Annotated in this window: 54 protein-coding genes and 1 pseudogene (1 of these 55 running past the window's edge); 3 read left to right on the top strand and 52 right to left on the bottom strand. The window is 44.8% G+C overall.

Annotated features, from left to right (window positions below):
- From prmC to GT674_RS05970, 35 genes are all read right to left on the bottom strand, one after another.
- Positions 1–856: the 5' portion of a peptide chain release factor N(5)-glutamine methyltransferase gene (gene prmC / locus GT674_RS06140; protein ID WP_161284889.1), read on the bottom strand. It extends 38 nt beyond the left edge of the window; the window shows 856 of its 894 coding nt (coding positions 1–856); it begins with the start codon at positions 854–856; its stop codon lies beyond the left edge, outside the window.
- 38 nt (positions 857–894) lie between these two features.
- Positions 895–1,872: a DUF1385 domain-containing protein gene (locus GT674_RS06135; RefSeq protein ID WP_161284888.1), complete on the bottom strand. Its 978-nt coding sequence runs from the start codon at positions 1,870–1,872 to the stop codon at positions 895–897.
- Between the two features lie 72 nt (positions 1,873–1,944).
- Positions 1,945–2,148: a 50S ribosomal protein L31 gene (rpmE, locus tag GT674_RS06130; protein WP_022215410.1), complete on the bottom strand. Its 204-nt coding sequence runs from the start codon at positions 2,146–2,148 to the stop codon at positions 1,945–1,947.
- A 119-nt stretch (positions 2,149–2,267) separates the two neighbouring features.
- Positions 2,268–3,686: a transcription termination factor Rho gene (rho, locus tag GT674_RS06125; protein WP_161284887.1), complete on the bottom strand. Its 1,419-nt coding sequence runs from the start codon at positions 3,684–3,686 to the stop codon at positions 2,268–2,270.
- Positions 3,687–3,730: 44 nt separating this feature from the next.
- Positions 3,731–4,231 carry a COG2426 family protein gene (locus GT674_RS06120; protein ID WP_161284886.1) on the bottom strand — a complete coding sequence of 167 codons (501 nt, stop codon included), beginning with the start codon at positions 4,229–4,231 and terminating at the stop codon, positions 3,731–3,733.
- Between the two features lie 12 nt (positions 4,232–4,243).
- Entirely contained in the window at positions 4,244–5,302 is a 1,059-nt protein-coding gene (gene hisC, locus GT674_RS06115; protein WP_161284885.1) for a histidinol-phosphate transaminase, read from the bottom strand.
- A 336-nt stretch (positions 5,303–5,638) separates the two neighbouring features.
- Positions 5,639–6,814: an NAD(P)-dependent malic enzyme gene (locus tag GT674_RS06110; RefSeq protein ID WP_161284884.1), complete on the bottom strand. Its 1,176-nt coding sequence runs from the start codon at positions 6,812–6,814 to the stop codon at positions 5,639–5,641.
- Between the two features lie 111 nt (positions 6,815–6,925).
- Complete coding sequence (locus tag GT674_RS06105; protein ID WP_161284883.1) at positions 6,926–8,056, bottom strand: Ldh family oxidoreductase; 1,131 nt, start codon at positions 8,054–8,056, stop codon at positions 6,926–6,928.
- Positions 8,057–8,190: 134 nt separating this feature from the next.
- Positions 8,191–8,898, bottom strand: coding sequence for a FadR/GntR family transcriptional regulator (locus GT674_RS06100; protein WP_161284882.1), 708 nt, complete (start codon positions 8,896–8,898; stop codon positions 8,191–8,193).
- Between the two features lie 232 nt (positions 8,899–9,130).
- Positions 9,131–10,522, bottom strand: coding sequence for an alanine/glycine:cation symporter family protein (locus tag GT674_RS06095; RefSeq protein ID WP_161284881.1), 1,392 nt, complete (start codon positions 10,520–10,522; stop codon positions 9,131–9,133).
- 140 nt (positions 10,523–10,662) lie between these two features.
- Positions 10,663–11,319, bottom strand: a complete 657-nt coding sequence (locus tag GT674_RS06090) for a ribonuclease H1 domain-containing protein (protein ID WP_161284880.1) — start codon at positions 11,317–11,319, stop codon at positions 10,663–10,665.
- A gap of 75 nt (positions 11,320–11,394) precedes the next feature.
- Positions 11,395–11,769 carry a RidA family protein gene (locus tag GT674_RS06085; protein WP_022213698.1) on the bottom strand — a complete coding sequence of 125 codons (375 nt, stop codon included), beginning with the start codon at positions 11,767–11,769 and terminating at the stop codon, positions 11,395–11,397.
- A gap of 51 nt (positions 11,770–11,820) precedes the next feature.
- Positions 11,821–13,041, bottom strand: coding sequence for a nitrogenase component 1 (locus GT674_RS06080; RefSeq protein ID WP_161284879.1), 1,221 nt, complete (start codon positions 13,039–13,041; stop codon positions 11,821–11,823).
- Positions 13,038–14,390, bottom strand: coding sequence for a nitrogenase component 1 (locus GT674_RS06075; RefSeq protein ID WP_161284878.1), 1,353 nt, complete (start codon positions 14,388–14,390; stop codon positions 13,038–13,040). The genes GT674_RS06080 and GT674_RS06075 overlap by 4 nt, the downstream gene beginning before the upstream one ends.
- A complete protein-coding gene (locus GT674_RS06070; RefSeq protein WP_161284877.1) occupies positions 14,384–15,151 on the bottom strand; it encodes a nitrogenase iron protein NifH in 768 nt (255 codons plus the stop codon). The genes GT674_RS06075 and GT674_RS06070 overlap by 7 nt, the downstream gene beginning before the upstream one ends.
- The gene (locus GT674_RS06065) at positions 15,144–15,416 is read right to left on the bottom strand and encodes a TM1266 family iron-only hydrogenase system putative regulator (RefSeq protein ID WP_161284876.1); all 273 of its coding nucleotides are present in this window, start codon (positions 15,414–15,416) and stop codon (positions 15,144–15,146) included. The genes GT674_RS06070 and GT674_RS06065 overlap by 8 nt, the downstream gene beginning before the upstream one ends.
- Positions 15,417–15,946: 530 nt before the next feature.
- On the bottom strand, positions 15,947–16,963 hold the full coding sequence (gene hypE / locus GT674_RS06060) for a hydrogenase expression/formation protein HypE (protein WP_161284875.1): 1,017 nt from the start codon (positions 16,961–16,963) through the stop codon (positions 15,947–15,949).
- A gap of 68 nt (positions 16,964–17,031) precedes the next feature.
- Positions 17,032–18,084: a hydrogenase formation protein HypD gene (hypD, locus tag GT674_RS06055; protein ID WP_161284874.1), complete on the bottom strand. Its 1,053-nt coding sequence runs from the start codon at positions 18,082–18,084 to the stop codon at positions 17,032–17,034.
- Positions 18,084–18,293 (bottom strand): HypC/HybG/HupF family hydrogenase formation chaperone, encoded by a 210-nt coding sequence (locus tag GT674_RS06050; RefSeq protein ID WP_161284873.1) that lies wholly within the window; start codon positions 18,291–18,293, stop codon positions 18,084–18,086. The genes hypD and GT674_RS06050 overlap by 1 nt, the downstream gene beginning before the upstream one ends.
- Positions 18,294–18,383: 90 nt before the next feature.
- The gene (hypF, locus tag GT674_RS06045) at positions 18,384–20,771 is read right to left on the bottom strand and encodes a carbamoyltransferase HypF (protein WP_161284872.1); all 2,388 of its coding nucleotides are present in this window, start codon (positions 20,769–20,771) and stop codon (positions 18,384–18,386) included.
- A gap of 25 nt (positions 20,772–20,796) precedes the next feature.
- Positions 20,797–21,840: a nitrogenase component 1 gene (locus GT674_RS06040; RefSeq protein ID WP_161284871.1), complete on the bottom strand. Its 1,044-nt coding sequence runs from the start codon at positions 21,838–21,840 to the stop codon at positions 20,797–20,799.
- Between the two features lie 347 nt (positions 21,841–22,187).
- Positions 22,188–23,705 (bottom strand): 4Fe-4S dicluster domain-containing protein, encoded by a 1,518-nt coding sequence (locus tag GT674_RS06035; RefSeq protein WP_161284918.1) that lies wholly within the window; start codon positions 23,703–23,705, stop codon positions 22,188–22,190.
- Between the two features lie 232 nt (positions 23,706–23,937).
- Positions 23,938–25,221 (bottom strand): nitrogenase component 1, encoded by a 1,284-nt coding sequence (locus GT674_RS06030; protein ID WP_161284870.1) that lies wholly within the window; start codon positions 25,219–25,221, stop codon positions 23,938–23,940.
- Complete coding sequence (locus tag GT674_RS06025; RefSeq protein ID WP_161284869.1) at positions 25,218–25,979, bottom strand: nucleotide-binding protein; 762 nt, start codon at positions 25,977–25,979, stop codon at positions 25,218–25,220. Before GT674_RS06025 ends, GT674_RS06030 begins: the two co-directional genes overlap by 4 nt.
- Before the next feature lie 69 nt (positions 25,980–26,048).
- Positions 26,049–27,608: a cardiolipin synthase gene (cls, locus tag GT674_RS06020; RefSeq protein ID WP_161284868.1), complete on the bottom strand. Its 1,560-nt coding sequence runs from the start codon at positions 27,606–27,608 to the stop codon at positions 26,049–26,051.
- Positions 27,609–27,759: 151 nt separating this feature from the next.
- Positions 27,760–28,161 carry an ATP synthase F1 subunit epsilon gene (gene atpC, locus GT674_RS06015; protein WP_161284867.1) on the bottom strand — a complete coding sequence of 134 codons (402 nt, stop codon included), beginning with the start codon at positions 28,159–28,161 and terminating at the stop codon, positions 27,760–27,762.
- 12 nt (positions 28,162–28,173) lie between these two features.
- A complete protein-coding gene (gene atpD / locus GT674_RS06010; protein WP_161284866.1) occupies positions 28,174–29,568 on the bottom strand; it encodes a F0F1 ATP synthase subunit beta in 1,395 nt (464 codons plus the stop codon).
- A gap of 32 nt (positions 29,569–29,600) precedes the next feature.
- Positions 29,601–30,458, bottom strand: a complete 858-nt coding sequence (gene atpG / locus GT674_RS06005) for an ATP synthase F1 subunit gamma (RefSeq protein WP_161284865.1) — start codon at positions 30,456–30,458, stop codon at positions 29,601–29,603.
- Between the two features lie 23 nt (positions 30,459–30,481).
- Positions 30,482–32,011 carry a F0F1 ATP synthase subunit alpha gene (atpA, locus tag GT674_RS06000; protein WP_161284864.1) on the bottom strand — a complete coding sequence of 510 codons (1,530 nt, stop codon included), beginning with the start codon at positions 32,009–32,011 and terminating at the stop codon, positions 30,482–30,484.
- 73 nt (positions 32,012–32,084) lie between these two features.
- Positions 32,085–32,624 carry an ATP synthase F1 subunit delta gene (gene atpH, locus GT674_RS05995; RefSeq protein WP_161284863.1) on the bottom strand — a complete coding sequence of 180 codons (540 nt, stop codon included), beginning with the start codon at positions 32,622–32,624 and terminating at the stop codon, positions 32,085–32,087.
- A complete protein-coding gene (gene atpF / locus GT674_RS05990; protein WP_161284862.1) occupies positions 32,621–33,124 on the bottom strand; it encodes a F0F1 ATP synthase subunit B in 504 nt (167 codons plus the stop codon). Before atpF ends, atpH begins: the two co-directional genes overlap by 4 nt.
- Positions 33,125–33,224: 100 nt before the next feature.
- The gene (atpE, locus tag GT674_RS05985) at positions 33,225–33,506 is read right to left on the bottom strand and encodes an ATP synthase F0 subunit C (protein WP_161284917.1); all 282 of its coding nucleotides are present in this window, start codon (positions 33,504–33,506) and stop codon (positions 33,225–33,227) included.
- An 88-nt stretch (positions 33,507–33,594) separates the two neighbouring features.
- The gene (locus tag GT674_RS05980) at positions 33,595–34,353 is read right to left on the bottom strand and encodes a F0F1 ATP synthase subunit A (RefSeq protein ID WP_161284861.1); all 759 of its coding nucleotides are present in this window, start codon (positions 34,351–34,353) and stop codon (positions 33,595–33,597) included.
- Positions 34,354–34,392: 39 nt separating this feature from the next.
- The gene (locus GT674_RS05975) at positions 34,393–34,812 is read right to left on the bottom strand and encodes a hypothetical protein (protein WP_161284860.1); all 420 of its coding nucleotides are present in this window, start codon (positions 34,810–34,812) and stop codon (positions 34,393–34,395) included.
- Between the two features lie 44 nt (positions 34,813–34,856).
- Positions 34,857–35,126, bottom strand: coding sequence for an AtpZ/AtpI family protein (locus GT674_RS05970; protein WP_161284859.1), 270 nt, complete (start codon positions 35,124–35,126; stop codon positions 34,857–34,859).
- A gap of 385 nt (positions 35,127–35,511) precedes the next feature.
- On the opposite strand from GT674_RS05970, the gene GT674_RS05965 reads away from it, so the two are divergent.
- Positions 35,512–36,879 (top strand): MATE family efflux transporter, encoded by a 1,368-nt coding sequence (locus GT674_RS05965; protein WP_161284858.1) that lies wholly within the window; start codon positions 35,512–35,514, stop codon positions 36,877–36,879.
- Positions 36,880–36,945: 66 nt separating this feature from the next.
- Here GT674_RS05965 and GT674_RS05960 read toward each other — a convergent pair whose 3' ends face one another.
- The 7 genes and pseudogenes from GT674_RS05960 to GT674_RS05930 all read right to left on the bottom strand — a co-directional run bounded on the left by GT674_RS05960 (position 36,946) and on the right by GT674_RS05930 (position 44,959).
- Entirely contained in the window at positions 36,946–38,949 is a 2,004-nt protein-coding gene (locus GT674_RS05960) for a beta-galactosidase (RefSeq protein ID WP_161284857.1), read from the bottom strand.
- Between the two features lie 146 nt (positions 38,950–39,095).
- On the bottom strand, positions 39,096–40,313 hold the full coding sequence (locus GT674_RS05955) for an AI-2E family transporter (RefSeq protein WP_178629600.1): 1,218 nt from the start codon (positions 40,311–40,313) through the stop codon (positions 39,096–39,098).
- A gap of 74 nt (positions 40,314–40,387) precedes the next feature.
- Positions 40,388–41,164 carry a sulfite exporter TauE/SafE family protein gene (locus GT674_RS05950; RefSeq protein WP_161284856.1) on the bottom strand — a complete coding sequence of 259 codons (777 nt, stop codon included), beginning with the start codon at positions 41,162–41,164 and terminating at the stop codon, positions 40,388–40,390.
- Positions 41,161–41,598: a MarR family winged helix-turn-helix transcriptional regulator gene (locus GT674_RS05945; protein WP_161284855.1), complete on the bottom strand. Its 438-nt coding sequence runs from the start codon at positions 41,596–41,598 to the stop codon at positions 41,161–41,163. Before GT674_RS05945 ends, GT674_RS05950 begins: the two co-directional genes overlap by 4 nt.
- A 168-nt stretch (positions 41,599–41,766) precedes the next feature.
- Positions 41,767–42,153 carry a VOC family protein gene (locus GT674_RS05940; RefSeq protein ID WP_161284854.1) on the bottom strand — a complete coding sequence of 129 codons (387 nt, stop codon included), beginning with the start codon at positions 42,151–42,153 and terminating at the stop codon, positions 41,767–41,769.
- A 117-nt stretch (positions 42,154–42,270) separates the two neighbouring features.
- Positions 42,271–43,297, bottom strand: a pseudogene (locus GT674_RS05935) (GntP family permease).
- Between the two features lie 45 nt (positions 43,298–43,342).
- A complete protein-coding gene (locus tag GT674_RS05930; protein ID WP_161284853.1) occupies positions 43,343–44,959 on the bottom strand; it encodes a mannitol dehydrogenase family protein in 1,617 nt (538 codons plus the stop codon).
- Between the two features lie 295 nt (positions 44,960–45,254).
- Here GT674_RS05930 and GT674_RS05925 point away from each other — a divergent pair, with 295 nt between their 5' ends.
- Positions 45,255–46,388 carry an ROK family transcriptional regulator gene (locus GT674_RS05925; RefSeq protein WP_161284852.1) on the top strand — a complete coding sequence of 378 codons (1,134 nt, stop codon included), beginning with the start codon at positions 45,255–45,257 and terminating at the stop codon, positions 46,386–46,388.
- Positions 46,389–46,522: 134 nt separating this feature from the next.
- Here GT674_RS05925 and GT674_RS05920 read toward each other — a convergent pair whose 3' ends face one another.
- The 3 genes from GT674_RS05920 to rsxC are packed head-to-tail and all read right to left on the bottom strand — an operon-like array spanning position 46,523 to position 50,033.
- A complete protein-coding gene (locus GT674_RS05920; protein WP_161284851.1) occupies positions 46,523–47,401 on the bottom strand; it encodes a methylenetetrahydrofolate reductase in 879 nt (292 codons plus the stop codon).
- Positions 47,402–47,446: 45 nt separating this feature from the next.
- Entirely contained in the window at positions 47,447–48,067 is a 621-nt protein-coding gene (locus GT674_RS05915) for a methylenetetrahydrofolate reductase C-terminal domain-containing protein (protein ID WP_161284850.1), read from the bottom strand.
- Position 48,068: 1 nt separating this feature from the next.
- Positions 48,069–50,033, bottom strand: coding sequence for an electron transport complex subunit RsxC (rsxC, locus tag GT674_RS05910; protein ID WP_161284849.1), 1,965 nt, complete (start codon positions 50,031–50,033; stop codon positions 48,069–48,071).
- Positions 50,034–50,466: 433 nt separating this feature from the next.
- On the opposite strand from rsxC, the gene GT674_RS05905 reads away from it, so the two are divergent.
- On the top strand, positions 50,467–51,045 hold the full coding sequence (locus GT674_RS05905) for a TetR/AcrR family transcriptional regulator (protein WP_161284848.1): 579 nt from the start codon (positions 50,467–50,469) through the stop codon (positions 51,043–51,045).
- 61 nt (positions 51,046–51,106) lie between these two features.
- Here GT674_RS05905 and GT674_RS05900 read toward each other — a convergent pair whose 3' ends face one another.
- The 7 genes from GT674_RS05900 to GT674_RS05875 all read right to left on the bottom strand — a co-directional run bounded on the left by GT674_RS05900 (position 51,107) and on the right by GT674_RS05875 (position 57,445).
- Entirely contained in the window at positions 51,107–52,651 is a 1,545-nt protein-coding gene (locus GT674_RS05900) for an AMP-binding protein (protein ID WP_161284847.1), read from the bottom strand.
- 77 nt (positions 52,652–52,728) lie between these two features.
- Positions 52,729–52,959, bottom strand: coding sequence for an acyl carrier protein (locus GT674_RS05895; protein WP_118254628.1), 231 nt, complete (start codon positions 52,957–52,959; stop codon positions 52,729–52,731).
- Positions 52,960–52,984: 25 nt separating this feature from the next.
- The gene (locus GT674_RS05890) at positions 52,985–54,373 is read right to left on the bottom strand and encodes a condensation domain-containing protein (RefSeq protein ID WP_161284846.1); all 1,389 of its coding nucleotides are present in this window, start codon (positions 54,371–54,373) and stop codon (positions 52,985–52,987) included.
- 240 nt (positions 54,374–54,613) lie between these two features.
- Positions 54,614–55,585 (bottom strand): alpha/beta hydrolase, encoded by a 972-nt coding sequence (locus tag GT674_RS05885; RefSeq protein WP_243149069.1) that lies wholly within the window; start codon positions 55,583–55,585, stop codon positions 54,614–54,616.
- Positions 55,586–55,606: 21 nt separating this feature from the next.
- Positions 55,607–55,819 carry a hypothetical protein gene (locus tag GT674_RS17100; RefSeq protein WP_173902682.1) on the bottom strand — a complete coding sequence of 71 codons (213 nt, stop codon included), beginning with the start codon at positions 55,817–55,819 and terminating at the stop codon, positions 55,607–55,609.
- Positions 55,820–55,990: 171 nt separating this feature from the next.
- Positions 55,991–56,770 (bottom strand): hypothetical protein, encoded by a 780-nt coding sequence (locus GT674_RS05880; RefSeq protein ID WP_161284845.1) that lies wholly within the window; start codon positions 56,768–56,770, stop codon positions 55,991–55,993.
- Positions 56,771–56,806: 36 nt separating this feature from the next.
- Positions 56,807–57,445, bottom strand: coding sequence for a DUF1214 domain-containing protein (locus GT674_RS05875; RefSeq protein WP_227240557.1), 639 nt, complete (start codon positions 57,443–57,445; stop codon positions 56,807–56,809).
- Between the last annotated feature and the right edge of the window lie 226 nt (positions 57,446–57,671).

Below are 57,671 nucleotides of genomic sequence, written 5' to 3'. Positions count from 1 at the left end.
TTACAACTCTGTCCAGCCCGGCCAGATCTTTCTTCACGGTCACCTCAGTAAATCCTTCTCCCTGCATGATCGCAGATACGTCTGCCCCCTGCTCACAGCCAATCTCATACATGAGCCAGCCGCCGGGTTTCAGGTATTTACCTGCCTGCTCCGTGATCCTGCGATAAAAATACAGTCCGTCCTCCCGTCCGTCCAGTGCCAGTACCGGGTCATGAAAACGTACTTCCTCCATCAGTTTCCCAATATCCTCTGTCGGTATATAAGGCGGATTTGAAATAAGCATATCATATTCCAGGGATATATTTCCACTGTTTTTCTGAAAATAATCTCCTGAAAATGTATCACTTTGTACCAAAACTGCCCGCTTCTCCAGTTCCAGATTCTTTCGATTTCTCTCTGCCACTGCAAGTGCAGCCTCTGAAATATCCACACCTGTCCCGATCGCATCCGGAAATTCCATGAGAAGGCTCAAAAGCAGGCAGCCGGATCCCGTGCACATATCCAGGATTCTCGGATTCCTTATATTCCTTAACTGATGCAGTGCCTCCTCAGCCAGAACCTCTGTATCCTGTCTCGGCACAAGGACTCTTTCATCCACATAAAAATCATATCCCATAAAGCAGGCCTGATGAGTCAGGTGCTGCAGTGGAATATGCTCTGCTCTTTTCTGACATAAACTAAGATATTCCGACACGATCTCTTCATTCACTTCTGACTCAGGATGAGCATAATACCAGGCGCGGCTGATATCTGCTGTATATTCCAGAAGGAGCCAGGCATCCAACCTGGCTTCTTCAATTCCTGCATTCATCAGAAGCTGTATCCCTTGTGTCAGCAATTCATGAAATGTCTGCATGGTTTTCCTCATTCTCGTTACTGTTCTCTCACGAACAGTTACTCCTTTTCTTCGTCCGGCTCCCAGCCGAATTCATCTTTCAGATATTGTTTCCAGTCAAAGACAGCCTCTACTGCCTTTATCGCCACCTCAACCATATCAGGTGTAGGTTCTTTGGTTGTGAGTTTCTGCATTGCCAGACCTGGTTTGCTGAAAAAATCTGCCAGCTTACTGTCTGTTCTTCCTGCCCACTGGATCATCTCAAAGGAAATCCCGGCAACGACCGGCACCATCAGAAGTCTGCCGAAAAGCCGCACCCAGTAGACCGGCACCAGTACAAAAACAAAATGCAGACAGATACTCACCAGCATGACAAGAAACAGAAAGCTGGTTCCACATCGTCTGTGCTGTCTGGAACTTGCCATTACATTCTCTACTGTCAGCGGCATTCCATGTTCCACACAGTTAATACATTTATGCTCTGCCCCATGATACATAAACGTCCTCTGAATGTCCTTCATCCTGGAAATCAGAAGCATGTATCCAAGAAACAGTATAAGTTTTACAAAGGCTTCTGCCACAGTAACTCCAAACTCAGAAGCTCCTACTTTACGAAGAAGACTTGCCAGTGCATACGGCAGCAGCATAAATGCTGCAACAGATATCACGATGGAAAAGGCAACGGTTATGTACAGAAGCCACTGGAACTGCTTTGCTTCTTTCTGTTTCTTGGCAGAAAGTTCTTCCTCAGTAAGCTTCGCATTCTTTGCTGCTTCTTCCTCGTCCTCCTCATCTCCGGCTATCTCAGCCGAATACATAAGACATTTGGTTCCGACTACAAGACCGTCCACAAAGCTGACTACTCCCCGGATGATCGGCTTTTTCCAGAATGCCGCCTTCCCGAAGGTACACTTGTAATCCTCAACCTTCAGTTCTATTTCCTTATCCGGACGGCGTACCGCAACTGCATATTTGTCCTTATGACGCATCATGATGCCTTCCATTACCGCCTGTCCGCCAATATTCGATGGTTTCATATGTCACTCCATTGTCCCAAGAAGCAAAGAAAGGTTGAGATTTCCCAACCTCAACCTGTTCTCTCGTTATAATTATTTGTTTAAGCCGTATTTTCTGTTGAACTTATCAATACGTCCGCGAGCCTGAGCCGCTTTCTGCTGTCCTGTATAGAATGGATGGCATTTGGAACAGATTTCTACGTGGATATCTTTCTTTGTAGATCCTGTTACGAATGTGTTTCCACAGTTGCAGGTTACAGTTGCCTGATAGTAGTTCGGATGGATTCCTTCACGCATGATTTTCACCTCTCTATGTTTGTTCTATTTTCTATTCGTATTAATTTACTGAATAATTACGAATTTACTATTTCACAGCTTTCTGATTATAACACAGTGAATATAGAATTGCAAGCTATTTATAAAAATTTCTGTTTTTTGGCCATCTGGACAAATTCTTCATTTGTCTTTGTCTTTGAGAACATATTCAGAATCTGTTCTACCGCATCTTCCGCCTTAAGACTGTTCAAGGCTCTGCGCATATTGTAGACCGTTTCCTGTTCTTCTTTTGTAAGAAGAAGATCCTCTCGTCTGGTACCAGATTTCTGAATATCAATTGCAGGGAATACACGTTTCTCCTGAAGCTTACGATCCAGAACAAGTTCCATATTACCCGTTCCCTTGAACTCCTCATAAATCACATCATCCATCTTACTTCCGGTATCTACAAGAGCTGTGGCAAGGATCGTGAGGCTTCCGCCCTCTCTCATATTACGCGCCGCACCAAAAAACCGCTTTGGCATATGAAGTGCCGCTGGATCCAGACCACCGGAAAGTGTCCTTCCGCTCGGAGTCACACAGAGATTATAAGCCCTTGCAAGCCTCGTGATGGAATCAAGGAGGATTGTAACGTCCTGCTTATGCTCTACAAGGCGGCGTGCACGCTCCACAACCATCTCTGAAACACGCTTATGATGTTCCGGGAGCTCATCAAACGTAGAATAAATAACTTCTACATTATCACCCTGGATTTCTTCTTTAATATCCGTTACCTCCTCCGGACGTTCATCGATCAGAAGAATAAGAAGATGCATGGATGGGCTGTTCTGCAGGATAGATTTTGCCACATCCTTAAGAAGCGTGGTCTTACCTGCTTTCGGCGGAGATACGATCATACCTCTCTGCCCTTTTCCGATCGGACTCAAAAGATCCATGATACGCATCGCGACCGTTCCCCCCGGACGCTCCATCCGAAGCTTTTCGTTCGGAAAAATCGGTGTCATATCTTCGAAATTATATCGCTTCGGTCCCTCACTTGGATGAAATCCATTAATAGAATCCACATAGAGAAGTGCACTGAATTTCTCACCCTGCGTCTTGATCCGGATATTTCCTTTCAGAATATCACCTGTTTTCAGATTAAATCGACGGATCTGAGACGGTGAAACATAGATATCATTTTCGCCCGGCAGATAATTCTCACAGCGGATAAAACCATATCCATCCGGAAGTACTTCCAGAATACCGTTTGCCTTCTCTCCACTGTCAAGCTGTGCCGTCTCTCTGTTTTCACGTGCCCGAAATTCCTGACGTACCGGTCTTTCACCTGGATTGTCAAAATTTCTTTGCTCTCTCACCGGTTCCTCAGACTTTTCTGTCTGCACGCTTTCCTGTGTCTTAGGGGATGTTTCTTTTTGGACCGCTGCTTCTCTTTCATCTTCCTGCAGCATACGGTCGATCAGTTCCGGCTTTCTCAGAGTGGAAATCCCCTTTAAACCTCTTGCCTTTGCTAAATCTTTTAATGTCGCCAATGACAATGATTCATATTTTTCTCTCATAAAAAACCTCTGTTTCTCAATTTCAAAAATCGTAACTGTTCCGTTTAATGTACCAGATTTCCAACAACACCATAAGAGACAACACACATAATAACAGTTGCCATGATAAGACCGCAGAAAATTGCGATTGAAGACTTTTTGATATCAACTTCCAGAAGAGATGCGATCAGAGACCCTGTCCATGCACCTGTTCCGGGAAGGGGTACCCCTACAAACAACAAAAGTCCCAGAAATTCATATCTCTTGATCTGATCACTCTTGCCCATTGCACGATTTTCCAGCTTTATGATAAAGCCACGGAAGAGCTTTGTTTTTTTGAGCCATTTAAAAATCTGTTTGATAAACAGAAGGATAAACGGGATCGGAATAATATTTCCTATGATACAGATAGGAATTGCCTTCATCATAGAGACATTAAGAAGTGATGCCGCAAGAAGTCCTCCCCTTAATTCCAGGATCGGGATCATTGAAATGATAAAAATCACCACTTCTCTTGATACATGCTGTCCGAGAGTGTCTGTAAACCAGTTTACTAAAACTTCCAATATAAATTCTCCTTATTTATTTAAATATTCTCCGAGAAAATCCAGGAAGGTTTCCATCTCTTCTCTCGTTCCTACAGTGATGCGAAGATGATTTCCAGTCCGGCCGCCCGGGAAATATCTTACATAAATATGACGCTCACGCAACGCCTTAAAGAGTTCCTCTGCCGAACAGCTCTCATGCGTTGCAAAAATAAAGTTTGCCCTGGAATCCTCGAAAGAAAATCCCAGTTTCACCAGTTCCTTCTTTGTCCATTCTCTTGTCTCTATAATTTTATGACAGGTTTCACAAAAATACTCCTGATCTTTCACCGCTGCCACACCTGCTGCCAGAGCAGTTCTGTCCATTGTATAAGAATTAAATGAATATTTTACATCATTCAGATATTTGATCAGTTTCGGTGAGCCCATAGCAAATCCGATTCTCATACCTGCCATAGATCTTGACTTGGAAAAGGTCTGAACGATCAGAAGGTTCTCATATTTCTCGATTAACGGAAGTGCTGACTGTGTGCCAAAGTCCACATAGGCTTCATCCACGATCACGATCACATCCTGATTGTGTGCCACGATATCTTCAATATCAGAAAGCGGCATTACAACACCGGTAGGTGCATTTGGATTCGGGAATATAATTCCCCCGTTTTCTCTGAAATAGTCTTCTTTTCGAATGTGAAAATGCTCATCCAGTGCAGGTCTCTCATATGGAATTCTGAAAAGGTCTGCCCACACATCATAAAAAGAATATGTAATGTCCGGAAACAGAATCGGTTTCTCACTGTTAAAGAACGTAAGAAAACTCATTGCAAGTACATCGTCAGATCCTACCCCTACAAATACCTGATCATCCTGAAGCCCGTAATTATCAGCAATCGCATGTACAAGATCTAATGCAGCCGGGTCCGGGTAAAGTCGTAAGGTGTCTGTATCCATGCCACGAAGCACTTCTCTTACTCCCGGTGCCGGTGGATATGGATTTTCATTTGTGTTCAGTTTGATCATATCCGGCTGGTCAGGTTGTTCTCCCGGAGTATACGGAACAACTCTGCGGATATTATTTTCCCAGTTTACCATGTCATAGTCCCCTTTCACATATTTGCTATTGTACATATTCTTCCTATGTTTGTCAAAGATTTCTTTGCGTCCTGATTATGTTATTATACCCGGAATGAACAGTTTTCTATGGAACAGACCCTTTTTGTGCATAAAACAAGACACTCCCCGGCATACTGCGGACGTTTCCTTGAAGTAAAATCTATTGCTGTCACACGTCCTTGCTGTCCCTATTATAAGTTATGCCGGGGAGAATTGTCCATCTTGATTATTAAATTGTATGTCTCGGGATTTTGGCAAACAACATGCCAAAACGCCTCGCGGGATACTACCTTCTGAATAGTTACTGTATATCTTTTAAATACGGGCTACGCCGGTTCTCTTTGCTGCCTCAGCAACCGCTTTGGCTACCGCCGGTCCCACTCTCTTATCAAATGCCTTCGGAATGATATATTCCGGAGAAAGTTCCTCATCTGTAATCAGATTTGCAAGTGCTTCAGACGCTGCTATCTTCATTTCATCATTGATATCACTTGCTCTTACATCAAAAGCACCTCTGAATACACCAGGGAATGCAAGCACATTGTTGATCTGGTTCGGGAAGTCACTTCTTCCTGTTGAGATAACTTTGGCTCCGCCTGCTTTGGCATCATCCGGGAAGATTTCCGGAGTCGGGTTTGCACATGCAAAGATGATCGCATCTTTGTTCATGGTCTTAACCATCTCTGTTGTAACTGCTCCCGGTGCGGATACACCGATAAATACATCTGCGCCAACCAGCATATCTGCCAGAGAACCTGCTTTCTTATCCAGATTGGTCACTTTGCTCATTTCATCTTTGACTGGGTTCATTCCTTCCGGACGTCCCTCATAGATTGCACCCTTTCTGTCACAGAGTGTGATGTTCTTAAATCCGGCTGTAAGAAGCAGACGTGCGATAGAGATTGCTGCTGCTCCGGCTCCGTTCATTACAATACGGACATCCTCTTTCTTCTTGCCGACAACTTTAAGTGCATTGGTAAGACCTGCCAGTGTGATGATTGCAGTACCATGCTGGTCATCATGGAAGATCGGAATATCACATTTTTCTTTCAGTTTCTTCTCGATTTCAAAACATCTCGGTGCGGAGATATCTTCCAGGTTTACTCCACCAAAGGAACCGGAGATCATGTAGATTGTATTTACAATCTCATCCACATCGTTGCTCTTAATGCAGAGCGGGAATGCATCTACATCACCAAATGCCTTGAAAAGGACACATTTACCTTCCATAACCGGCATTCCGGCTTCCGGTCCGATGTTTCCAAGTCCAAGAACAGCAGAACCGTCGGTAACTACCAGACACATGTTCCATCTTCTTGTGAGTTCGTAGGATTTGTTTACATCCTTCTGGATTTCCAGACAAGGCTGTGCAACTCCAGGTGTATAAGCAAGTGACAGATCATCCTTATTTTCTACAGGTACTCTTGTTACAACTTCAATCTTACCTTTCCATTCTCCATGCAGTCTTAAAGATTCTTTTGCATAATCCATTTCTGTTGTCCTCCCCGGTATCTTAAATTTTGTGAAGCCGTATGATTCCGGCTGTCTTCTGCTGTTACTGTTCACTCCGTTCACAGCAACCATCTATTTTATTCTAATCTATTAATAATTTCCTGTAAAGAATTTACTGTCTTTTGGAAGCTCATATCCTTCAAAATATTTACCAAAGTCAAGTTTGAGATATCCACACAGATTTGCAAGTTCAACCATCGTATTGTCGTTTACCGGAATTCCATGCTCTCTTCTTTCTTTTTCTGCAAAGACTTCTTTTTCACCATGTGTATAAATACGGTCTTTGCCTTCTGCCTTCGGGCTTTCTCTCAGAGCTTCCAGATATTCTGAAAAATGTCTGCAGATTGCCTGAGGATCACCAAATACAGCCGGATCGATTGCCATAAATCCATGACAGATTCCTGTTTTATCCGGGAATGTACAGCAGTGATCTGAAGTAACACCCATGGAAAGAATGGAACTGAACAGTTCACACAGCATACCATATCCATATCCCTTGTGACTTCCTGTAACTTCTTCATTTCCACCGAGAGGCATGATTCCGCCGCCCTTCTTTGCGACAATATTGGCAAGGACATCCGGTGCGTCTGTACTTGCATGACCATCCTTGTCCAGTGCCCATCCATCAGGAAGCGGTTTCTCCATCTTGTTGTACATCTCGAGTTTTCCTCTTGTAACTACTGTGGTAGAGCAGTCAAAGAAGAACGGATACGGGTCTGCCGGCATAGCTACTGCGATCGGATTTGATCCAAGCATGGCTTTTTTGCCAAACGTAGGAACCATAATAGCCTCTGAATTGGTGCAGGCCATTCCCAGAAGTCCCTCATCGCACGCCATCTTTGCATAATATCCGGCGATACCGAAATGATTTGACTCACGGACAGTTACAATTCCAACGCCGGTTTTTTTGGCTTTTTCGATGGCTTTTTTCATTGCATAAACAGAAATAAGCTGTCCCATTCCATTATGACCGTCAATCACTGCAGATATCGGTGTTTCAAATACAACTTCAGGCTTTGCCTGCGGATGGATCGTTCCCTTTTCGATTCCCTTATGATAACGCACCATTCTCTGCATACCATGACTTTCTATCCCATAAAGGTCAGCAGTAAGAAGCACATCCTTGATCTGATTGCTTTCTTCCTCTGTAAAACCAAACGCCTTGAATACGTCTCCGCAAAAATGATTCAGTGTCTCATATGACCATTTCACATATCCCATTGTTTCGTCCCTCTTTCCGGTAGTGCCGATTTTATTTATTGGCATTACCAATTTGTATTTTAATTATACCACTGGCATTACCAAAATACAATAGAGGTCATATCAATTTATTCTGTAAAAATGCCCAAAATTTCTCAGGATTTTTTTTGCATTTCTTCCATATAACGTTCAATCGTATCCATATGTTCGGACATACATCGTTCCGCCTGTTCTACATCTCCGTTGATGATCGCCTCAACAAGCCGATGATGCTGGTCATCAACCTCTCTGGCAGAATTATTCTTCTTCATAATGTAGTCTCTCGTCCCGGAAACAATATTCTCAGTAAGCTGATCCGCCGCCGCAAGGACACTGTAAACCATCGGGTTGTCTGCGATCTTTGCAATCTTCTGGTGAAGTTCACGATCCAGTTCACCTCGTATCTTTTCATCTTCTGCCGCGTCCAGACGTGCAAGAATCATCCATAATTCTGCTGCATCCAGCGGTGTACACTTTCTTGCTGCAAGAATTGCCGCTTCTCTTTCCAGAGCCGCACGGAACTGCTGATTCTGACGCAGATATCCATTATTTAATTTGAAAAGTATGGATAATGGTCCGATCAGCCAGGTATCCAGATCCTCCGTAATATAATTCCCGCCTCCCGGCACCGACTTGACTATTCCCAGCAGTTCCAGTGCTCTCAGAACTTCTCTGACTGCCGGTCTGGACACTCCCATGGTCTCCGCCATCGTCCGCTCAGCCGGAAGGGCAGCTCCCGCCTTGAGATTGCCATTCTGAATGTTCTCTATGATCTGATTTAAAATTCCGTTAAAAGCCCGTTCATCCCCAATTTCTTTAAACATACTCTCTATGCCTCCGCATTCCATTTCCGCCTGTATATTTCTTACAGACGGTATCATTTTTTCACCGTCTGTTCCGTACAGTTCATTTTTGGTACAACTGCACAGTATGACAGTTATTTCTTATTATAATATAGCATTTCTGACAGTTTACAGCAAGTATCCTCTGATAGTTTAACTGCATTCTTTTATGTACAAAAAGGATGCAGTCAGAGACCGCACCCTTTTGATATGTTTATTTTGATTTTTTGGCTTTTTCATATTCCTTCAGTTCCCTCAGTGCCTTCTCGCCCTGCGGATACAATATAATAATGTTGAATATCGTCATCAGTCCGATTCCCACGTCCCCAAGATCCCATACGAAGGTATAGGCCGCAAGACCTCCGATAAACAGCATGACCAGTGCAAGTACTTTATAAGCAGTCTGCCATGCCCAGCTGTCTCCGAAAAGATATGCCACGTTACTTCTTGCATAAAACAGAATTCCAAGGAAGGTTGAAAAGCTGAACAAAAATAGCGTCACTGCAATAAAAATGACACCAAATTTTCCCAGATGATGCTCCATCGCAGTCTGCAGAAGATCCATTCCAGAAAGTCCTGCGACCTTTTCTTCAGGAGCCAGAAGCATGATCATTGCTGTACAGCTGCAGATCACGATCGTATCTACAAAAACTCCAAGCGCCTGAACCAGCCCTGCCTTAACCGGCTGATCACATTCCGCTGCTGCTGCCGCGCAGGCTGCAGATCCGGAGCCTGCTTCATTAGAAAAAAGTCCTCTCTTGACTCCATTCATCAGTACCGCACCAAAGCCTCCTGCTGCCGCCTGGCGAAATCCAAAAGCCTCCTGGAAAATTCTTCCAAAAACTCCCGGAAGTCTTCCAAAATTCATTACGATGATCAGTATCGTAATTGCAAAATAGCACACCGCCATCACCGGCACGATCATATCCAGAACCTTCACCGTTGCATTCTTCCTAAGTACGATCACCGCAGCAACCGCAACAAGTATAACGGTTGTACAGATTGGCGGGATTGAAAATGCATTTTTAAAAGAAGAAACAACTGAATTGCTGATCACCTGACTGATACCGCACCAGCAGATCAGACCTGAAATTGCAAACAGCACGGAAACAGCAACCTTTTTTCTTTTTTTCTTCTGTTTTTCCTCCACATAGGCGTGGATATAATATGCCGGCCCGCCTCTGTAGCCTCCATATAAAGGATCCTTTTCTTTGTATATCTGTGCCAGTGTTGCCTCTATAAAAGCAGTGGACGAACCGATCAGTGCAGTCACCCACATCCAGAAAACTGCACCTGCACCTCCTGCTGAAATTGCAGCAACTACCCCGACCAGATTTCCCATCCCAACTCTTGTCGCAGTTGATACGATCAGCGTCTGGAAGGATGAGAGACTGTTTTTTTCCTTTTTCTTCTCAACCAGTGCACCTACCATATCCGGAAACAGACGGATCGGAAGAAATCGCGTCCGAATCGTAAAGTAAATTCCTGTCGGGATCAGCAAAATGATCAGAAGCGAGATGCCGAGTGAGCTTCCTCCCGGAAGCGGAATCTGTACCAGGTCTCCCCACAGGAAACTGTAAATTTTTTCAATCAATGTAACTATCATAACTTTAAATCCTCTCCACTTTCACACGTCCAGGAGAATATTTTCTCTCGGACAGATACCATTTTAGTATAGCTCAGATTGACCTGTAAATACAAGCACTTTTGGGATTTAAAGTCAAAAAATCTTCCGGACAGATTCTGTTAACAGATTCCAAGGGCTTCTTTCGCAAGTTTATCCACCATATCATTGTATTTATCATTGGAGTGGCCTTTGACCTTACGAAATTCAATATTTACCTTCTGTTTTGCCTTCCGGTAGAAATCACGATAGGCGATCGTTCCGGCTTTATTTGCCTTCCAGTCACCGTTACACCAGCTCGCGATTCCCTGATAATCATGGTATATGATAATAGAAGGAATCTTATGATCCAGTGCATACTGCATGGCAGCTTCGCTTCCTTTGATCTCTCCGGCTACGTTTCGCATCTGTGCCAGTTCCGGGTCGGACATTTTCTGTGAAAACTTCTCTTCACGGCCATCGATCAGAACAACCATCCCATAGGAAAACTCTTTCGTTGCCGCATGGTAGCTTCCGTCCACGTAGATTTCCACTGCACCGGATGCCGGGGTTCCTGTCTGTATCCTGCCTGCCACCGCACACTCTGTGCCGGATATTCCGGAATCCAAACCAGCCACTGCACTACCAATTCCCAGATATTCTTTCGCCTCTGCTTCCGTTCCAAAGCTCTTATATATTGCTCCCGGATATCCCATTACCTGCTTCTTGCAATCATCCCAGGTGAGGAACATTCCTGTTTTTCTTCCCTGTTTTACTGCATAAAATTTCTTCTTTGCCATGCTGCCTCCTGACTTGTTTCGTATAAAAAGGAGCCATCCTATAATGAGGACAGCTCCCAAACGGATTTTTCTAACTTATTCAGCAACTGCAATTGCTTCTACTTCGCACAGAACGTTCTTTGGAAGCTGTTTTACAGCGACACAGGAACGAGCCGGTTTGCTGGTGAAGTATTTCTCATAAACTGCATTGAATGCAGCGAAATCTGCCATATCAGCAAGGAAACAGGTTGTCTTTACAACGTTGTCAAATGTAAGGCCAGCCTCCTCAAGGATTGCTCCTACGTTCTTGCAGGACTGCTCTGCCTGAGTTTCGATCTTATCTCCTGCAACTTCGCCTGTTGCCGGGTCTACCGGGATCTGTCCGGATGCGAATACAAAGTTTCCTACCATTTTGGCCTGTGAGTATGGTCCGATTGCTGCTGGTGCATTCTTGGTTTCAAGAGTTTTCATGATAAATTCCTCCGTTCTATATTTTCTTCATCATACCACCAAAAATTTTGTTTAGCAATATATTTTTTTGTATTTCTCGATGTCCTTCAGAAAGATCCTGCCGGAAAAGGCAATATGAGGAAGCTCATAAAACCTGGCGTTCTTAGGGCAAATCGGCCGATACAGTGGATCTGCCAGGATGATTCCGGCATCCTTCAGGAGGTCTTCCATTTCTTCTTCCCCTCTGGCTGTACAGTCGTTTTCGCCAAGAAGTCCCTCCTGTGTTTCCAGCGGGCAGATCACACGAACTGCTCTGTGATATTTTTTTTCGATCGAGGCCGCCAGGGATCCCATTGTCACAGCTTCACCGATGATCGTAATCTCCGGCAGTGACTGCAGGCGTTTTTGCAGATACGGAGTCTTTTGTTTTGTATCTGTCTGTTTTTCCGGCAGTTGTCTGTTTTTGTACTGTATTTTTTCGTTTAATGCCTGTATAAGTTCTTCTGTGAATCCGCCGATTGGTGTTCCTATTACATAGGAGGTGCCGATTTTTTCTTCAAGAACTCTTGCTGTCGGGAGTCCTACAGAGGAAACAACCAGATTCACTTCTGCTTTCCCCGCACGAGATAAATCCTCCAGAGAATCTCCCATGGCCCAGGTAGACAGAACCTCCCAGCCATATTCTTTGAGCCTCTGTTTCATTGCATCTACATTTTGCTGTGGTCCGAAATCCAGAGGAGTTGCCCCAAGGATATTAAGTGTATGAAAATGTATCCGTTCTGTCTCAGCAGATGAAGGACTTCCATCTCTGAAAAAGGATTTTTCTTCCGTGACCACAATTTCCGTCTTTCTGACAAAGCGTTCTGCAATTTCCGCCAATGCAAGTCCTGCCCCGTAGGTGTAATCATGCATTCCATTGGTCGGGATTGCAAAGGACGGGATTCCGGTTTCTGTCTGGATCACCTGTGCAATCGCAGGAAAATCGGTTCCGTTCATAAATGGAATCGGAGAACCTGCAAGTGCAATAAACTCAGGTTTCAGTTCTCTTGCCGCTTCTTCAATGTCATTGATAAATTTTGCATCGTTTCCCATGACTGCATCTATCTCGCTTAGGCCGGAGATATAGATCAGGCTGTCCTTGTCATACCAGCGGATCTCATCATGGGTATTGTATGTGGAATTGCATCCGGACGGATCGTGCATGACTACCATGCCGCCAAGCTCGTACAAAGCAGAGCATACACCGGAAACATCGGCTGTATAGACTGGTATGATTTTATATGACTGTCTCATATGCAGCTTTCGCACCCCCATCCTTTACGAACGATCAGATCCCTGGGATCTTTTTCTTTAAGAAAAGCTTCCGTCATCAGTTCCAGGGTTCTGCGGATTCCGTCAAAGCCCCAAAGTCCACCGCCCTGTACCATATTGACGAAGTTTCGGCTTCCGGAAAACCAGGCTGCTTTCTGCCCGATGGCCAATGTTCTGGTCTCTGACTTTCGCGGAAGGACACGCATTTTGGCCTGGATCGTGGCACGTAATTCGAGGTCGGGATGATATGTTTTAAGCCAGTCAAAAGTAGATTTTTCTTCCGGACTTATGCTGTCGAGATAGACGGCTGTCACCTGGAATTCATGCTCCAGGAGAATTTTTGCAAGGCCCAGTGGTCTTGGATGAAATAAATAATCCAGAACAATCGGTGTATCTCCTATAACAGTTTTTGTATGTCTGAAGGTATCTTCGCAGAGAGTAATTTCGCGTTCAAAAAATGCTTCGAGGTCGTCGGATAAGACATTTTTTTCGATTCTAAGTGCATGGACCAGGCTTTGAATCTCTTCTTTGATTTCTCCATAATCGAAGCTTCCCGGAAGATACAGGTGTTGTCTTTTGAGGCGTTCTGCCAGTATATCTGCACCGTATTTTGCCGGTGGATAGCAGGAAATCAGGAGTTCTCCTGTTCCAAGCTGCTGGTATTCTTCCCATGTCCTGCATCCCGGCAGCTCTTTTAATGTGTATCCTGTGGTTCGCAGAATCCGTCTGATATCGCTGCTTTCATCAAGTGTAAAGTCGCTTCCGATAAGGCTTACTGTTCCGGAGACAGCCTTCTGTTCTGTGAGAGGATCATACATTGCCTTTCGTAGTTTCTGATCTGGTGTAACCCCATGTTTCTGCATGATAGGATCCATAAAGCAACGTACAAAAACAACCTGTGGAAAGCGTGCTTCCAGTTCTTCATATACCCGGTCCAGATCACAGCCCAGGAAATGATGCAGACAGACTGTAAAAAGAAGTACTGCTTTTGGTTTCTGTTCCAGTTTATTCAGTACATCGGTCACACCCTCTATCGTTACATCTTCCAGGTTTCCGTTCAAAAGATTGTCTTCTTCTATGATCACGAAGGAAAATCGTTCTGCCGCATTCATCTCAGCTGCTGTCAGAACCACTCCACGCATGCAGTTATCTGCACAGACATAAATCTGGATTACCTCGGGCATCAGCATTCCGGTGTGTACAATGTTCCAGTTTCCATGTGCGGGTGAATTGAATTCCAGTCCGGCCGGAAAGGGCACGGGAAAGGATGCTTTGCTGATGGTTGTGACTGCGCCTTCCGGATTTATTTCACCGCCAACTCGTTTTAACATAGGGCATCCTTTCTGCAGAGGGTCAGAATCTGCTCTGCCAGTGTACGATATTCTTCTGCCATCTCACTGTCCGGATAGCATTCCATCAGGGTTTTTCCCTGTTCTTCTGCATCTGTGACCAGATCGCTATGGGGAAGTTTTCCGATTATGGTGGTCTGGAAATCTTCTGCAAGTTCCTGGACTTTTTCTTCTTCTCGTTTTACATTACGGCGGTTCAGGATGATTCCTCCGAGGGAGGCATAGCCACGGTTTTTGAAATTCTGTACTGCCATTGCGATGTTGGCTCCAGCGTGGATCGCCATGTTTTCACCGGAAGTGATGATGAATACTTTGTCTGCATAGCCTTTTCGCATTGGCATGGAAAATCCGCCGCAGACAACATCTCCCAGGACATCGTAGAGGACAATGTCAGGCTTATAGATATCATAAGCTCCTGTTTCTTTGAGTTTTTCGAGGGCTGTGATAATGCCTCTGCCGGCACAGCCGAGTCCTGGTGTCGGTCCGCCTGCTTCAACGCAAATCACACCCTGATAGCCGACTGTGGTCATGCCTTCCAGGCGGAGGTTTTGTTTTTTGTCATTGTATAAGTCCAGTACAGTCCGCATTGTTTTTCCGTGGCGGAGCTGGATGGTGGAGTCTGCTTTTGGGTCGCAGCCAATCTGCATAACGGTCAGGCCTTTTTCTGCGAGAGCTGCTGCTATGTTGGAAACGGTGGTGGATTTGCCGATGCCGCCTTTGCCGTATACTGCAATTTTAATCATATTTAGCCTCCGTGTGTGTGATGACATTGGAATAGGCGGTTTTGGTTGATATGCCTTTGAGGCGGCCAATCTTGCCGGATAGTGCACTGATGATGTCCTGGGGTGCATCTATGGCTATGCTGATGATGCTGATTTTTTTTTCGCGATAAGGGATCCCCATTCGGCCGATGATGTGGTCGCGGGCATCGTAGAGGAGCTGGTTGAGGGTTTCAATTGATTCGCTGTCTTCTACGATGATGGAGATTACTGCCACTCTTGTATCCATAGCTGATCCTCCTTGTATTGGTTTGGGATGATGAGTTTCTTCTAATCTGAGATGGAATTCGACTCCTGCCCGGGATGGAATTTGGCTTCTGTCCGAGATAGAATTCGACTCCTGCCGGGATGGAATTTGGCTTCTGTCTGGGATGGAATTCGACCCCTGCCCGGGATGGAATTTGGCTTCTGTCTGAGATAGAATTCGACTCCTGCCTGGGATGGAATTTGGCTTCTGTCCGAGATAGAATTCGACTCCTGCCCGAGTAGAAAACTGGATTGAACTGACGGTAAACGGAGATTTCGTCGAGAGTTACGTGCTAGCTGCTGCCACCGAGTGCACTGTCTGAGGCGAAGCCGAGTTTGCGCGAATGGCAGCAAACAAGCGCACGTAACGAACAGAAATCGCAGTGTGTCAGAAAACCAGTTTTCTATCCCGGGCAGGTTGATTCGAGTTTCTGCTCGGTCAGGTTAATTCTGTTTTCTGCTCAGGCAGGAATATCCTCTGTAATCTGCTATATATCTGTATGATGCTTTGTATTAGCAGATACGTGGCAGTAGTTCTCCTCCTGGCTGTGGAAGAAGTGCCTGTGTTCCAATCTCGGTAGTCATGACTACCTTACCTGGCTGATCGGCGGTGACTTCTCCGATAATGGCTGCATCTTTGGAGTAAGGGCACTGGCGAAGGGTCTCGACAATTTTTTCTGCCTCGGATTTTGGTGCCATGATCACCATTCGTCCCTCGCATGCCAGATAAAGGGGTTCGAGTCCGAGCATTCCGCAGACGCCCTTAACTTCCGGTGCGACCGGAACAGCGGCTGCATCAAGACGGATTCCTACATTACTCTGTCCGGCAATTTCATAAAGGACAGTTCCCACACCGCCGCGGGTAGCATCACGGATCACATGGAGATTATGGGTGGTATTCATCACTGCCTCTACCGTATTCCAAAGTGGTGCGCAGTCGCTTGTGACATCAGCTTCGATGCCAAAATCTTCTCTTGCAAGAAGAATAGTGCATCCATGTCTTCCCACATCGCCGGTCACGATGATTGCATCTCCAGGCTGTGCCAGTGTTCCGCCAACCCTGACTCCTTCTTCGATCTGTCCCATTCCTGTAGTAGTAATAAAGACACCATCTACCTGACCTTTTCCGGCTACTTTGGTATCTCCGGACACGATATGTACGCCGGCCTCCGATGCTGTTTTTTCCATAGTCGCTACGATTTCTTCCAGTTTTTCCATTGAAAATCCTTCTTCAATGACAAACGCGCAGGTCAGGTACAGAGGTTTTGCACCCATGCATGCAAGATCATTGACTGTGCCGCAGATAGAAAGTTTTCCGATATTTCCTCCCGGGAAGAATGCCGGTGAGACGATAAATCCGTCTGTGGAGACTGCCATTTTTCCTGTCGGTGGAGTCAATACTGCTGCATCGTCTGCAGTCAGATCCGGATTGGCAAAGTGTGCCGCAAAGATCCGGTCGATCAGTTCAGAGGTCTGACGGCCTCCTGCTCCATGTGCCATTGTTACTGTTTTATCTTTTAAAGTGCTCATAAGATTATCCTCTTTTCTATCATATCTTTCAACATAGTTATGCCCTGTTTTACTGATTGACCCGACAATTATTTACAATCTCCATACGCATAATAAGCGGAACAGGCACCTTCGTTAGAAACCATGCAGGCTCCTATTGGATGCTGCGGGGTACATCCCTTTCCAAACACTTTACAGTCGGATGGCTTACATTTTCCCTGCAGGACATCACCACATCTGCATGCCGGATTGGCTTTTCCCTGAATCGGTGGAATAGCATATTTCTTTCGTGCATCAAACGTACTCCACTCTTCTTTAAGCTGAACGCCTGACTTTTGTATCACACCAAGACCTCTCCATTCACTGTCGCAGGCTTCTGTCATTTCATCTGTGAGCTGCTGTGCTTCTCTGCTTCCTTCCGGTTTTACCACCCTCGGATAACAGTTTACAAAAAATGGTTTTCCTTCCTGGAATTTCACCAGTGAAACAGCCAGGGCCGTGAGGAGTTCTTTCGCTGTAAAGCCGGCAACTACTCCACTTACTCCCTCATTTACCAGATCTTCACAGAGTTCTGTTCCTGTAATGGCATTGACATGTCCCGGATACAGAAAGACATCCGCACTTCCTTTCAGTGCTTCATAAGCCTGGGGCATCGTCTTGTTTGCCATCAGAAGTGAATAATTAGAAAGGCCATCTTTCTTTGCCTGTTTCACAGAAAGACACTCTGCCGGAGTCGTGGTCTCAAACCCGACAGAGAGGAAAACAACCTGTTCTTCTGGATGTTCCAGGGCATATTTTTCAGCATCTGCCGGAGAATAGACAATGCGGATTTTGGCTCCTTTTTCTCTTGCTCCTGCAAGGCTCATCTTTGTCCCCGGCACGCGTACCAGATCGCCAAATGTGCAGATCGTCACGCCTTTTTCCAGTGCAAGCCACACTGCCTCATCGATAAAACCAACCGGTGTCACACAGACCGGACATCCCGGTCCTGAGATCAGTTCCACCTGCGGCGGCAGAAGCTTACGGATTCCCAGGCGAAAAATCTCATGTGTATGTGTTCCGCAGACTTCCATGATACGGACTGCCGGTCCGTCGTAATTCTCTATGATCTCTCTCGCTGTTCTTTTTTTCTCTTCTCCCATTACAGCAGTTCCTCCATCAGATGATCGGTTTCATCCTCATCTTCATCTGTGATCTTTGCGATTGCCACACCTGCATGAACCATTACATAATCGCCCGGTTCCAGATCCTCAAGAAGCTGGGCAGAAACCTCTCTTTTGGCTCCGCCGGCATCCACAACTGCTGTTCCTTCACTGATTTTTACTACTTTTGCTGATAATCCTACACACATGTAAATACCTCCCTGATTCTGTATACAAACAAGTCCCTCTCTCTGCCTTTCGCAGTTGAAGCAGAGAACTTACCTGCTTTGGTTAACTGGTCATTTGTTCCGTGATTTTCCTTCAAGATATGTCATCGCATACACGGCCTGTCCAAGTGCGATTCCGCCGTCATTTGGCGGAATAAGCTGGTGTTTCAGAACCTCAAATCCCCTGTCTCTCAGCATATGATCCGTAAGTTCCAGAAGCAGTCGGTTCTGGAAAACACCGCCGCTCAATGCAGCCTTATTGCAGCCTCTCTTCTCCCTGATCCGCACACAGATTTCTGTAATCTGACGGGCAAGTTCTTCATGAAAAAAGTATGCCAGCCTTCCCACTTCTTCTCCGTTTAGTCTTTGATCCAGGATAGTTCTGATCAGTCCTTCTGTATTAAGAAGCATCCTGTCATCTGTATCTGTTACTCTGTCGTCTTTTCTCTTCTGATATTGCGTTTCCTGCATACCAGATCGCATAGCATCCAACAAAAACTTCTCATTTTTCTGTATTTCAGGCAGTTTTTTTGCTCTGTATTCTTCCGCGGCAAATTCCAGTGCCATAGAAGCCTCCCCTTCAAAGGTAGATTTTCTGCGGATTCCAAGTATCGCACTCACTCCGTCAAAAAGTCTTCCTGCACTGGTGGATATCACTGTATTGATCCTGCGGTCTGCCATGATAAACTGTACATTCGCTTCCTGCTTCGTACAAAGTTCCAGCTTTTCTATGATCTCAGCCGCTTTTTCTCTGTCACCCATCAGGCCATAGATCAGCGATACCGCGATCCTCCAGCCTTCTTTGGAGGAAGCATCTCCACCAGGCTGAAGAAATGGCATCACGCTTCCCAGTCGCTCAAATCCATTCCTGTCTGACAGAAGGATTTCTCCTCCCCAGATTGTTCCGTCAGTTCCATATCCGGTGCCGTCAAAGGATACTCCAATCACCTGATCTGCACAATCATTCTCTACCATACAGGACAGAATGTGTGCATAGTGATGCTGCACTTTGAGCACCGGAACCCCCAGTTCTTCTGCAACCATCACTGAATTATACCGCGGGTGCATGTCACAGCAGACAATCTCCGGCTCCACCTCCAGAAGTGTTTCCAGCCGCCCGATGGTTTCTCTGAGTGCTTTGACTGTACGCAGATCTTCCAGATCTCCCACATAAGGTGATGGATAAAAGCGGTTATCCACCCCAATACAGAAAGAGTTTTTGAGTTCTCCACCGATGGCCAGCACCTGCCCCTGATATGGTGTGGAAACCATAAACGGAAGCGGTGCATACCCTCTGGAACGGCGGATCATATATGGTTTCTTTTCATAAAAATCCATCACGGAATCATCTGCCCGGATACGGATCTTACGGTCATGAGACAGCATACAGTCACAAAAACCAGAAAGCTCCGCCTCTGCCTCCTGGTCATCACGGCAGATCGGTGCACCAGAGGTATTTCCACTGGTCATCACTAGAAATTCCGGCATTTCGATTCCATCATCGTACTGAAAAAGCAGAAGCTGTACCGGTGCATACGGCAGCATCACGCCAACCTTTGGGTTCCCCGGTGCCACAGAGGGACAGAGGATTTCTGCATCTTTTCTTTTGTTCAGAAGCAGGATCGGTTTCTGATGACCATCCAGGATTTTCTCCTGTTCTTCTGTCATTTCGCATGCTTTTGTGACTGCTTTCAGATCCTTTGCCATCACCGCAAATGGCTTCATTGGCCTTCGTTTCAGCTGGCGAAGCCGACTGACTGCTGCTTCATTGGAAGCATCACAGCAGAGATGAAAACCTCCGATTCCCTTGACTGCAGCAATGCCACCCTCAGAAATCGTCTTTCTGACACAGGTAATTGCCTCTCTGCCACGCTCATCCCTGCCGATCAGATAAACTTCTGGTCCACATTCATTGCAGCATACCGGCTGTGCATCGTATCTTCTGGTCTTTGGATCGTGGTATTCTTCTGCACAGTCCGGACACATTGGAAACTCTTTCATGCTGGTCCGTTCACGGTCATACGGAAGCGAATCCAGGATTGTAAGTCTCGGTCCGCAGCAGGTACAGTTAATAAAAGGATGCAGATATCTCCGGTTCTTCGGATCAAACATCTCCTCCTTACATTCCTCACAAATTGCAATATCCGGCGAGACAAAGATCTCACCCTTTGTCTTTTCACTTTCGATAATATCAAACTGTGCATAGCTCTCCGGATTTTTTACGTTTTCCACATTTATCTTCAGGATTGCCGCCCTTTTTGGTGGACGATTCCGGATATCTGAGAGAAAACCCTCCACCGCTTCCTTTGGTCCCTGTGCATAGATTTCTACATAAGGACCTTTGTTGCAGACATTTCCGCGAACCTTTCTCTCTGCTGCATGGCGGCTGACTGTAGGCCGGAATCCTACCCCCTGCACAATCCCGTAAACACGGATCCGTCTGGTGATCTCACTTATCATATGCTCACTCCCACCTGATATATTTTTACCTTCCGATCAGTTTTCCGGAAACTGCAAAATGTCTCATATTCACAAACATTCCATCAAAATCCGCTGTCATCTGCTTCATACATTCATCTGCAAAAATAATATCAAAATCTCCGCTTCGCACCAGTTCTATATAGTCATCCTCATCTCGAAGTGCTATATCCCCCGCCTTGAGAAGTTCCTTTTTCATCATGAACCAGCCTGCTGTCTGAACACTTTCTGCCCCTCTGTTCTGCAGCTCCCTGCAGACAGAATCTGCGATCACCTGCTGATGTACGACCAGGATTTTTTTATTTGTATAATCCATCTCCGGAAGCAGTTCCTCCACCAGCGGATAAGCGATCTCATACGGCGTTCCGAATATTTTTTCCAGATATTGTGCCGTCGCGATCGCGGCCGGAGAGACAACGATATTTTTGCTCACTGAGGAGGCTTTTTTTACTTCTTCAAGACCGTCCCCCATACAATAACAGACTGCCTGCATATCCTGTTTCTGACGGAACAGGTCACGTATTTTATCTGCTGCCGCAAGATCACTTACATCCTGCGGTGTCATTCCGAGAATCCCAACCCTCTTCTCATCCACGGGATATTTTCGTACCGCAAAGGTCTTAAAAAGCTCCAGAAAAGCCTTCTCCTCACCTTTGTCATAAAGCTCCATTCCATCTGTATCTACAGTAAGAACCGGAATGTTTATCTTCCTTTCTGTCATGCGTTTAAGTGCAAGATAATCGGTTGCGATCACTGCCGGAACCGGTGTCCCGATCACTGCTGCAAACGTCGCATCTACTTTCTGCGCGGCATCTTCAAGCTTCGCAACCAGACGGTCATCTCTGCCCAGAATGGCATCCATATCCCGAAGTCCTGCACTGAAAATAGCACTTTTCTGTTCAAACCACCGCGGCTCATCAAAGCCGCAGACATTACCGGTGCATCCTCCAGCATCACAGATCACCACAATGCCTCCCAATTCAAAAAGCACTGATACTGCACCTGACTGATCCGGTGCAAACGGTGTCAGATATTTACGAAGTCCTCTCATTGTATTTCCCCCAATTTAAATCATTTCGAACAAGTCCCCGCAGAACAATCTTTACTCTTCCCAGAAGTTTATAATACGCTATAAAGCAAAAAGACTCCTCCACCGTCAGGGTAGAGAAGTCCTCTAATAATCATGATAACAACTATTCCTGCTTGGAGCTGCAATGACCTGTCCGGTCCTGTACATTTATCTTTCCTCGCCATCAGAGTCTGTTCTTTAGTATTTATAAAATTTGAACGTATCTGTGAATTCGCATTCAGGTAGAAAAATTCATCCTGTCTGCTGATATGTCTATTTTACTCCACAATGAAGCAGTCAGTCAACGCTAACAGCCATAAAAAACACCCCTACTCCAGATCCAGCTTCTCCAGACTTTCCAGTCGGGACTGATATTTTGAATCGGATGCTTCCTCAAATGCCGCTTCTTTTTTCATCTTATCCAGAGCTGCAGAAGCTTTTTTGATGGTCTGAATCGTACCGGCTCCAGCTACACAGCCGCCCGGGCAGGCCATTCCTTCCAGAAGATAGCCATTGTACTTGCCAAGCTTGGCCATCTGGAGCATTTTTTTGCAGTTCTGAAGTCCCTCTGCATTCACAACCTTCACTTCACGGTCAGGATCAATTCTCTTTACAGCATGAACAACTGCCTGTGCCACACCACCGCTTACTGCAAATCCACGACCATCCGCACTTGCACGGAAAAGCGGTTCTCCTTCTGGAATGTCCTTCCAGTCTACGCCTTTCGCATCAAACATTCCCGCAACCTCCTCAAAGGTCAGCACAAAATCCACATAACTGCGGATTGTCTTTCGGCTTGCCTCCAGCTTCTTGGCAGCACACGGTCCCACAAAAACAATCTTGCAGTCAGGCTCTTTCTGCTTGATCAGTCTCGCAGTCAGAACCATCGGAGTCAGTGCCATGGAGATGCACTTCGCCTGCTCCGGGAAAAGCTTCTTCGCCATCATAGACCAGGAAGGACAGCAGGATGTTGCCATAAACGGAAGCTCCTCCGGAACCTCTTTCAGGAAATCCTTGGCCTCCTCGATCGTACAGAGATCCGCTCCGATCGCTACTTCTCTGACATCTGTAAATCCAAGTGCCTGAAAAGCACCACGGATCTTTGTGTTTTCCAGACCCTCAAACTGACCTGCGATTGCCGGTGCAAGGATTGCATAAACCGGAGACTCACTCTTGAGTGCCATGATCGTCTGGAATATCTGTCCCTTATCAACGATCGCACTGAATGGACAGCTTACGAGACACTGTCCGCAGGATACACATTTGTCCTGGTCGATCTCGGCTCTTCCATACTCATCAGAACCGATGGCATTCATTCCACAGGCTTTTGTACACGGACGTTCCTGCTTGATGATCGCATTATATGGACAGGCTTCTACACATTTCCCACACTTGATGCACAGGGACTCATCAATATGAGAATGTCCATTTTCCATGTGCACGGCTTTCTTCGGACAGACCTCAACACATGGATGTTCCAGACAGCCCTGGCATCCTTCTGTGACCATTACCTTCTTTTCCGCACAGGCATTACATGCAAATTTGATCACATTGATAAGCGGCGGCTCATAATATTTCTCTTCGATCACACTCGCCTCTACGCCTTTGGAAAGTGGTGCATGCTCTGTGACTGGTCTTAATGACATTCCCATTGCCACGCGAAGTCTCTCGCCTACTACTGCTCTTTCCAGAAAAATACTGTCACGGTAAGAAGCTACCTCTCCCGGAATGATCTTATATGGAAGTTCCTCGATCATCTTCGGATTGTTGCCCTCATATGCCATTCTGGCAATCTCTGTAAAAATTTTGTGTCTGATTTCTGTTTTGGATGAATACAGTCCTCTCATCATTACCTCCTGATTTTTTATGACATAACTATTTACCGCGATCATAGCTATAGTGTTTTGCATTATTGTTCCCTCTTAAGAAGATAATATCATTAAGTAAATCGAAACTCAACAAAGTATCTCAAAAGAAACAATTTTAAAACTTCCAACTGGAGAAATGGAACTGATTCTGATAAAATAATCATATCAAGGAGATTAGGGAGGTTATGAGTAGCAAGAATGCAACTCACGGTTATTCAACGCACCCCTTAAGAGCCTCAAACAGCCGTCTCACTCCCGCAAATCCATAAGGCTGTTCATCCTGGTTCCACATCAGCCCCGGACAGTCCTGATGATAATAAAGGGCATCCTTTCCTATTGTGATATTCACTCCACTCTGTGCCGGATCGTAGTAGATCATGGTCGGTTCCATATTGGAAAATACTCTCGTATCAGGACTCAAAAGTGCCAGCTGTTTCATATAAACAAAGTTCTCCACCGTGATCGTTCCATAGATCTCCGGAACCTTAAATCCATACTTCAGAAGTGCCAGCGCCAATTCAAACGGATCTCCGTTCATACATTCTCCGACGGCAAAGGATGCATCCGGACATACTTTACGGAAATCTTCTACCGCCTGCTCGGCTGTCCTTCGATATTCCTCTGTATCAAACTTCACTCCAAGTACTGACGCCAGTGCCTGATACTGATTCTGTATCTTATCTGTCTGATACAGCCGCCGAAGTTCAATGAACGGAATGTTTAATCTGTCATTAAAATCCTCTGCTGCGAAGCGTGATTCCTGGTGAAGCACCAGGTTAAAATTCGCCTCCGACATGGTCTTGTATTCTTCAAAATCTCTGCATCTGGATATCTCATGGATTGTCTTAATCCCCGCGCCATGAAGCAGTTCATACAGCTCACAGTCGTCCACAAGCGGCGAAAAAAATCCCAGGAGATTGACCACATTTCCTTTCTTTTTTGCCGGTTCAAGAAGGGAATATAAAGACTGTCTTACATGCACCATCGGCGGTTTTCTTCCCTCTCTGGTCAGTGCATACATATAGCACGGACGCACCGGAAGTCCTACTTTTTCCTCCGCCTTGCGGCAGACACGTTCCATATCTGTACCGAGAAGTGCATCCACACAGGTGATACAGATCATCACAACGGAGGGCTTCTTCTCAAGACCTTCGCAGATTTCCACCACTGCTTTGGGGATCTTTTTGAGATGACGTCCTGTCACAATATCTGTCTCATCCATCATCAGATAAAAGAAACGGTTGTCATATTCACGCATGGAACTGATCAGTGATGTATTTCGCCCGCAGCATCCCGGTGCCACGATCAGCATGATCGAATCCGGAACGGCAAGTCCGGCTCTCTTCACACCAAATCCTTCTGCTCCCGGAGAGTTGAAGGCAAGGGTTGCCGGAGAGCTGTAGATCAGATGCATATTGGATTTAAACTGATCCGGGATATTGTCTTTTCCACGCTCATTCAGTTCTTTTACGGTACAATAATAGGCTCTGCTCATTCTTCTTCCTCAGCTTTCAAAAGCATTTCTGCCAGGTCAAAAAATCTCCTGCTGATCTCGGACTCTGAATCTCCCTCGATCACTGTTTTGCCCTGATCTTCCCAGCGGATGATCTCATCGCTTCTCGGTATCTCCCCTACGATCGGGATGCCGGCCTCCTTTGCAAATGCCTGTACTTTTTCTGTTTCATTTTCTACATTCCGGTGATTCAGTACGATACCGAAAATCCTTGCATAGCTTCTGTCTTCAAAGTTCCGCACCGCGCTGGAAATGTTGTTTGCCGCATACAGGGCCATCTTTTCTCCTGAGGTCACGATGAGGACTTTTTCCGCATACCCCTCACGGATCGGGGCCGCAAATCCACCGCAGACCACATCTCCCAGCACATCGTAGAGTACGACATCCGGCTTATATGTTTCAAATAACCGCAGGTCCTCTAGCAACTGAAAGGTTGCTATGATCCCTCTTCCGGCACAGCCAAGTCCGGGTGTGGGACCTCCGGTTTCAATACAGAGAACACCGCCGAATCCCTCTCTGGAAATGTCCTCCAGTGTCTCCGGTTCCTCATCTTCTTCCCGCATATAATTCATTACCGGGCGAAGCGGTTCTCCGCCAAGCAGGTTGATCGTGGAATCTGCCTTCGGGTCACAGCCGATCTGGATAACCTTCTTGCCCATGGACGCAAAAGCCGCTGCCAGGTTGGAAGTCACCGTTGATTTTCCGATACCGCCCTTTCCATAGATTGCTACTTTCAACATTTGTAAACTCCTCCCCATATGTCAAAACAGCCTCTGAATATTGGCCGCTCGAATTGTGTGTATTATCTTTTATAACAATCCCGCAAACAACCGCATGAACAGCTGTCCCAGGCGCAGATATGCACTGCGTCCCACGCGGTATTTCTCAGTGACCTCACGACACTCTTTCATCGTCGCCTCCAGGTCATTCCGGATATCCAGAACCGCATCACAGTCTGTCATAAAGCATCCGTTTTCAAAGTGGTGATACAGGCTTCGATAATCCAGATTGATGGTTCCGCAGGTCGCCATACAGTCATCTGCAACGCTCATCTTGGCGTGACAGAATCCCGGTGTCCATTCATAAATACGGACTCCGTCCTTGACCAGTCCGTGATAGAAGGATCGTGTTATATTGTAGATCTGTTTTTTGTCCGGAATACCCGGAGTAATGATCCTGACGTCTACGCCACGCTTGGCTGCAAGTGTCAGCGCATGTGTCATTTCATCCGTAATGATCAGGTACGGTGTCATGAACCAGCAGTATTTTTCCGCCTTATTCACCATGCTGATGTAAACTTCCTCTCCCACCTGTTCGTTGTCCAGAGGACTGTCGGCATATGGCTGTATAAATCCAGTCTGCTGTGCTTCATATGGATATTTCGGAAGAAATTGTTCAAAATCCGTATCATTTTCATCTTTGTCACTGACTGCATTCCACATCTCAAGAAAGATCACTGTCAGGGAACGTACCGCATCACCCTCCAGACGGATACCCGTATCCTTCCACTGTCCGTAAGGGTGTGTCAGATTGAAATACTCATTTGCAAGGTTATATCCGCCTGTAAATCCGACTTTGCCGTCGATCACGGTGATCTTTCGGTGGTCACGGTTGTTCAGAAACAGATTCAGACCTGGCATAAACGGGTTAAACACACGACAGCGGATTCCGACTGCTTCCATCTTTTTTGTAAAGTCTGTATTGATAAAGCCAATCGAGCCCATATCGTCATAGAATACCCTTACCTCCACGCCGGCCTTTACCCGGTCTTCCAGCACCTGCTGAATCCGGTGCCAGGCCTCGGCATCCTCAATTGCATGGTATTCCATAAAGATAAACTGCTCTGCTTTTGCCAGATCCTGAAGCTGTGCTTCCAGTCCCTTTGCCGCCTCATCAAAATAGGTCACATCTGTATTCTGATACACCGGATACGCAGCATTTCTGTGGATATAGGAAGAAATATTTCCGGCTTTTGGAATTTTCTGCTGAAGTTTTTCCTGAATCTTTCTGTTCTCCGGGAGCAGCGGCAAAAGCTGTTCGTCGATTTTCTGATAACGTCTCCTCATCTTTTCGGTACCACCGTTCAGACCGACCAGAAGATACAGTCCAAGTCCCATGATCGGGAACATGAGGATCAGAAGGATCCAGGGAACTTTGATCGTCGAGGTAACCGGTGATGCATACATATTCAAAATAACGATCACGCCCACAACTCTCGTGAGAAGATTGACTGCCTCTGCATATCTGTTGAGTTTTGTAAACATTAAAATAATAAAGATTACTTCCAGCAGGATACATATCACCGAAAAAACAAGCCTGGTGACTCCATTCTTCGTCTTTGCCCTGCCTTCTACCGTAGTAGATTTCATAAAATCCCACCCCTTCTTTCCTGCGGCCAAAGTGAACCTGCAGTATGATAGTGAAACACATCATAGCACTTTATGTCGAATCCGTAAATACATCTTTTGCACTGTAGATTTAAAAAAGGAGCGATGCTCCTATCAACATCGCTCCCTGTAATTACTCTTTTACACTCAGACGCACCAGTGCTCTCTGAAGCTTGGCAGATGCCATCTTGTATTCCTGGTCGGTGAGACCGCCCTTGGCAATCATCTCCTCGGCCCGTTTTCTGGCTGCCTGTGCACGTTCTTCATTGATATCTTCTTTCCACTCCCAGGTGGTTGCAAGAAGACGACAGGTCCCGTTCATCACAGAAAGCATCCCACCGATGCAGGCTGCAGTCCGTCTGATCCCGTCCTCCATAACTACACTGGCTTCACCCATGCCAAGAGCGGTACAGAAGTTGCAGTGTCTTGCAAGAATGGCGATATCTCCGCCGATGCTTCTGCAGACCACCCGCTCCACATTGCCTTCAAAAAGCAGTCCGTCCGGTGTTCCGATCCGTAAAGGGAAGGTACTCATAAGCCACCTCCTTTACTGTTTCTTGGCTTTTTCAAATACTTCATCGATGGTTCCTGCAAACAGGAAGTAGCTCTCCGGGATGTCATCGCATTCGCCGTCAAGGATCATCCTGAAGCCTCTTAAGGTTTCCTTCAGAGGAACATATTTACCAGGCATACCTGTGAACTGTTCTGCTACAGAGAAGCTCTGTGACAGATATCTCTGAACTTTACGTGCACGGTTTACCGTACGCTTATCTTCCTCAGAAAGCTCATCCATACCCATGATGGCAATGATATCCTGAAGTTCTTTGTAACGCTGAAGCACACGCTGTACAGATCTCGCGATCTCATAATGCTCTTTTCCGACAATCTCAGGCGAAAGGATACGGCTTGTGGAATCCAGCGGATCTACTGCCGGGTAGATACCCTGACTGGAGATCTCACGGGAAAGTACCGTCGTAGCATCCAGATGTGAGAATGTCGTTGCCGGAGCCGGGTCCGTAAGGTCATCGGCAGGCACATAAACAGCCTGTACGGATGTGATGGAACCCTTTCTTGTGGATGTGATACGCTCCTGTAAATTACCCATTTCTGTTGCCAGTGTCGGCTGATATCCTACAGCTGACGGCATACGTCCGAGAAGTGCGGATACCTCAGAACCGGCCTGTGTGAAACGGAAAATATTGTCAATGAAAAGAAGCACATCCTGGTTCTTCTCATCACGGAAATATTCCGCCATGGTAAGACCGGAAAGACCGACTCTCATACGTGCTCCAGGCGGCTCATTCATCTGACCGTAAACCAGAGCAGTTTTGTCGATAACTCCACTTTCTTTCATTTCATTATAAAGGTCATTTCCCTCACGGGTACGCTCTCCAACACCTGTAAATACAGACAGACCACCGTGAGCAGTAGCTACATTGTGGATCAGCTCCATGATAAGAACTGTTTTTCCTACGCCTGCACCACCGAACAGACCGATCTTACCACCCTTTGCATATGGGCAGATCAGATCAACGACCTTGATACCTGTCTCCAGGATCTCTGTTGCCGGCATCTGTTCTTCATAGGAAGGAGCCGGACGATGGATGGACCAGCGTTCCTTCGCCTCCGGAGCCGGCTGGTTATCTACCGGGTCTCCAAGAAGATTGAATACTCGTCCCAGGCAGGCATCTCCTACCGGAACTGTGATCGGGCCGCCGGTATCTACCGCCTTCGTGCCCCGGACAAGACCATCGGTAGAGTTCATGGCAATACATCTTACGACATCATCACCAATCTGCTGCGCTACCTCGGCTGTCAGCTTTGCGCCGTCTGATTCTATTTCTATGGCATTGAGAAGAGCCGGAAGTTCATCGTGCGCAAAGCGGATATCCAGAACCGGACCGATGACCTGTACTACTTCGCCAATGTGTTTTTCACTCATGTTTTAAGTCTCCTATGCTAAATTAAGCCCCTTTAAAGCCCTTCCGCACCTGCAACAATCTCCGTGATCTCCTGCGTGATGCTGGCCTGTCGTGCTCTGTTGTAATACAGATTCAATTTATCGATCATCTCTTCTGCATTACTTGTCGCAGCATCCATAGCCATACGTCTGGCCGCAAGTTCACTTGCTGTACTCTCACATACACCACCGTAAACAAGTCCCGCCAGATATTCCGGAACAATAGCGTCAAACACAACCTCTGCATTCGGCTCATAGAGGATCAGATTTTTCGTATCTACTCTGCCGCCGCTTTCTTCTCTGATATCTGTCATCGGAAGTATGGAAAATACATCCGGCTGCTGAGAAAGCATCGATGCAAAAACGGTATAACATAATTCGACATGCCCAAATGTTCCCTTGCGGAATTCTTCACAAAGCAGATTCGCTATTTCAAAACAGTCCGCCACCGAAATACCTGCGATCTCCGCAAAACGGTCTGTCAGGCATTCCACACCTCTCTGTCTGAAATATTCTACTGCCTTCTTTCCAATCGGCAGAACCACATAGTCCTTACCTTCAGCTGCCGCCTCCAGACATTTAAAAAGATTGGCATTATATCCTCCCGCCAGACCTCTGTCACCGGCGATCACCACATAACAGCAACGGGGATTCGATGACTCTCTGGCATATACGGAGGAAAAATCCGTGTTTTCTCTTGCAATGTCCTTCAGTGTATCATGCAGTTCTGTAAAGTACGGACGACAGGTTTCTGCACGTTCCTTTGCCTTACGCAGTTTGGAGGATGCAACAAGCTCCATGGCCTTGGTAATCTGCATCGTACTTTGTACGCTTTTGATACGCAGCTTTACCGCTTTCATATTTCCAGCCATATGATTATACCCTCCTAATCACATTATTTGTCAGGTCTTGTATTCAGGAAATTCTCTGTATACGCTTCCAGTACATGACGCAGTTTTTCTTCTGTTTCCGGCTCCAGTTTGCCTGTAGAGCTGATAAGCTGCATCACTTCCAGACCAGCTGCATCTGCATCAAGATAGGTGTACAGTCCTGATTCATATTCACTTACGTCTTCAACGTTGACTTTTTTGAGGATGCCCTTGGTTACCGCATAAAGGATCGCTACCTGCTTCTCTACCGGAACCGGTGCATTCTGGCTCTGTTTCAGAACTTCTACGATACGTGCACCCTGTTCCAGACGAGCCTTGGTATCCGCATCCAGATCGGAACCGAACTGGGCAAAGCTCTGCAGTTCACGATACTGAGAATAGATCAGCTTCAGAGTTCCGGCAACCTTCTTCATAGCCTTGATCTGCGCATCTCCACCAACTCGTGATACAGAAATACCAGGGTTTACCGCCGGCATGATACCGGAGTGGAAAAGCTCTGTTTCCAGGAAGATCTGTCCGTCTGTAATAGAAATTACGTTTGTCGGAATATAGGCAGATACATCACCTGCCTGTGTTTCGATGATCGGCAGCGCTGTCAAAGAACCGCCGCCATGCTCGTCGTCAAGCTTCGCTGCGCGCTCAAGCAGTCTGGAATGCAGATAAAAAACATCTCCAGGATATGCCTCACGTCCAGGCGGACGACGGATCAGAAGGGAAAGTGCACGGTACGCAACCGCATGCTTACTCAGATCATCATAAATGATCAATACATCTTTTCCCTGGTTCATAAAGTATTCACCCATTGCACAGCCTGAATACGGTGCAATGTACTGCAGCGGGCTGGACTCAGAAGCTGTCGCAGCCACTACGATCGTATAGTCCATAGCACCGTTTCTGGTAAGATTCTCTACCAGAGATGCTACTGTAGATCTTTTCTGTCCGATTGCAACATATATACAGATTACATCCTTACCCTTCTGGTTGATGATCGTATCTGTTGCAATGGTTGTCTTTCCTGTCTGACGGTCACCGATGATCAGCTCACGCTGGCCGCGTCCGATCGGGATCATAGAGTCGATCGCCTTGATACCTGTCTGAAGAGGCTGATATACAGATCGTCTCTCACAGATTCCAGGGGCTTTGCTCTCTACCGGTCGAAATTCTTTTGTATCGATCGGGCCTGCACCATCAATAGGCTGACCAAGTGCATTCACTACTCGTCCGATCATAGCCTCGCCGACCGGCACAGACACAACCTTGCCTGTACGCTTTACGGTCTGGCCTTCACCGATATTCTCATCGGAGCCAAATATTACAATAGAAACACTGTTTTCTTCCAGGTTCTGTGCCATACCGAAATTTCCATCCTCAAATTCCAGCAGCTCACCTGCCATACAGTTTACGAGTCCGCTGGCACGTGCGATTCCGTCGCCAACCATAAGGATCGTACCTGTTTCATTCTGCTGTATCGCATTCTCATAATATTTTATCTGGCTTCGGATGACTTTGGATATTTCTTCAGGTTTTAATTGCATGCGTCCATTCCATCCTTTAACATTTTATATGTTACTGTTTCTTTCGCACACAGTAACGTTTGTTTTTGTAATACTACAACTGTGTAGTTTCCAGTCGTTTTGAGATATCCGAAATACGTCCCTGTACCGTTCCGTCAAGCTGTACGCCTTCCATCTCCACGCGGAGTCCTGCGAGTACGGTCGGGTCTGTCTTCTGTACCAGATGGATTTTTTTGCCGTTAAGCTTCTCAAGTTTTGCCCTGAGTGCCTCCATCTGTTCTTCCTTAAGTCTGATGGCACTTGTCACTACCGCTTCTACAATACCGTGATCAGCATTGTATCTTCTGGTAAATTCCTCGCAGCAGCCTGCAAACTCACGTAAAAGCTTTTTCTCGCATAAAAGCTTGAGAAAATTGAGAAGATACGGCTCTGCCTGTCCGCCAAAGGCTTCATCGAGAAGTTTCATCCTCTCGTCCTGCGGAATAGCCGGCTCTCCCAGTAATTTCAGATATCCTGGATTCTCCCGGAAAATCTGCCTGATTTCATTCATCTGCTCCATGATCTGTCCATCGAGCTTTTCTTCGGCAGCAAGATCATACAAGCTGCCCCCATAGACTCTGGCAGCCTGTGTCATGATGCCTCACCTACATTCTCAATAAAATCATTAATCAGTTTTGTGTGATCCTCTTCATTAAGTTCGCGCTCGATTACCTTACCGGCGATCTCGACAGCCATGCCGCCAATCTCTCCTTTGATCTCATTGACAGCCTTGCGTCTCTCCTGTGCGATGTCCTTCTCTGCCTTTTCCTTCATGGCAGTTACCTGGCTGGAAGCTTCCCTGATCATTTCCTCACTCTGGACAGCAGCTGTTTTCTGCGCTGTCTTGACGATCTCATTTGCCTTATCTCTGGCTTCCTGCATGTTTTTCTCGTACTCGGATTTCATTGCCTGTGCTTCTTCCTTCGCCTTCACTGCATCCTGGATCTCCGCATCGGCTTTGGCCCTGCGCTTCTCCAGCATTTCATTGACCGGCTTAAAAAGAAATCGTTTGATGAGATACACCTGAATAAAAAGGTTGCAAATCGTCGCTATAAAATTCCACGGCACAATTCCTACTAATTCCTGTACCTGCATGTTTGTAACCTCCTGTTGTCACTGCCCGCTTATGCTGGCAGTTATCTCCTGTCCTGCTGTGATGCGTTCTTATCTGACACATCCGTTACTGTTTTCCTGATCAGCCCAGGAAGTTCATAAACATACCAGGTGCTACGAAGATAAGGAGCAGACCGGTTACGAAACCATAAATACCGGTTGTCTCTGCGATAGCACAACCAAGAAGCATGGTAGATGTAACATCACCCTTGCATTCTGGCTGACGTCCGATTGCTTCCAATGCACTTGCAACTGCATTACCTTCACCGATACCAGGGCCAATACCTGCGATCAGCGCACATCCTGCTCCAATTGCACAACCTGCTAATGCGATACCTTTTGCTAATAACTGAAAATCCATAATAAAAACCTCCTGTAATAAAATTGTCTCCGGATATTCCCATATACCCGGGATCCCTTATCTGCTGCTGTTCATCTCCTAACAACAGTTTTTATTCCTCTGCTGCATTTGCGATATACATAACCGTCAGCATACAGAAAATAAATGCCTGCATAATTCCTGAGAACCAGTCGAAATATACAGATAAAATAGCCGGTACACCTACATCAAGAATAGGTATCTGTGACAACACATCGCCCACAAGTCCCGGGATCAGTCCCAGGAGTGCGGAACTTGCCACTGCCAGCGCCCCATAAATCAGACCATTGATAACGACACCTGATAAAATGTTTCCGAAATGACGGCACGCCATACTTACCGGTGTTGCCAGTTCAGAAAGAACATTAAATGGTGTCATAACCGGAATCGGCTGTGTAAATCCCTTTAAGTAGCCGCCGAATCCACTAGTCTTGATCTTCTGCGCGGTGATCATGATAAATACCACAACCGCCCACGCTGCCTCTGTAGACAGATCCGATGTCGGACTTCGAAGTCCCACAAGGCTGATCAGGTTCGATACCACACTTGTCGCAAAAAGTGCCGCGACAAACGGAATCATGTACCTGAACTTCTCACCCATGTTTCCGACAACAAATTTATTCGCCGTCTCCACCAGAAGTTCTGCTACAGCCTGCCGTTTGGAAATATTTTCCTCCTTAAGATCATGCGTCAGCCAGATACACACTCCTGTGATCAGCAGCATAACGATCCAGCTTACTACCATGGTCTCACTGATTCTTAAAGGTCCCAGAACCGGCAGGTCAATGGGTAAAGTAAAAAGTATCTTCGCCCCATTAATATCCAGTTCCATACATTCACTCACCTCCTGTCTTGTTCAGATTTTCCCCTCCTAGTTTTTGTTATGAAATATCCCCACGATCTTGATTCCCGTTCCCGGAAATAAGAGTGGAGCAATTCCCGCTACAAAATGGAAGCACGGTGCAACGATCGCTGCGATCACCCACAACATCATCATCAAAAAACGCTGTGAATAACTTGCTTTGAGTTTCATTCTCGCAGTTCCCTCATCTGTCGCTGAAGCTGCCTTCTGAACAGCCAGTCCCATCAGAAAGAAATTCATGACTGCGATCAGTCCTCCTCCGATGCCTCCCAGAAATACGGTATAATCCAACGGCACTTTGTCCGGCATTGCAAAGTGAAGTCCTGCAAAAAGGATCCACATCAGAACCAGACCGACTGCCGTGATCATGGCTACTCTCCTTGTTTCTTTTTTTACTGCCGGCTGCACCTTATCGAATATACTGCTCATAATTTCTTTATTCCTTTCATTTATTCTGTCCGTCATATCGCTGTTTATGAATGTCTGTTGAAATATATTTTATTTTTTTTGTGCTTTTTCTTCTCCTGTTTGTTTACAGAAAGATAAAACTTATATGCCACAGTCGCCGATCCGCCCATCCCAAAGAAAAATCCCGGAATATAGACCCAGCCTCCGACACCGGTCCTGGAAGTAATAAACCAGCAGAGTGCCAGGCACAGCAGAAGCGGTGTGATAAATGACAGTCCCAGCTGGGACAGCATTGTGACATTACGCAGGATTTCTGACCACTGTTTCAATAGCATTCTCCTTTTTTACTAATTTTTTGTCAGTTTTTCTTTTACACATAGTCAAATTTTACCACATTAATGTAAAAATCTCAATCCATTTGTACAAATTATTCAAATAATTTTGTTATCCTAACAAAGTTTTTGTTATCATTATATCATTCCCGTCTTTTTGCTGTCATGTAACAAAAAAGAGGTTCTGTCCCAAAATGAGACAAAACCTCCTCGGTGTAATACAGGGTTGTTAATGCACTTCAACTTTGGCACCGATGGAAGATGCCAAAATTGAAATTGTCTTTCCAACTTTTGTTTTTTGTGCTATGCTACTTGATACGACAATATTAAATTCTGAAATACATCTGATATATACTATCCAACTACAAAACTCACGGAGATAATCATTATGAAAACACAAACCAACACCCCCAATATGGAGACGGGAAGTATCCCCAGACTCCTTGCGCAGCTGGCGGTTCCGGCAGTTGTCGCACAGATCATCAACCTGCTTTATAACATTGTAGACCGTATTTACATCGGTCACATTCCGGAGATCGGAGCTGCCGCACTGACCGGCGTCGGACTTTTTGCCCCGATTCTGATGCTGCTGAATGCATTCGCCATGCTCGTCGGTTCCGGCGGTGCCCCGCGTGCAGCCATCGCAATGGGAAAGAAGGATAACGATCTGGCAGAGAAAATCCTCGGAAACTGTTTTACTTTATTAGTCGGTCTGTCAATTATACTGACTATCGTATTTTATGTAAGTGCACCGACGCTGCTCAGACTCTTCGGTGCCAGCGATGTCACCTTAACCTACGCATCTGACTATGCCAGAATCTATATTCTGGGAAGCTTTTTTGTCCTGATCGTACTGGGCATGAATACCTTCATTACCACTCAGGGCTTTGCCAGAATCAGTATGATGACTACAGTCATTGGTGCTGTTATCAATATCATCCTGGATCCAATTTTTATTTTTGTTCTTGGCATGGGCGTAAAGGGTGCAGCACTTGCCACTGTTCTCAGCCAGTCCGTAGGAGCTGTGTGGATCCTCCGCTTTCTGACCGGAAAGAAAACGATCCTTCGCCTGAAACGAAGCAATATGCATCTGGAACTCAAGGTTTTTGGTCCCTGCCTTGCTCTTGGCATTTCTACCTTTGTCATGCTGTCAACAGAAAGTCTTCTGTCGATCAGCTTTACCAGCAGTCTTTCCAGATTCGGCGGTGATGTGGCTGTCGGGGCAATGACGATCATTACCAGTATCAGCCAGCTTGTCTCTCTTCCGCTTCAGGGAATCTGCCAGGGCGGACAGCCGATCATCAGCTACAACTTTGGTGCCAATAAGCCAGACCGTGTAAAGAAAGCATTTTTCACACAGTTCTGTACCTGCATCATCTACACATCTGCCTTCTGTCTTGTCGTGATGATTTTTCCAAAGGCATTTGCAGCAATCTTTACTTCAGATAAGGAACTTGTAACATACGCTTCCTGGGCACTCCGCATCTACATGGCCGGAATCTTCTCTATTGGCTTCCAGGTAAGCTGCCAGCAGAGCTTTATGGCCCTCGGCCAGGCGAAAGTCAGTCTGCTTCTTGCCTGCCTGCGTAAGATCATCCTGCTGATACCTCTGATTTTCATACTGCCGAATTTCTTCGACAATAAAGTTTTTGCTGTATTTCTTGCAGAACCGGTAAGCGATATTATAGCTGCTACTGTGACAACGATCACCTTCTTTACACTGTTTAATTCCATTCTTAAGAAAGATAAAAGATAACTATTCACAATAATGATAAAAGAAACCCGGGGCCTGCCGCCTCGGGTTTTGCTTACTGCAATTTTTTTATTTATTGAATTTTATAATACATACATCCCATGCTGACAGGTGAATTTCACGCTTAGTACTATCAGCACTTCCAAGTATCACTTCAAAATTATCCGCTGCTTCAACTCTTTGCTCTTCCCAGGAATAATTCAGATAGAAACGAATCTTTTCGCCCTTTGCATTGATTCCCTCACGCACGATCACCGGGAATTTCTCCGGAGCTGCTGCATTTATACCAGACTGAGCCAGAATCTTTATCAACATCTGCTGCAGGTAATGTTCTTCAAACATACATCCGATATACCAGGCATTTCCTCTTTCATATGTATGATGTGTAACTGCGGCATACTTTTTCCAGTTCGGATGCTGATATGCAGAAATGATTTCTGCACCATCAGGAATCAGGAGTTCCATGAAGGTCTCTGCCTCTGGTTCACTGCCCTCAAACCCTGTCAGAGTGACATTCTCCGGGAACGTAAACTGCTGATAATACATACCAAAGACTTCACTTAAGATATGTGGCTGTCTGTCAGGATACACTTTTACATTTTCGTTGGCAAAAGCGGTCTTGAACGTCGCAATCAATGTACCGCCCTGAGCAGTATACTCTTTCAGATGTGTGAGGATTTTTTCATCTGCGGTGTACATGGCCGGAAGGATGATTGCCTGGTATTTCTCAATGTTTTCGCTCTCTTCCCATATAATGTCACACTCGATATTTACTTTGTAAAGTGCATCGTAGATCCAGCGGACAACATCATTATAACCAATTCCATTATCTCCTGCTGCACTGGCTTCGATTCCAAACCATTTAAGTGCAGTCAGAGCCTCATTGTTCACCATGATCGCAACTTTGTTATCTTTCTTAAAGCCTGATAAGACAGGTGAAAGTTTCTTAAACTCGCTGCCTATGATACACGTCTCTCGATATACGGCATTTTCTTCCATATCATGGCTCAGAAGACCTTTCCAATAAGTCTCAAAAGAGTTATGGATTGAATGCCAGTGCCAGTACATCACACCAAGAGCACCGGAGGCCAGATGGCTGTATGCCTGCAGGCGAAGCTGTCCATCATATGGTGTCCATCCCGGATAGCCCTGTGCTTCTGTTTCCAGAACCAGGTAGTTGTCATTTTTGAGACAGCGGATCAGATCACCACCAAATGCGATCTCTGCACCACTCAGGTGATCCTGGGTCGGATGATAAATATCCGTTCCTGCCATAGTCAGATGTTTTGCACATTTAAAATGGTTTACATCCGGCTGCACGCCGTAGGAATATCCTCTCCACTCAAAATCCAGATTGTGAGTGATAAACTGGTCTTCTCTCTTATATTCTGAAACAATCTCTGCCTGCCAGCCAAGGAATTCTTCCACCAGACTTCTCTGGTATTTTGCAAACTCTGCCCCCAGACTTCCATTGATCGTACCGCGCACATCCGGAAAATCTTCCCAGGCATTGATGCGATTGCTCCAGTAATCCAGACCGAATTCATGATTCATGGCATCCAGATCATTATGAAATTTCTCCCGGAGATATTTCACAAAACCAAGCTGCACATTCTTGCCTGCAGTTCCATAATATTTCGTTTCATTATCAAGCTGGAATCCGATCACACATTTGCGGTGTGCTGAAACTTCCATCAATTTACGGATGACTCTTTCCGCATAATAACGATAGACCGGATGAGTGATGTCCATGATCTGTCTCTCACCATAGATTCCTCTGCCTTTGACCGTCTCCGCCAGCACACCCGGATATGCCTTCACCATCCAGGTCGGTACTGCATAAGTCGGAGTCCCTATGATTACGTTAATTTCCGCCTCTTCCATCGCATCCATTACACGGATCACATGTGAAAAGTCAAAAACTCCTTCCTGCGGTTCGCAGGTGCTCCATGTGGATTCTGCGATCCGAACCGTATTGATCCCGGCTTTTTTCATCATGGCAACATCTTTTGCCAGCCGTTCATACGGCATATACTCATCGTAATACGCTGCCCCATAGAGTAATTCCCTCATACACAATACCCCTCTCATTCGATTTTTCACATATATATCTTTCACATCTTTCTACATCAATAATAAACTGTTTTATCCCTTCTATGCAACTCTTTTATTGTTACTGTTCAAAAATATGTTAATGTTCACTCCAACGGCCCTGGCAATCAGTCCTCTCTCTGATTATCTGCTTGGATTGGATGATCCTCTTCCGTATATTTCTCTATTTCTGTCGTTGTTACCCGTTTGATATGTTGTTTTTTCAGGTGCAGATATACGTATTCCCGAAAAATAGTATAAAATACCGACAGCAGTGGGATGAAAACAAGCATGCCTACAATCCCCATAAGATTTCCACCGATTGTAACTGCTGCCAGCACCCAGATTGATGGAAGCCCTACAGATTCACCAACAACATGCGGATAGATCAGATTTCCTTCAATCTGCTGCAGCACCAGAAATACTATTATAAATAAAATTGCCTGCTTCGGGCTTACCATAAAGATCAAAAAGCCTCCTACTGCACATCCGATGAAAGCCCCGAAAATAGGAATCAATGCTGTAAATGCAATTAACACTCCAATCAAAAGTGCATATGGCATCCTCAAAATACTCAGTGTGATAACAAACATACATCCGAGAATCACAGCTTCCAGGCACTGACCTGTAAGAAAGTTTGCAAATGTCCGATATGTCAGAGAACAGACTTTAAGAAAAGCATCTGCTTTTTGTTGTGGAAGAAATGCGAAAAATACTTTTCTGATCTGTAAGTGCAGCTTTTCTTTCTGAAAAAGGACATAACAGGCAAAAGAAAAGGCAATAAAAAAAGTCGCTAATCCACTGACTATGGAACCCACAGCTGACATCGTCGTATTCATCATATTTCCGGCACCGTTGCCAAGAAGACTTATTCCCCACCTGATTGCCTGATCCGGATCAAACTGTATCTGATCTACCAGTTTCATAATTTCCTGGTTATTATGGAAAAATTCTCGAATCCAGCTTTGCATCTGCGGAATAAAGTCAGAAATGCTCATCATCAAAGTTCCCATTGTTCGCGTAAGCTGCGGAATCACTCCGAACATCACCAATGCGATCACACCAACTATTAATACAATAGTAAGAAGCAGACTTGTTGGTCTTGCCAGTTTTCCTGCTATCTTATTTTCCTTTTTTACATTTTTAAAAATTGTCTTTTCCAAAAAGCTCATTGGCACATTCGTCAGAAATGCGATTGCTCCACCAAGTATAAACGGAAATATAATCCCCCATATTGCTTTCAACACACCGAGCACCACATCAAACTTCCACAGGGCAACCACAAGAAATGCCGTAAACACAATCAGCTCCCTGATTTTTTTTATAGATATTTTGCTTAAATCCACTATTTTCTCCTTTTTTTAATCTTTATCTGTTACTCAAAGCTTATTGACTGCTATGTAAAGTCACGACTGTTATTCTATCCTATCATTGAAAATGCCATAACCACAACTCCCAATATCACCAGAATTACTCCCGTCGCACGGTTCAATGTCTTTGGAGTTGCTTTGTTGGCAAATACCGCTGCGATTCTGGCCCAAAGAAATGTAAAGATTACACACAAAATCCATACCGACCAGTCTGGTGTACCGCCGATGGCGAAATGAGAGACTGCTCCGGTAAAAGCCGTGAAGGTCATAATAAATACGCTTGTTCCCACAGCTGTCTTCAATTCGTAACCAAGAACCGATGTCAGGATCAGAAGCATCATCATACCACCGCCGGCACCGATAAAACCACAGATAAAGCCTATCAAAATACCACAGATGACAGACTGCATGGCACGTTTTTTTGCAGATATCTGTGTCATGGCTTCCTTCGTAGTCATGACCGGACGAACGATAAATTTAATACCAAGAAGGAAGGTCATAAAAACAGAGAAGTTTCCCATTGTTGTGGATGGTACCAGGCTTGATACATAGCTTCCAAATATCGTAAACAACAGCACGGTAACCATCATGATCAGACCATTTTTCACATCCAGATTCTTATTTTTTCCATAGGTATATGCAGACACGGCACTCGCCAGTACATCCGAAGACAGGGCGATTCCCACTGCCATGTATGGATCCATTCCCAAAAAGGTAATCAGCATAGGACTGATAACCGCTGCCGCACTCATACCGGCGAATCCGGTACCAAGACCAGCACCCATACCAGCAAAAAATGTAACAATAACTGTTAATAAAATACTCATTTCTTTTTATTCTCCCTTTGATACATATTCAGATTTTTCTCTGTCTGTTCCATCACCCGTTCGAAGATTTTTCGTGACTCCTCAGGCACCCCGGAAAATAACATTTCGAAAAATACCCTCTGTATTTCACATCCCTGCTTCCATACGTGTGCTGCTTTCTCTGTACAGGTCAGTTCTGTCTTTCTCCGGTCTCCCGGCACCTCCCGGCGTTCGAGATATCCTTCCTGCACCAGTCGTTCCACATGGACAGATACCAGATTTGCCTTGATTCCACGAAACTTTACAATATCTGTAGCATTTTTGTACTGTGGATTATTTTTCAGAAACATCAGTATATCCATCGAAGTCTGCGGGATGCCAGTCTGCTGACACAGCGGACTGCACAGCTGGTTATAGAATTCTAGCAATTTGTGTACATATTCTATACTTACCATTTTGTCTTTTTCCTTTCTTATGTTTTTGAATTATTCATTTTTAGAATGTTCATTTTTGAAGTATTTTAGCACAAAGTTTTTCCCCATACAAGCTTAGATGTTCACTGGATTAAAAAAGCACATCTATGCCCTCAACAGGCATAAATGTGCTTTTCTTATGCATATCTCTTACAGATACTGGCTGAATTCTACTTTTTCTTTATTTGGTCCTTCGATTGTAAAGAATTTCACTCCATTTTCCCAAAATGGCAGGAAATGGATCGTATCCTTTGTAGTGTTTAACCCTTCCTGGTTGATAAGTTCATAAGTCTTCTCGATATCTTTCACATCAAGTGCAATGTGATCGACTGCCCCTGATTTCATGGCTGCGTCCTTGCTCTCATACGTCTCGATCACAAGAGAAGCAAATTTTAAAAAGACCACTCTGTCACCATCGTTTACAGTCTCAAATGCCGTTTCAAATCCAAGTTTCTCGTAAAATGCAATTGTTTCTTCCATGTTTTTGGTAGGCACTCCAATGTGCTGGAGTCCGTTTATCTGCTCTTTTAAACTCATGTAGCTATACCATCCTTTCTATTTCTCATACTCTCTGTTTCTGGGATAATTCACCCAATCCAGATGTTTTACTACTATTTATTTTAATACAGTTTTTCCAGATTCACAATTATTATTTTATGCAAACAAACTTAGTACGATCGCACAGATCAGTCCTGTAAATCCGATGATCGATTCCATCATAGTCCATGATTTCAGCGTTGTTTTTTCATCTATCTCAAGCAATGAACCTACCAGCCAGAATCCAGAATCATTCACATGGCTGAATGCGGTTGCACCACCATTGATCGCACACACCATTGCTGCCAGATATACAGGAGATAATTCAGCCACTCCCGGCATAGCTGCCATGATTCCTGCTGCCATTGTCATCGCAACTACTGCCGCTCCGACCGATGCACGAATCAGCGCCGCAATCAGAAAAGCTACAATCACCAGCGGCAGTCCACTTTTCATTAGCTTCATCTGCCTCTCTGACTTCCGAAACGTTGGCAGGAAGTCCTACATTGATTTTACTGCCAATAAATTTTGACCACAGAATTCCGGCAAAAAGCAGCGATAAGATACCTACCGGGACACCAACTGCAATCATGATTCCAAGATCCACATTCAGCATATTTGCCACCAGTACTGATCCTGCTGATGGCGGGATAAATGCAAATCCTGTAGCCAGACCTGCCAGCAATGGGATCACATAATACAACGTGGATTTCTTTGTTTTCTTTGCAAGTCCAAATGCAAGCGGAATCAGGATCACAACACCCGCTTCAAAGAATACAGTTGTTCCAACTACCAGTCCTGTAATTCCAAGAGCTATCCCCGCTTTTTTCTCTCCAAATTTATTTACAAGGGTCTATGCAACGCACTGTGCACCTCCGGATACTTCCAGAATTCCTCCAAACAAAGATCCAAGACCGATCAGCAGCACGATTCCCTGCAAGGTCTCTCCTGCTCCTTTTTCTACCGTACTTATCAGAGTCGGAACCGGCATTCCGGCTCCAAGTCCGATAAGCAGTGCAGAAATCAGCAGTGATAATACAGGATGGATCTTAATTTTAATGATCAGCAGCAATAACAGGATAATTCCCACTGCCGCTGCGATCAGCAGCCTTGTCGGCTCTGCCGCAAATACCGCTTCTGTCATTTTCCTTTTCCTCTATATCTGTCCAAGATTATATTCTTTTTAATATCAGTGTACATATTTGTGAATTGTTGCTTTTACAGCTCCCAGTCCTGCGATCATCTCGCGGAACATATCTTCAATCTTTTCTCCGACACCATCTTTGTAAAGATCTGTAAAGAATAAACGTTCGTTCGAAAGAATTGGTTTCAGCTGATCCTTAAATGTTTCCGGCTGTCCCACAACGATATCCTTAAACTGTTCCTGAAGTTCTTCGTTCATCGGATCCGGTGCAAGTTCAAATCTATTCCCCTCATCATCGACACCAAGCATATATCTGAGCCATCCTGCGATTCCCAGCGGAATTGCTGTCAGTCTGGAAGCATCGCCGTACTTCTTAACGTATGCTTTTACAGTTTCGCCAAAACGAATACCAACCATCTGTGATACATCAACTGCCAGACGAAGATTGGTATCTCCCAGATATTCATTTGGGAAACGATCATTAAACAGTTCATCTACAAATGCCTGTGGGGAAAGGATTCCAGGATCTGCTACAACCGGAAGACCTTCATCATAAGCCACCATACGTGCCATCTTCATCATATCTTCATTGGTATTCAACATATGTGCAAACAGATCATAACCAAGTACAACCCCAAGCGGACCAGTAGCAGAATGTACCGGGTTCAGACAAACAGTAACTTTCATTCGTTCAGACAGATTTACGGTATTTCTGTCAGCCATGTATACACCGAATCCTTTTTCCAGAGCCGGACGTCCATTTGGAAAACTGTCTTCAATTACAAGATACTGTGGTTTCTCTGCATTTACAAATGGTGCGATATATGTTTTTTTACTTGTGATGACCGGCTGCATATCTTCCACACCCAGTTTTTCCAGATCTGCTGCAATTTGCTCACTCGGGCGAGGTGTGATCTTGTCGATCATAGTCCATGGAAAAGCAACTACTTTTTCATCGCTTATATAGTTTACAAATCCATCATCTACAAAGCCTGCCTTCTTCCATTCTTCTGTCATCTTCAGTACGGATTCCCGAAGTCTGGCTCCATTCTGTGAACAGTTGTCCATGGAAACCAGGGCAATGGGAAATCTGCCTGCCTTGTATCTCTCAAACAGCATAGCTACCAGAACCGCCATGGCTCCTGTTGCTTTGTCCGGACCATTCTGAATATCAGCCTGTACAAACGGGAAATATGTGCCGTCAGCTTTCTGGAGTGCGTAGCCTTTCTCGGTGATTGTAAAGGACACCATCTGCAGAGAACTGCTTTTAAAAATTTCTTTGAGGCGGTCCCACTGCTCAGCATCAGAAGCCTGCGCTTTAACAGCTTCTGCAAGTGATCCGAGTACTTTATAATCTCGTCTTCCATCACCGTGAAGAATAACACTCAGACCAAGATTATCATATGGTTTGTATATTTTATCAACAACATCATAATCGAAAGTTTCCACACAGGTAAGTCCTCGATCAAGCACTCCTTCCTCAAGAAGTCCATCCGCAATACCACCAATAAACACCCGGAAAATATTTCCGATTCCAAAATGTACCCATACCGGTGCTTCTTTTGCTTTTGCACTCACGCCTTCCACATCATAACCCGGAAGCATGATTCCTGCTTTTTCCCATACTTCGTGATCCTTAATTCCATTAACTGATAATTTCATGTTACATCCTCCTTGTTTTCCTCTTATATCTTGAGTTAATCTTTATGCTCTTGACTTGCGTCTTTAACTTACGTTTATATCTTACGCGTAAGTTTAGTATATATCTTCATATTTCAAAAATCTATTGACAATAATTATAATATTTAAATATATTTTTTATGCACTTTTGCTATATTCTATTATTTATTGCTTTTTCTTCTGTGTTATACTACAATAAATGTTGAACTTATTTATAACTGTAAGGGTACTGAACAGTTACCTTCATTTTATCTTGCAATACTATCAGGAGAATCTTATGAGTGAAAAAGGATTAACAACTATCAGTCTGAAAAAAATCAATAAATCGAAAGTTTATCAATACATCTACAAGAGTAAGGTAACCTCCAAGCTGCAGATTGTTTCGGATCTTCAGATGGGCTTATCCACGGTCAGTCAGAATCTAAATCTGCTGGAGCAGGAGGGATTGATTGAAAGAAACGGATATTTTGATTCAACAGGCGGAAGAAAAGCCCAGGCGATTCAGATCGTGCCTGATTTTAAAATCTCCATTGGCATCGGCATCTTAAAAAACATGTTTCATCTCACTGCGGTAGATCTTTACGGAAATGCTATTTTTACAGATACGTTTTCTGTTCCATATTCTAATACACCCGCTTACTATGAGCAGATTGCCGGAACTGTCCGGGAATTCATATCGTCAAACCAGTATGAAGATGAGAAAATACTTGGAATTTCAATTGCCACACAGGGGGTCACTTCTCCGGATCATACTACTGTAACCTATGGAACTATTATGAATAATACCGGAATGAAGCTGGAAGAATTTTCGCACCGTCTTCCTTATCCTTGCTACCTGGAACATGATTCAAAATCAGCCGCTTTCCTGGAATTATGGAAGCATCCGGAGCTTGACAGTGCCGTTGTTTTTCTGCTGAACAGAAATCTTGGCGGTGCGATCATAACAAATCATCAGATTCATCAGGGAAATTCCATGCACAGCGGAACCCTCGAGCATATGTGCATTAATCCGGACGGTCCCCTCTGTTATTGTGGAAACCGCGGCTGTCTGGAAACCTACTGTTCCGTGGATTCTCTGGAGCAGGCTGCCGGTATGACGATAAAAGAATTTTTCCCTCTTTTACGCGAAAAAAAATCCTCCCAGCTTGTACAAGTCTGGAAAGATTATCTCAATCATCTGGCTTTTGCTATGAAAAATTTAAATTTAATTATTGATGCCCCGGTCATTATCAGCGGCTATCTGGCACCTTATTTTACTGATGAGGATCTCTCGTATCTGACAGAGCATATCAATTTGCCTGCACCTTTTAAACTCGGTAAAGATCAGATTCTTGTTGGTACAAACGGTCAGTACACTCCGGCTATCGGAGCCGCCCTGCACTATGTAGATCAATTTATCCATACTGTATAGACAGCTGCAGAGCGACCGCAGCACAGAGTGTTTTTCGGTTCAAATGCTGATATGCACGATATAAAACAGGTGCCTGCCTTTGGTTCTTCTCCAAAGACAGACACCTGTTATTTTTATTTCAAATCTTACATATTTTAGAGCTCAGCCAGTTTCAGAAGCTCCGGAATCTTGGATTCCCAGCCAAGTGCCATGATATGTACACCCTGGCAATATGGCTTGCACTCTTTGATGATACGTGCAGCGATCTCAACACCTGTGATACCTGCTTTTGTCTTTTCTTTATCGGCTTTCAGTTCCTCGATCATTTCATCCGGAACATGGATGCCGGCAACGTTGTTGTTCATGAATCTTACCATTCCAACAGACTTCGGAATGATGATACCAACCTGTACCGGTTTGCCGAACTGTTTTGCTTTTTCCATGAATTTGATGAATTTCTCCGGCTCAAATACAGCCTGGGTCTGGAAGTAATCTGCACCTGCTGCAACTTTTCTTTCCATCTTGGCAAGCTGTGCGTCAACGGAATCGCTGCACGGAGATACAACAGCACCCTTGGAGAATTTCGGCGGCTCACCAACGAGCTCATTGCCGCCAAGATCCACACCAGACTCCAGAAGCTTCACTGTGTGAAGAAGGGATACGGAATCAAGGTCGAATACCGGTTTTGCCTGCGGATGATCTCCCATCTTTGTGTGGTCACCTGTCAGGCAGAGAATGTTCTCAATACCAAACATTGCAGCACTTAAGAGGTCAGACTCCAGTGCGATACGGTTTCTGTCACGGCATGCAAGCTGGAAGATTGGATCCATACCTGCATCCTTGAGAACCTTACACATAGCAAGAGAACCAAGACGCATAACAGAAGACTGGTTGTCAGTTACGTTCACTGCATGAACATCCTTAAGATATGTTTTGGCTTCTTCTACAAGCTCATCTACATGGATTCCCTTCGGCGGTCCTACTTCAGCAGAAACTACGAATTCACCACGGTCGAATAATTCTTTCATTTTCATTGTACATTGCTCCAATCATTATAATATTATAATTTATCAGGCTTCTTATTTCACTTCATCGTCTGTTGCAAAGTTGTGAACCTGTGTCGGACATTTCAGCAGATCCAGACGTCCGATCTCTTCAAGGCGTCTGTAGATACGCTCCCATCCACACTCCATCTCACTGTCAACTTCGCATTTACCGTTCTTGGAACCACCGCACTGACCATTTACAAGACTCTTGGAACATGCTGTGATCGGACAGATTCCACCTGTCAGGTTCAGATAACACTCACCGCACTGGTCACATTTGTACTCTAACGGTGTTACACCCTGGAAACCAGGTACCGGGTATGTATCGCAGGCTGCACAGACCATCTTGTCATCCAGATACTCCGCAACGGTCTGTACTCCGACACCGCAGGAGAATACCAGAACCAGATCTGCTTCCTGGATCTTGCTCATATGTTTCTTAAGACGTAATTCCATATTTTCCGGATTACAGATATAATCAGTGGTCATAATTCCTGTTACTTTTCCTTCAGCAGAAAGTTCCTTCTGAAGTTCAACAGCCTCTTTTTCCGGAAAACGAACTTCTTTACATCCATGACAGTTAATAATGAAAACTTTCTTTCCGGCTGTCAGTGATGCGATCGTTTCTTTTGCTTTTAACTGGGTAATCAACATATCACTTCATCCCCCTTATTGCATTTTTTCCGGCTTTGATACTGTTAATGATCGGAATCTTGGAAGAACAGATATACTGACAGCATCTGCACTCAACACAATCCATAACGTTCATGTCTTTCATTCCCTGCCAGTTCTCTTCCTTCGCATATTTTACAAAATACAGAGGAGAAAGTTCCATCGGACATACATCCACACAGCGTCCGCACTTGATACATGGCTGCTCTTTGGTCTCATCTGTATCAATGGCAATAATACCATTGGATCCCTTCATCATAGGTACATCCAGTGTGTTCAGAGGGAATCCCATCATTGGACCGCCCATCTTGACCAGAACATCCTCGTCTGTGAATCCGCCACAGTAATCGATCAGTTCTCTTACACTTGTACCAATCTTGATGATAAAGTTGCCAGGATTCTTGATCTTTTCGCCTGTAACGGTTGCAACACGCTCGATCAAAGGCATACCTGTCTGGATCGCATCAGCAATTGCTTTTACTGTACTGATATTATCTACAATAACACCAACATCTGCCGGAAGTCCGCCGCTTGGAACGATTCTTCCCAGAACACGCTTGATGAGAGTTTTCTCAGCGCCCTGCGGGTATTTGGTTCTTGCAACAAACACTTCCATATTTCCGATATCGGCAACTTTTTCCTTCATTAATTCAATAGCATCCGGCTTGTTATCCTCGATAACAATAATACCTTTCTCGGCACTTGTTGTCTTGAGGATTGCTTTCAGACCAAAGATAATCTCATCTGCATATGCAAGAAGAACCTTGTGGTCTGCTGTCAGATACGGTTCACATTCGCATCCATTGAGAAGGATCGTATCAACCGGTTTCGCTGGTTTCAGTTTAACACAGGTCGGGAAACCTGCACCACCCATACCAACAATTCCTGCTTCTTTTACGATTTCGATGATCTCATCCGCGGTAAGATCATCTAATGGTTTATGAGGCTGTACGGATTCGTGCAGAGTATTTTTTCCGTCTGATTCGATGACAACTGCCATCACTTCACCGCCTCTTGTTCCATGCATGCGAGGTTCAACAGCAACTACTGTTCCGCTTACACTGGAATGTACCGGTGCGCTGATAAATCCGGCAGCTTCGCCGATCTTCTGTCCGACCTTTACGGTATCTCCTACCTGAACGATCGGATTAGCCGGAGCGCCCAGATGCTGTGACATAGAGATCACAACTGTCTTAGGATCCGGGAATTTCTTCAGATCGATATGCTCGCTGAATTCCTTATGTTCTGACGGATGAACACCGCCATAATATCCATTCAGTCTGTCTTCCCTTATTGCTTTAACGTAGTCGTTGATTACTTTGAAATTCACCTTTGAGAAGTCACGGACCTGTACAGGCTGATTGAGGAATTCCTCAAGTCGTCCCTGTTTTGCAAGTCTCTGATAAATCTTCTCCCATGCACAGTCTTTATTCGGATCTACTTCGCACTTACCGTTCTTGGCACCTCCACACTGCCCATTTACAAGGCTCTTGGAGCAATCAACGATCGGACAGACACCACCGGTTATGTTCAGATAACACTGAGCACAGGCATCACAGCTCTTCTTGGTAAGAGCCATGCCATGATGGCCTCTGTAGTTAAGAGAATTACTTGCTGCATAAACTGGTTTTCCTGCCAGTTCTGCAACTGTCTGAATACCAAGGCCGCAGGAAATTACGATAACATTCTCTGTTCCTTCCGGAAACAGATCCTGTAATTTTCTTTCTGTGTGCATCTTGTTACACAAAAAGTCTACCTTTGTACTGCCAGTGACTGTCTTGCCCTGTTCTGCGGCAAATTTCAGAAATTCATCGCAGTCCGGCTCGTCAATGGTGTCAAATTCCTTGAAGCACTTGTTACAGGCAATGACATACAGGTTGTCTTTGCCCTCAAGCAATGATGCAAGTTCTTCATTGCTTTTCAGCTGATACTTAGTATAGTTCTCCAATTGCTCACCTTCCTTATGAAATATTTGAACTTATATGCTTATCAGCTTCTATCCTTCTTTCCCCTCTGCACTGTTAAGAAAAAAACAATAAAAATCCGATAAACTGGTTCTATAATTACTATCCTATATAAATGTAGCACAAATCGTTTATTTTATCCAGTTCTTATTGTATGTTTTCATCAAAAATAAGCTCTTTTTTTATAAAAAAGCGGTTCTGCACGCTGAAAAAATCTGTTATTTTTTTATCATTATTGTTATTTTTTTATCATAATGGTGGGATGGATTTTTTTTGCCTCAAACTTTCATAGCAGACATCCTGACATACCATTTTTTGTTCTTATACTGTCGGATTTGTGTTATACTGTAACTATTCAGTACCCTCACAGTTACGCTATGCTTTACTATATTTATGAAATATGGGAGGGAATCAACTATGCAAAATCCAGTTTCTGACGAAAGATATTCTGTGGCAGACGAAGCCATTCTGGGTGCTTTTTTTAAACTCATAAAGCAAAAAGCTCCTGACCGGATCACCGTATCCGATATCACCAAAACAGCTGGTATCGCGAGAAGTACTTTTTATAATCATTATCAGGATATCCCCTCTCTTGTATCTGCTGTTGAGGAAAAGACGATCCATGATGTTTTTTCTATAATGGAAAAATTTCATCCGGAAAATGACCGCGATATCTGTCAGTCCTATTTTCTGACGATCTGTCGCTATACAATGGAAAATCCCTTCCTTGCCGGTCTTCTGAGCACCCCTCACGGGAATGATCTGTTTGAAAAAATGCTGACCATGCTTCATCACTATGTCACCGCTACCACCTCCAGTGCCAGCCCCGACAAACACACAAAAGAAGAAATATCTTACGTGATCACCTGCGCGATCGGCAGCACGATCGGTGTGCTTCACAAATGGACCCGGGATAATTTTAATCTTGCACCAGAAGTCATTGCAGAAATTCTGACTCAGATTTTCCTGGCAGGCATGCTGCCTCTTTTGTCCTGACTGCCCCGCATACAGGCATAATAAAAACCCGTCTGAGCGAAAATACTCAGACGGGTTTTTATTATGCCTGCGGCTCGTCGATCAGGACATCCTGTCTCCTGATCTTCTTTGTCGTATTGCGGATAAATGGATTTTTCCGGATCACCAGACCTGTAATGCGACGGTAAGTCGGCTGATTTTTGTTGTATTCATCCAAAAATGCCTGAAGCTGTGACCGGATCATCTCAGCATCCAGTTCCTTCGCCTCCACAACTGCCTGTTCCGGATAAATACGGGCTGTAAGACCGTTGTCTTCGCCTGTTACAATAGCTTCACCCACCAGCGGATTCAATGCAAGCTTATTTTCGATTTCCTCCGGGGATACATTTTCGCCATTGGAAAGAATAATCAGATTTTTCACACGGCCATTGATGAAAAGATAACCATCTTCATCCATATATCCCTTATCTCCGGTATGCAGCCAGCCATCTTTCAGCGTTTCCTCTGTCTCATGAGGCATCTGATAATATCCCTTCATGACGCTTGTACCTTTTACCAGAATCTCTCCATCCTCAAATCTGATTTCCACATTCTCAAGAGGTCTTCCGATGGAACCCGGCTTATTGTTTTCCTGTGTATTATTGCTGATGACCGGAGAGCATTCCGACATACCGTAGCCTTCCAGTATCTGTATACCGTACTCTGCAAAACAGTCAATATAGTAAGGATCCAGATGTGCCCCACCAGTAAAAATCGTGTGCAGTTTTCCGCCAAATACTTTTTCTGCAAGAACTGCCTTCGGAATTGCCGGATCAGCGGCTGCCAGTCTCTTATAAATCGTCTCAATCATCATTGGAACCATGAGCATGATATCCGGTTTAAAGATGCTCATATTTCTGATCATATGAAGCAGGGAGTCATTGATACAGAGGGTTGCCCCCTGAGAAAAGCCCTTCATCCAGTCCATGACAAGACAGAATGCATGATGGATCGGAAGTACACTGAGCATGGCTGTTCCGGGTTCTGCCGTGATTTTGACTGCCTCAACATTGGAAGCCAGATTATTCTGTGTCAGCATAACTCCTTTGCTCTTTCCTGTCGTTCCGGAAGTAAAGATAATAGTCGCAATATCTTCTGCATCCGGGCAGGAAGCATCTCCTTTTGCATTCTTTCCTGAATTTCTGAGTTCGCTGATACTATATGTATCTGCCGGTACATCCTCCACCTCTTCCTGGAGCATCCATACTTTCTGAAGTTTCGGACAGTTTGCAAGAAATGCTTCCAGATACGGTCTGTGTTTCAGACTTAAAAAGAGTGCTTCGGAATCGGACCGGTTTATTAGATCGATCAGTTCTTCACAAGGGAGTGCTGCATCCAGCGGCACCGCTGTAGTACATCCTGTAATAATTCCCAGATAGCTTTCAATCCATTCTATAGAGCTGGTTCCGATCAATGCAATATGCTTTCCCTCAAAACCTTCTGCAAGAAGTCCTTTTCTGGTGGAAATCACATTTTTCATCATTTCACTGTAACTTCTCTCCAGAACCTCTTTTCGGTTAAGCCATTTTACTGCCTTGACTTCGCCAAATTTCTGTACACTTTCTTCTAATATATTCCTGATCAGCATATCTTTCTCCTCCCTCTCTGTTCTGTGGACTGATATTCTGTTAATTCTGTTCGCTCCGTTCACACACAACTTAATTCTTACTGAAGCTCCTCAAGAAGCTTAAGTGCCTCCTCAAGAGTTGTAATTTTTGTCACTTCAGTTTCCTCAAGTTCAATGTCAAAGGTATCCTCAAGCTCACCCAGAAAAGACATGAAATCCAGAGAAGTAAATCCCAGATCCTCACGGAATCTCATCTCACCTGTCATCTCTTCCGGTTTCACTTTGCTGTACTGCGCTACAATATTTTTAAATTCCATTTCCTGATTCATTCCATTTCCTCCTGATTTTTGATTTTTATACCTGTTCCATGATCTCGCCGATGCTCATATCCGGCTCTGCAATTCCCTTAAACAGAATACGCATCATATAATAATAAAGCAGTTCCATGTCATGTTCCTCAAGATGAGCAGTCTGATAATGATATGAGAAGTTCATGCCGCCATCCTCAGTGTGAGATACGGTCAGATACATTTTTTTGGTTGCGGCACCGTTTGCAAACCATTTGGCATGCTGGCGAACGGTTCCAAGCATTTCATTCTCCACCTTCACCGGCATTGGCTGATAGGTAAGATAGCAGCTTTCATAGCTGGTATGCTCCGGTGTATGATATCTCTTTCTCATCTCATCCACGATAAGTGCCGGATCGTAATTGCTGTGCATATAAATTCGATTCTGCATATTCTGGATTTCATAAGCTGCCGAGAGAAAATCTGTCTCCGGTGAGATCACTGTTCTGCACGGAAACATAATAGTTCTGCTTCCCCCGGAAGTCCATTCATCATGGGTAGAACGTCTGGATATAAAATTCTGAATCGTAATATCTTCTTGTCCGTTATTTACTTTTGACAGATAAGTACGGATACCAAGCAGAAGCAGATTCGTCATGGAAAGCTGATGATTCATACAGAAATCCATCAGGTTCTGTGTCGCATACGGTTCCAGATGATAATCCTTTACTGCAACAAACAGCTCGTTCATCTCAATATCAGAAGCACGAAGCTTCGGATCCCCATGACGCTTTCTTGCTTCCTCCAGTACGGACGGTCCCTGAATATCAGAATATAACGGCTCGCCCAGTTCATCCAGCTGGTCATCCCAGAATTTTTTATCTTTTGCAAAACGCTTTTCATTGCCCGCTTTTGCAAGATCTTTTTTCAGAACCGTCTCAAAATCAACCAGTTCCTGTGGGCAGGCCGTTCCATATCTGTAATGCGTATATAACTGGAACAGATCTCCGATCATAACTACAAGCCCACAGGAATCGATCAGTCTGTGATCCATATGTAAAAAGAAACCATTGTATCCTTCCGGAAGCTTCAGCATGGTAAATTCGCACATCGGGATATTATCTCCGTCAAATGTTTCATATGCCCACTGCTGCATCAGCTCATCTGCCTTTGCCAGACTTTCCATTCCAGACAGATCCTTCAGTTCGATATCACGCGGATCCTGTTTTTCTATATATTGTTTTACATTTCCATCTTTATCCGGCTTCGTAAAACGGACTCTGGTACAGTCTGAACGCTCCATTTCCATCTGAATACATTTTTTTAATAATCCAAAATCCAGTTCTGCCTGTACAGAAGCCACAACACTGACGCCAGATACCTGCTGTGTACCATAATCCACGATCCAGTTGTGATGCATTTTCTGAGCTGCCGTCAAAGGATAATAATTTCTCATATAATAGATAACCTCCATTGTCCCGTTTTTCTTCTTTATCCGAGACAGAAAACATTGTATATATTCTTCAGGTGAAAAAATATCATACCTTCTCAGGAAATACCAGTACCCCCAGAACTTAATGAACACTTTACAAAAAATTGACCGGGACTTATCATGCATTTAACATAACAGTTCCAAGGTGTATTCCCTGTTATGTACCATGTCTGATAAATCCCGGTCAGGATTCTTTATGTCCGTTTAATCGTATTTCTCAAAAAATTCCATCATCTTGTGCTGATACAGTTCCGGATCTGCATAGGCACTGCACAGATGCCGTGCTCCCGGTATGATGACCAGTTCCTTCTCTGCCCTGCAGAGCATATAATTCTGAAAAGAGTTAGTCGGATACACATAGGTGTCCTTCTCTCCATGGAAAAAGAGAACCGGTCTTGTATTTTTTTTCATGGCTTCGGTAGTGTCTGCATCTTTCATATGAAATCCTGCCAGAAGAGAACAGAACCAGTCCAGTTCCATCAGAAGCAGTGGAATATGATGCAGGTGGAACCAGTTAGCTGCCATATCACGCATCTGCCCTTCCATAGACTGAAAACCACAGTCCGCGATCAGGCCTTTTACCTCCGCTGGGAGGATATGTCCTGATGCCATCAGTACAGCAGCCGCACCCATGGACTGTCCGTACAGATAAATCGGAAGCTTCTCTTTGTTTCGTTCAGATACATACACTGCCCATTGCTGCACATCCCATTGTTCCTTTGCTCCAAAGGTAATATATTTTCCCTCGCTGTCACCGCAGCAGCGATGTTCTATAAACAGAACATCACACTGATGCTCATGCAGATATTTCGCCATAAACGACAGGGTGCCAAACCGGCTGCCACGATATCCATGGCTTAATATAACGATCCGTTTTGCATCTTCTGCCGGCAGATATAATGCATGCAGCTTTAGTCCATCGATACTTTTGATATAACAGTCCTGCATCTTCTGCTCAAAGCACCATGCCTTACTCTCATTGTATTCCCTGGCATAACCGTTCTGGGGATGATTCTCCCTGATATGAGACAGCTCAAACCATTTCTTTCTTTCCTTTTTGTACTCTCCTCTTTTACAGCAGACCACCATGTTAAAAAAGCGCCATCCCATCTCCAGCACTCCCAAAAAGACAAACGACAATATTGCAAACAGCTTAATAAATTTTTTCTTCATCATGATTTCCCCACAGTTCATATTTTAGAATAAGAATCTTGCCCAGCCACATTGTATATCCATCTTCCAGTGCCTGTCTGCCGCATCAAGAAGTGCTCCCATGATCAGTTTTCCGCTTTCATCGCATTCTGTATCAGTCGGATTCTCTGCAAAAGGGCATCCGTATAGTATTATACTCTCCAGAGCCAGCATATACAATCCAATTTCTTCTGTGTGTCTGCAGGATTTTAAATGCACCTACTGCATCTGCGTTAAATCTTACCCCGCCAGTTATATACATGCCTCTTTCTTTTCGGTTTGATGATTCTGCATATATTTTGGGCGACAAAAAACAGCCTGTATTTCTACAGGCTGTTCTTTGTCTATCTCACACTGTTTCCGTACTTTTCCTCAGCATGGACATTTTATTTACTGTCCGTCAGGATTCCAGGAATCATTGTCCAGTTTATTCAGCATCTCCTTCAGATCAACAGTATATGCCACCTTTACATCGCTGTCTTTTTTGACGATAAATTCAGAGAGTCCATATTCTGAGCCGTTGTCTGCCCAGTCATATGTATATCCCAGTCTCGTCCATGGATATTTCCCGTCAAAATAACTGGAGATAATATTTGAATCAAACCATTCTTTATAGTCCTCATCGACTTCATCCGAAAATGCATCTGTCATTTCTGTTGTTCCGATATCTGAAACATACGCCGGGCGGAAAACGTCTTCCGGTTTTACCCACATAGCCGTAAAATACTCCGATTCGTTATCCGGACGCAGACCGATGAGTTCTTTTATTCTTGCCTGCCAGTCTGTCACACCCTCTTTATTCTTCTGATACCATTCTTCCAGTTCTCCACCTGTAAATGTCCATACATTTCCCCATTCCAGTTTTACATCTGCACCATCTGGATAACTGTCCGGATATTTATGGAAGGTATAAAGAAGGATCCTGCCCTCTTGATCGTAAACAGCATATGGCTGTCCCTCCTCCAGACTTACTACGGGAAGGATTTCATCCTTGTCAATGATCATTGCATCTTCAACCGCATCGTCAAAGAGGGTCTGCTGATCCGTTTCACTTTCTGCTGAAATATCTGTTTCTTCTGCCTGAACGCTTACCGTTGTTGTACCTGACAATGTAATTGCAGAAATCAGGATACTGTTCACGATCATTATTTTCCATAATTTATTTTTCATATATTATCTTTCCTTTCTGTATAAATGTGGAAATATTTAGTTCACGTTTGATGGATCAATCTCTGTAATGGTCGGTGCCGTCCACGTATCCAGGGCATCCATATCAGGCGTATAGATACGCATATACAGATGGAAGCCGCCATCACCTACAGGAAGCCAGTTTGCGGTGTCCTTTGGGGCATCTTCAGACAGAATAATATCAACCGAACCATCATCATTCGCTCTCAGACCGGAACGGTCATTTATGCAGTAACGATCAATAGGATTATCAATCAGGAAATCATCGTCTCCATATGCAGTCACAGACCAGAATCCCCCTTCAAGAACCTGCGGATAGCTTTCGAAATGGAGCAGATATGATTTTTCTCCTGTGAGAGGATTTCCATCCGCATCCTGCTCTATCTTTGGATACAGTGCAACTTCAACTGTATTGGCGCCAAGCCCTGCAAGTGCTACCAGTGCACGATAAGCATATGCTGTATTGAAATCTCCGATCGGTTCACCAAAATAGTCCCACTGACCAAGCTTTTTTGAGAATTTCTGGCCCTCTTTGATGATCTTTATCCGAATTTCTGTCAGCATTGTCTTCCAGTTTTCTGTAACATCACCGGTAAGAACAGAAGTGTCAAATTCCATACCAGGACCTACATTTGCAGCTGCTATTTTTTCAAGCATTTCCTTATCTGCAGCTGCCGGAGAATTCTTTACCATCAACTCATTGGCCTTAGTGACATGCTCCCACCACTTAAATCTCTGATTTTGAAGTGGGGGCTTCTTGCTCAATGGCTCTACTGAGCCAAGTATCTACAAGCTATCCTCGCGTGCCCCGCGATTTTTTGCCCGGACACGGGCATATTTCTTACTTATTGTCTTGTCCGGATACGGACAGTTTATGCTGCCA

The sequence above is a fragment of the Blautia sp. BIOML-A1 genome (genome assembly GCF_009883055.1).
Classification (GTDB): domain Bacteria; phylum Bacillota; class Clostridia; order Lachnospirales; family Lachnospiraceae; genus Blautia_A.
The sequence above is the reverse complement of the archived record's forward strand: the minus strand, read 5'-3'. Positions and strand labels throughout refer to the sequence as shown.

Coding starts and splice junctions, on each gene's coding strand:
- rho (WP_161284887.1), bottom strand. CDS start 3,686: ATGAGAGAAAAATATGAATCATTGTCATTGGCGACATTAAAAGATTTA.
- GT674_RS06075 (WP_161284878.1), bottom strand. CDS start 14,390: ATGTTAAAACGAGTTGGCGGTGAAATAAATCCGGAAGGCGCAGTCACA.
- GT674_RS05880 (WP_161284845.1), bottom strand. CDS start 56,770: ATGAAAAATAAATTATGGAAAATAATGATCGTGAACAGTATCCTGATT.
- hisC (WP_161284885.1), bottom strand. CDS start 5,302: ATGGTAAACTGGGAAAATAATATCCGCAGAGTTGTTCCGTATACTCCG.
- GT674_RS06050 (WP_161284873.1), bottom strand. CDS start 18,293: ATGTGTGTAGGATTATCAGCAAAAGTAGTAAAAATCAGTGAAGGAACA.
- GT674_RS06040 (WP_161284871.1), bottom strand. CDS start 21,840: ATGAGAGGACTTCGTAAATATCTGACACCGTTTGCACCGGATCAGTCA.
- GT674_RS06035 (WP_161284918.1), bottom strand. CDS start 23,705: ATGAGAGGACTGTATTCATCCAAAACAGAAATCAGACACAAAATTTTT.
- atpD (WP_161284866.1), bottom strand. CDS start 29,568: ATGAGTGAAAAACACATTGGCGAAGTAGTACAGGTCATCGGTCCGGTT.
- GT674_RS05930 (WP_161284853.1), bottom strand. CDS start 44,959: ATGAAATTATCAGTTAATGGAATTAAGGATCACGAAGTATGGGAAAAA.
- atpH (WP_161284863.1), bottom strand. CDS start 32,624: ATGACACAGGCTGCCAGAGTCTATGGGGGCAGCTTGTATGATCTTGCT.
- GT674_RS05970 (WP_161284859.1), bottom strand. CDS start 35,126: ATGCTATTGAAACAGTGGTCAGAAATCCTGCGTAATGTCACAATGCTG.
- GT674_RS06110 (WP_161284884.1), bottom strand. CDS start 6,814: ATGGATTATGCAAAAGAATCTTTAAGACTGCATGGAGAATGGAAAGGT.
- GT674_RS06070 (WP_161284877.1), bottom strand. CDS start 15,151: ATGATTAAAATTGCAGTATACGGCAAAGGCGGCATCGGCAAATCCACC.
- GT674_RS05915 (WP_161284850.1), bottom strand. CDS start 48,067: ATGTTGATTACCCAGTTAAAAGCAAAAGAAACGATCGCATCACTGACA.
- GT674_RS05890 (WP_161284846.1), bottom strand. CDS start 54,373: ATGAGAAATTATTATCCTTTGACGGCAGCTCAGAAAATGCATCACAAC.
- GT674_RS05975 (WP_161284860.1), bottom strand. CDS start 34,812: ATGAGCAGTATATTCGATAAGGTGCAGCCGGCAGTAAAAAAAGAAACA.
- GT674_RS05945 (WP_161284855.1), bottom strand. CDS start 41,598: ATGGTAAGTATAGAATATGTACACAAATTGCTAGAATTCTATAACCAG.
- GT674_RS05920 (WP_161284851.1), bottom strand. CDS start 47,401: ATGAAAATGAAAGAATTATTCGACCGTGGTGAATTCGTAGTTTCTGCT.
- GT674_RS05940 (WP_161284854.1), bottom strand. CDS start 42,153: ATGAGTTTAAAAGAGCAGATAAACGGACTCCAGCACATTGGAGTGCCT.
- atpC (WP_161284867.1), bottom strand. CDS start 28,161: ATGAGTACCTTCCCTTTACGGATCGGAACACCGGACGGACTGCTTTTT.
- GT674_RS05960 (WP_161284857.1), bottom strand. CDS start 38,949: ATGAGGGAATTACTCTATGGGGCAGCGTATTACGATGAGTATATGCCG.
- GT674_RS05925 (WP_161284852.1), top strand. CDS start 45,255: ATGAGTGAAAAAGGATTAACAACTATCAGTCTGAAAAAAATCAATAAA.
- GT674_RS05905 (WP_161284848.1), top strand. CDS start 50,467: ATGCAAAATCCAGTTTCTGACGAAAGATATTCTGTGGCAGACGAAGCC.
- GT674_RS06105 (WP_161284883.1), bottom strand. CDS start 8,056: ATGGGATATGTGAAATGGTCATATGAGACACTGAATCATTTTTGCGGA.
- GT674_RS06080 (WP_161284879.1), bottom strand. CDS start 13,041: ATGAGACAGTCATATAAAATCATACCAGTCTATACAGCCGATGTTTCC.
- atpG (WP_161284865.1), bottom strand. CDS start 30,458: ATGGCTGGAAATATGAAAGCGGTAAAGCTGCGTATCAAAAGCGTACAA.
- GT674_RS06090 (WP_161284880.1), bottom strand. CDS start 11,319: ATGGCAAAGAAGAAATTTTATGCAGTAAAACAGGGAAGAAAAACAGGA.
- GT674_RS05895 (WP_118254628.1), bottom strand. CDS start 52,959: ATGAATCAGGAAATGGAATTTAAAAATATTGTAGCGCAGTACAGCAAA.
- GT674_RS06065 (WP_161284876.1), bottom strand. CDS start 15,416: ATGGATACAAGAGTGGCAGTAATCTCCATCATCGTAGAAGACAGCGAA.
- rpmE (WP_022215410.1), bottom strand. CDS start 2,148: ATGCGTGAAGGAATCCATCCGAACTACTATCAGGCAACTGTAACCTGC.
- GT674_RS06025 (WP_161284869.1), bottom strand. CDS start 25,979: ATGTTGAAAGTAGCAATCTATGGAAAGGGCGGTATCGGAAAATCAACG.
- GT674_RS05980 (WP_161284861.1), bottom strand. CDS start 34,353: ATGGAACTGGATATTAATGGGGCGAAGATACTTTTTACTTTACCCATT.
- GT674_RS05885 (WP_243149069.1), bottom strand. CDS start 55,585: ATGATGAAGAAAAAATTTATTAAGCTGTTTGCAATATTGTCGTTTGTC.
- atpF (WP_161284862.1), bottom strand. CDS start 33,124: ATGCAGGTACAGGAATTAGTAGGAATTGTGCCGTGGAATTTTATAGCG.
- GT674_RS06100 (WP_161284882.1), bottom strand. CDS start 8,898: ATGTTTAAAGAAATTGGGGATGAACGGGCTTTTAACGGAATTTTAAAT.
- GT674_RS06095 (WP_161284881.1), bottom strand. CDS start 10,522: ATGATAGTTACATTGATTGAAAAAATTTACAGTTTCCTGTGGGGAGAC.
- hypD (WP_161284874.1), bottom strand. CDS start 18,084: ATGGGAGAAGAGAAAAAAAGAACAGCGAGAGAGATCATAGAGAATTAC.
- cls (WP_161284868.1), bottom strand. CDS start 27,608: ATGAAATCTACTACGGTAGAAGGCAGGGCAAAGACGAAGAATGGAGTC.
- GT674_RS05965 (WP_161284858.1), top strand. CDS start 35,512: ATGAAAACACAAACCAACACCCCCAATATGGAGACGGGAAGTATCCCC.
- hypF (WP_161284872.1), bottom strand. CDS start 20,771: ATGATAAGTGAGATCACCAGACGGATCCGTGTTTACGGGATTGTGCAG.
- GT674_RS06085 (WP_022213698.1), bottom strand. CDS start 11,769: ATGAAAACTCTTGAAACCAAGAATGCACCAGCAGCAATCGGACCATAC.
- GT674_RS05875 (WP_227240557.1), bottom strand. CDS start 57,445: ATGCTTGAAAAAATAGCAGCTGCAAATGTAGGTCCTGGTATGGAATTT.
- GT674_RS06030 (WP_161284870.1), bottom strand. CDS start 25,221: ATGAGCAGAGCCTATTATTGTACCGTAAAAGAACTGAATGAGCGTGGA.
- atpA (WP_161284864.1), bottom strand. CDS start 32,011: ATGCAATTAAAACCTGAAGAAATATCCAAAGTCATCCGAAGCCAGATA.
- GT674_RS05900 (WP_161284847.1), bottom strand. CDS start 52,651: ATGCTGATCAGGAATATATTAGAAGAAAGTGTACAGAAATTTGGCGAA.
- hypE (WP_161284875.1), bottom strand. CDS start 16,963: ATGAGCACTTTAAAAGATAAAACAGTAACAATGGCACATGGAGCAGGA.
- GT674_RS05950 (WP_161284856.1), bottom strand. CDS start 41,164: ATGAGTATTTTATTAACAGTTATTGTTACATTTTTTGCTGGTATGGGT.
- GT674_RS06135 (WP_161284888.1), bottom strand. CDS start 1,872: ATGAAACCATCGAATATTGGCGGACAGGCGGTAATGGAAGGCATCATG.